Origin of the sequence: Kitasatospora sp. NPDC088160, from assembly GCF_044741445.1 — a bacterium.
In the GTDB taxonomy this organism is placed as follows: domain Bacteria; phylum Actinomycetota; class Actinomycetes; order Streptomycetales; family Streptomycetaceae; genus Kitasatospora.
Map to the genome: position 1 here is coordinate 247,838 of NZ_JBIUSS010000002.1, position 54,394 is coordinate 302,231.

A 54,394-nucleotide genomic window follows, 5' to 3' on the forward strand; every position below is an offset into this window, starting at 1 on the left:
GGGGGCCCCGGCCGGGGGGCGGCCCGCCCGGGGGGGGGGGGGGGGCGCCCGCGGGGGGGCCCCCCCCCGGGCGGGGGGGCGCCCGCGGGGGGGGGGGGGGCCGCCCCCCCGGCCCCCGCCCCGGCCCTCGGTGTTGTGTCAGGCCGTTGCGTGGAGTCCTGTGCGGGTGAGGATCACGTCGGCGATCTCGGTGGCTGGGCGGTCCTCGGTGTCGATGTGGTCGGCGAAGGCGGGCTGGCGCAGGGCGTCGAGGCAGCGTTCGACCTGGTTGCCCTCCCAGCTGAGCGGTCCCCACTTGTCGGGGCCTTCGCCGCGTTCGCGCAGGCGTTCGCGGATGGTGGCGGCCGTGGCGAGCAGGGTGAAGTGCCGGACGTCGTGGCCGGCGTCGCGCAGGGGCTGGACGATCCGGTCGAAGACTTTGCGGCGGGCGACGGTCATGGGGACGATGATCGGGCGCCCGTAGGCGCGGGCGGCCTGGTCGAGCATGCAGTGGGTGAGCGGCGGCCAGACCGGTTCCAGCTCGAACTCCTCGGTACGCAGGGGTTCCGGGAGTTGGGCCCAGAGCATGTGGCCGATGGCCTCGGGGTTGATGACCAGGGCCTGGGGCAGGCGTTCGGCGAGCAGGCCCGTGGTGGTGCTCTTGCCGACGCCGAATGGGCCGTTGACGAAGACGATCACTCGGGTGTGGTGCCTTTCGCTGGGTGGTCAGAAGAGTTCGACGTAGCGGTCCGGGTAGGCGCCCACGTCGTAGCGCAGGACGAGCACGGTGTAGCGCTGATGGGCGCGCAACGTGTTGGTGGCGTGCTTGATCTCGCGCAGGCGGTCGGTCATGGCGGTGCGGACGGCGGGGTCGGTGTTGCCGCTCTGGGTGCAGGCTCGGTCAATGGTGGAGCGGCAGTAGTGCTCGATGGCGTCGGTGGGTTCGGGGGTGAGGGTGTGGTCGGCCTGGTGGAGGACGTCGAGGCCGGCGAAGAGGGCGAGGGCCTGGTCGCGGGTCTCCATGGGGCTGGTGATGCCGAAGACGTCGCGGCGGACGGCGGCGGCGTGGTCGGGCAGGGGCTCGGGGGCCCAGAACGGTGCGGCGAGGACGTATCCGCCGTCGTAGAGGAAGCCGAGAAGCCGGTTCGCCATGGCGGGCGGGTCGGGGAAGAAGCCGAGGGCGGCGCCGACGGCGATGTGGCTGTAGGTGTGGTCGGGCCGGTAGGTGGTGCCGTCGGCCTGGTGGTAGGTGAGGCGGAGGGTGGGGTCGAGGAGGCGGTAGTTGTAGCGGGCGAGGTTGACCGAGTCGTGGCTGAGGTCGAAGCCGGTGGCGGCGCAGCCGGTGAGGCGGGCGAGCTCGCGCGAGGTGAAGCCGGTGGTGCAGGCGACGTCGAGGAGGCGGTGCTGCGGGGCGAGGCGGGAGTGCAGGGCCCAGGTGCTGAGCGTGGTGTGGGCGCCGGGCATCACGTTGGTCTGGTTGATCATGGCGACGAAGTCGGGGTAGCTTGCGGCCCGCACGGCGTCGGCGGACCTGGGTACCGTGGGCAGGGGCCAGGTGGGCGTGGTGGCCATGGAGTCCTCTCTGCGGTTCGGAACACAGGGCTTCGGCGCTGAGCTGGCACGGGGACGGGGACGGGGCGGAGGCTGGCCAGGCGGGTGACGCTCATGCCGAGGCCGACGCACGGGGGAAGTCCGCAGTCGTACAGGTCGATGATTTGCTGGTAGGTGCGGTGGGCGAGGTGACGGTCGGCCGCGAACTGGGCAGTGAAGGAGCGGGCCAGGCGGGCGGCATCGCGTTCGTTGGCGGCGATCTCGGCGAGTTCGAGGCCGTCGGCGTAGAGCCAGATGCGCTGTGCCTGGCGGCCGGTGCCGGCGATCAGGGGTGAGGCGGGGCCGGGGATGTCGGTGATCGCGGTCAGGCCTCGCAGTTGCTGGCGGACGCTGTGGCGCCACAGGCGCCGGGCGAGGCGGTCGGGGTCGTCGGTGTGCTCGGCGGTGTACGGGGTTCGCTTGGCGGCCAGGGCCCGGACGGCGGTGGTGTCGGTCGAGTCGATGCCGGTGATCTCGCGGAAGGCGTCGTCGAAGCTTTGGTGGGTCAGCGGGGCGTTGAGGCCGGTCGTGGCGGTGACGAGGTCGGCGAGGTAGGCGGTGGCCTGGTCGAGGTCGAGGTCGGCGGCGTACGCCTCCAGCATCACGAATTCGACGGCGGGACGGCCGCGTTGGCCTTCGTTGCGGAAACTCGGGCCGATCTCGTAGCAGCGGGTGGTGCCGGTCGCGATGACGGCGAGCAGGTCGAGTTCGGTGGTGACGCGCAGGTACTGGCGGCGTCCGACGGCGTGCGCCCAGGTGGTGAACGGCCGTGCGGAGCCGCCGAAGTAGCCGTCGGTGAGGACGGGGCTGATCGTCTCGCGGAAGCCGCCCGTGGCGAGGTGTGCGCGCAGCGGGCCGAGGAGCGGGGTGAGGAGGGCGGCGTCCGGTAACGGTGGTGGGGCGCCGGGTTCGTGGCGCTCCAGGTGGCGGACGAACAGGGTCGGGCGGCCGGTGCGGCTGGTGGAGCAGGTGCCCCGGACGGCGACGAGGTCGCCGGCGTGCAGGTCGGCGACAGCAGCGGGGTCGAAGGCGAGCTGGGCGTCGTGGCCGTCCCAGGCGAGGTCGGCGAAGGCGATGTGGCTGTGAGTGCGGACTGCGGTGATGCGCCCGGACAGGGTGAGGACTTGGTCGGGGGCCGGCCAGAGGGCCCAGTCGGCGAGTGGGAGCGGCTCGGGGTGGCGTTCGCGGGTGTGGGTGCGGCTTCGAGGGACGGGGACGAGCGGGTCGTTGGGGGCGGTGAGGGTCAGCAGCAGGGCGGTTGGGTCATCGGTGCGGGGGTCGAGGAGCCAGGTGGTGCGGCGGATCAGGTCGCGGTGCAGGTGGCCGTCGGTGTCGGGAAGCAGGTGCAGGAGGTGGAGGACCGCGGCGGCGCGTAGGGCGGTCAGGCGGCAGGGGATGGTGGCGGTGAGCGCGTGGGTGGCGGCGGCCAGCCGGGCGGGGTCGGCGGGGCCGTGGGGCCAGGGCGGTCGGCCGGGTCCGGCGGCGGTCGCGAGGGCGTGGTGCAGGATGTCGAGTTCGCGCGGGCCCCGGGCGGGCGCGCCGGCGTGGAGGGTGACGGCGGGGTGGGGGCCGTGGCTGAGAAGGCGGGCGATGCCTGCCAGGAGTTCATCGGCGCCGTCGGCGGGGTGGGTGGTGAACAGCACGGCGGCGGCGCCGAGCAGATCGGTGGGCGCGTCCCACGTCGTGGGGGCGGTGGAGGCGTGCGTGGCGGCGATGGCGTCAGCCAGGGTGGAGAGGCCGGTGGTGGTCATGCGGTCTCCGGTTCGGTCGGGCCCGGGCGCCACCACGCGACGGGCGGGTCACCAGGGTTGATCACGGCGACGAACTTGGCCGCCTCAGTGGTCCCTTGGGCAAGGTCGGAGTCGTAGGGGGTGCCGGCGGCGTAGTGGGCGTCGCGGATGCGCTCCCGGATGGCGGGCGCGATGACCGCGCCCTTGGGGGTGGCGTGCCGGTCGAAGGATTGGACGGGCTGGAGAAGGAGGAAGGTGGAGGTCGATCCGCGGGTGGAGCGCGGGGAGGCGCCGGGATAGCAGGGGGCGAAGACGACGAGGAACCAGCGGATGCCGGCCAGCCGCAGCCACCAGCCGTCGGCACCCGCGCCCGAGAGTTCGGCGGCCGGGTCGGCGCCGGTCGCGGCGAGCAGGCCGGTGACGGTCTCCCGGATGGTGGCGGTGAGGGCGTCGAGGGTGGCACCGAGGCCGGGGTCGGTGAGTTGGAGGACCAGGCCGTCGAGTTCCTCGTCCTCGATGCGGCGGGCGAAGTCGGCAAGGAGGGGCCCGGCGGCTCGGCCGGCCTCGTACGGCTCGGCCCCCGGGTAGGCGGGAACAGCCTCGATGCGGGCCCGGGCGGCGAACAGGCAGGCGGATCGGAGCTGAATGGGGGTGAAGCCGTCGTCAGCCATGGGCGGCCACCGCCCAGGCGTCGAGGTGGCTGCGCGAGGCCAGCGGGCCGTCCGCCCCCTGGTACTTGCCGCTGTACAACTGGTCAATCTCGCCGAAGGTCTCCCACCAGCTGACCTGCGCAACCGGCATACCGGGGTACAGGACCGTGGGGAGGGTGGCGTACAACTGCAAGGTGGAGCAGCCGTAGAAGCCGAGGTCGATGAGGTCAGCAGTGCAGTGGACGAACGTGCCGCGGCGGGCGAACCCGGACTTGGCGTGCACGATGGGGACGAGCGCGTCGCTGCCGAAGCGTTCGACAGTGTGGCCCAGGACGAAGTCGCCGCGTTCGAGAAGGTACCCGGTCGACGGGATCTCGCTGTACTCGACCTCGGGCTCGCGCCTCGGGTCGAGGACGTCGTCCAGGTAGACGCCCACGCGGCTGCCCAACGTCAGGTCGTAGCTGTTGGTGGTGCAGCAGCTGGGGTCGAACGGGTCGATCTTGATGCGGCCCTGTTCGACCTCCCGGGCGATCTGGGGTCCGGTGAGGATCACGACGGTACTCCGATCAGCGTCTGGGACTCGCAGGCGTGGTTGAAGCGGGCGTAGGTCGCCAAGGTCGGCTGGATGAGCCCGGTGTTGCACCAGAAAGACACCTGGCCGGCGACCATGCCGGGGTAGATCCGGATCGGCAGCGCCGCGACGATCTCCAGCGTCCAGTGGTGGCAGGACGTGGTGTGGCCGAGGTCAGCCGAGAGCTGGAGGAACAGCCCGCGGCGGCCGTTGCTGCTGCATCCGATCAGCCGCATCGCGAACAGGCTGCTGCCGATCATCTCCTCGGTGTGCCCGAGGTACATTCGGTGGGGCTCCAGCACGTAGCCCTCGTCCGGCAGCTCCGTCTCCACAAACGTGCCGGTGCGGTCGTGGAAGACCTTCAGCCCGCGTCCCAGGTGGTAGTTGATGGAGTTGGGGTTGACGCTGGCCGGATCGTAGGGGGAGAAGACGATATGGCCTTGGGCGATGAACCGCCGGATGGCCTCGCCGGTCAGGATCACCGTTTCGTTCCCCGCTCGACCCGCACCGGCAGGAAGGTCGCCGAGCGGATCACCTGGGAGGGCTTCCAGGTCACCCCGTCCTCCAGATGGAGCCGACAGCCGCGCCGCAGGACGGAGCGCATCACGGCGGCGGCCTCCATACGGGCCAGCGCGGCACCGAAGCAGGCGTGCGGGCCGTGGCCGAAGCCGACGTGCGGGTTCGGGCGGCGGCCAGGCCGGAACTCCTGCGGTTCCTCGAACACCTCGGGGTCGCGGTTCGCTGATGCTTGGAGCAGCACAAGCCGTCGGCCCGCCGACACCGGTACTCCGAAGACCTCGCAGTCCTCGACAGCCGTCCGGGCGGTGATCAGCGCCGGGCCGTTCAGGCGTAGGACCTCCTCGACGAATCCGGCGACGGACTCCGCTGAGCCTGCCGCCGCCGCTGCCGGCTCCGGGTGGTCCGCCATCGCGGTGAGCAGCGCACTGATCAGCCCTGTCGTCGTCTCGTGGCCGCCGATCAGCAACGCGATCAGGTTGGACACCGCCTCCTCCAGCGCGAGGCGTTCCCCCTGTTCCTCCACCTCGACCAGGGCCGAGACGATGTCGTCGGCCGCACGGGCGCGGCGGTGCTCGATGAGCCCGGTGAAGTAGTCCCACAAACCCGCCCAGGCAGCGGCGAGCCGCTGCTCCTGGTCGCCGGTGAGCGCAGGTTCAGTGAGCAGGATGACGTCGTCGGACCAGCCCTTGACGAGGTCCCGGTCCCAGTCCGGGATGCCGAGAAGCGCGCAGATCGTGTGGACCGGCAGGGGTTCCGCGATGTTGTGCACCGCGTCACCCCCGCCGGTCGCCACGAACCTGGACACCAGCGCGTCCGCAACCGTGGCGATCTGCGGTTCCAGTGCGGCGATCCGGCGTGGTGCGAACGCCCTCGCCAGCAGGCCCCGCAACCGCGGGTGCTGCGGGGCGTCCGCGTAGAGCACCCACGATGCAACCGGTTCGAGTACCGGCCGGAGCGCTGGGCTGATCTCGTCCAGCAGGCCGGCGGCGGTCGGCGCGCACACGAAGCCCGGATGCCGAAGCAGGTGGCGCACCTCCTGGTGACGTGTGAAGACAAGCCGCCCGCTGCCCAGGTCCGGACAGTCGATGGCCCGAGGTCCCTTGGCCAAGGTCGCGAGCGCGGGCTTGCGCTCCGGTCCCGAGGAGAGCGCCGTTAAGACGGTGGCTTGGTCCATGTTGCTGCCTCCCATCTGCCCGAACGTCCGCGAAGGGCCTTCCCGGGCCGTCGCGAGCTGGACGGACGTGGCACCGGGCTGAGGGCCCACAGGCGGCAATCGGGCTGTGGTGTAACGAAGTTCGAGGGGGCGACGGGAGGCGCCTGCCGACCGCAGGGTGGCGCACGGTCCCGTTCCCAACCGTGAACCGATGATGACGCTACGTCAGGCAAACGGCAAGAGGGTCGGAAAGGACACTCTGTCCTTTTCGCGGAACCGGCATATGCGAGTTACTGCCTAACCGCTAGCCTGTCCCAGAGAAGGGGGAGGTGCTGAAGGTGGCTGTCGAGCCGACACCGCGGCGACGCCGCCTTGCGAGCGAAGTCCGGCTTGCCCGGACCCGACTTGGCTGGAGCGTCGAACAAGCCGCCGTCGCACTCGGGTATAGCTCCGCGTCCACCATCTCCAAGATCGAGAACGGTACGCAGGGGATCAAGCCGCAGCAACTCCCGCACTTTTTCGATGTCCTCCAGATCGCCGACCCCGCCGTCCAGGAAGCCTGGCGCGAGATGGTGCGGAACGCCCGCGACCGTGACTGGCACCAGCGCTACCCCGGCGTCGCAGACGATCCCCTCGGCGACTACCTCGTCAACCTGGAGATCGCCAACACCCTGTTCATCTGGTGTCCCGTAGTCGTCCACGGTCTTCTTCAGTGCGATGACTATGAGCGGGCCGTAGTCGTCGCTGGCCGCGCCTGGAAGAGTGACGAGGACATTGAGCGCTTCATCACGGTACGGCGGAACACCCGCCTCAGCGCGCTGTCCCGCAAGACCCCGCTACGGATCTGGGCGGTACTCACCGAGGCTCAGCTTCGTCAGGAAGTCGGCGGTCGGGCTACAGCCCGTGCTCAAGTGCTTCATCTCATCGAACTGGCTCGCGCGCACCGTGACATCGTCATCCAGGTCGTCCCGCTGTCGCGCGGCGCGCACGCCGGCACAGACGGGCCCTTCATGGCCTGGACGTTCCCGACCGGCCATGACTCGGTCACCATCGAGGGTATGAAGACCGCCCTTCACCTCAACGACCCTGCAACCGTCACCGACTACCACACCTGCAGCGATCACCTGAAGACCGATGCCCTGCCGCCGAAGGAATCGCTGGAACTGCTCGCTCGAATCGCCAAGGACCTCTTGTGACCCACGACTTCGCGCCCCACGTTTCCCTCGTTGACGCTGACACCATCGTCGCCGCTGAGGAGAAGAACCTCCTTGATCCGGCGTGGGTCAGGGACCAGTTCGAACGTGCGGAGTGGCTGACGGCCAGCAGCGGTGGCACCAACTGTGTCAAGGTCGCCTTCCTCGACCGTGGACTCGTCGGGGTGGGTGACACCTTGAACCCTGGCAAGGACCCTCTCCTCTTCGCGTGGACCGAGTGGAAGGACTTCCTTGAAGGCGCCAGGGCTGGGCGATTCGATCGCACCGCAGCCCCCACTGCCTAGCCGCGGGCCGCTCCTGCACGTCACACAGCGCCGTCGCAGCTTGAGTCTCACCTGAGACGGTGGCGGCCCACGCCCTGGCTGTGGTGCGCTCCATCCAGGACGACTTGGAGCAGCCGGTCATTGACCTGTACATCGGCCTGCTGCGTGAGCGGTAGGCGGTACCCGATCCCGTGACCGGCGTGCCGGGACCGGTGGCGCGGAAAGTCGGGCGAACGCCGGGGCGCGAACCGGCTTGCCGTGTGCCGCCGTGTCACTCGGATGGGTGGGCGCGCGGCTGTGTCCCTGGCGGTCATTGTCTGAGGGTGGGCTGGCGGATAGATCTGTCGCGGGCGACCTGTTTCCCGGCATTCCGCCGGCTCCGCCCGAGTATCGAGAGGACACCCTGATGGCCACCGTTTCCCGGCATGAGCAGTACTTCGACACCATCGACACGGACAAGAGTGGAACCGTGACGTTGGCCGACTACGAGCGTGTGGCCGATCGAGTCGCCAAGGCATTCAGCCTCGCGGCCGATGACCCCCGCGCGGAGACGCTGAAGGACGTCTACTGCTGTGACCGCATAGGTTCACCGGGTTGTTGCGTGCTTGTCGAGGGCGGCTCAGCGATCGACATCGGAGACTGGTCCGACCGTGGTGATAACTCCGGTCCACCAGTCCGGTCGATCGGTGGGCTGCCACGAGACTTCCAGCTGTCGGTGGGTCAGCTCTTCGGCCCTGCGGTGGAGTGCAGCCTGTGCCGTCTCGGGCTCGCCTGAGGGCGCGGGATGATCGAGAGCGCCGTCGGCGGTGCCGCCAGGTGCTTCGAAGTAGATGGCGAACCGCCACCGGTCTGGCGTGCGGTAGAGGACGAGGGTCTTCGGAGTCCCGAACGTGTGCCAGTACGGCTTCCTGCTGCTTCCCATGGAGGAAGTATCGGCGGCAGCTGGTCAGGCAGCGGTAGCCAGTGCTCGTCCGCCCCAGCGCATGCCCTTCTCGCTGCGGATGCGGGCACGTTCGCGGCGCTGGGCGGTGAGGACGTCGGGGTGGCGGGCGTTGGCGTTGCGCCAACGGAGGTATGCGTGCAGCGCGCGGGTCTGGACGGTGTGGTTGGGGTGGTTCGAGTTCGCCAGCGTGAACTGCCGCAGCGGTCCGAAATGCGCCTCGATCGGGTTCGCCCAGGAGGCATTGGTCGGGGTGAAGCACAGGTGGACGTTGTTGTTGCGGGACCAGCAGCGGATCTTCTTGCCGTTGTGGGCGGACAGGTTGTCCAGGATCACGTAGACCGGGGCACCGTCCGGGCGGGCAGCCCGGATCGATCGGAGCGCGGCGAGACTGTTGATGGTGCCTTTGCGACGGCGGTTGACGCCCCACAAGGTGTCATCGCCTATCGAGTAGCAGCCATGGAAGTAGGTCACGCCGTGGGTGCGGTGGTAAGTCGCCGGAAGGCGGTCGGGCCGACCCTCGTTGGCCCAGCAGGAGCCTGCGATGGGGCGGATACCGAGGGGGCCGAACTCGTCGAACGCGAACGTGCGATCGGGGAAGCGTTCCAGGACGTGCTCGATCCGGTCGAGCTTGGCGTCCCGGTCGGGGTCGGTGGACTCCTTCCACGTCTTGGTGCGCTGGAAGGTGACGCCGCGTCGGGCGAGCAGGCAGCGCAGGGCCTCACGGCCGATGCGGATCACCCGGCCGTGGACCTTGCGCAGGTAGACGGCGAGCTTGCGGATCGACCAGCGGGTGAAGGGCTGCCCGAGCTTGGCCGGGCGGGTGGTGGCCGTCTGGATGACGAAGTCCTCGTCGTCAGGACTGAGCAGGCGGGGACGGCCTCCCGCCCAACGAGGGTCCAGGCAGGCCAGACCGATCTCGTTGAAGCGATGGATGACATCGCGCACCGTGTCCTCGTCGGCCGCTACCAGCTGGGCGATGACCGGCACGCGGTTCCCGCCGGCCGACGCCAGGAGCATCATCGCCCGCCGGTAGCGCACCGAACTCGTACTGCCGCGCCGCACAATCCGCTGTAACTGCTGGCCCTCCTGGTCGGTCAGTCTCCGAACCTTGACCGGCTCCGCCACCATGCCTCCCCCGAATCTCGGATGTCCCCCACATCCAACCGGTCCGGACGGTGCCACCGCCAACCCGGCGAACCTATGCGGTCAGAGCACTACCAAACGTTCTTCAAGAACATGGAGCGCGTCCTCGCTGGCGACGACCGCCTCGGCAAGGGCAACAGCACCCTGTCCAAGGAGCAGTTCGTCAAGGCGCTGAGTCTCTTGGGCGCAGAAGACTCTGGCCGTGCAATCGAGCCCGTCTCGGGCTGGCTGTTCCTTCTCGCGGACACCGACAAGCGCGGGCACCTGGACCTGGACAAGTTCACACGCCTGGTCCAGGCCACCAGCGACGCTCCCGCCCACGTCGCCAACAAGGCCTTCGACCGGGCCCATGCTCCCAGCGAGGACATGGTCAGTCGTCACGGGCTCGCCGCGAGCGCCCGCGAATTCCTGTACCGCCCGCAGCGGGAGACCACCGCCGGCAGCCTCCTGCTCGGCTTGCAGTAAGCAGCACACCAGCCGGACGGGCACGGGGCGGGCGGCAACGGCCCGCCCCGTGCTGGTCAACGAGCCGGGCCGCAGGAAGCCCGGCTCGGATGCCGGGCGGCTGGCCGGGCCCGGGCCAGCGCACCAGCTCAACGACGCGCCGGCCCGCCCGTTCCTCTCGGTGGGGCCGCCGGGGCTACTCGTCGTCCTGGTCGTCGTCGTCCACCGCGTCCGGGTCACGCAGCGGGCGCAGGGCGCCCTCGGGCTGGGAGGGGGCGAAGGCGTACCGGCCCAGGACGTTCAGATGCCCGGCCTTGAGGGGCGAGAGGCGGGCGACGTCTTCGTCCAGGACGTCGTGCTCGCGCGCTTCGGCGGGCAGCGCCCGCAGCTGCTCGACCGCGGCGTCCAAGTAGCGGGTGTTCCACAGCGTATCCGGGGTGAAATAAGAGATGCATGACGTTTGTGCAGGTCGATCGCTTGCGGTCGCGTCCGGCAACGGAACCCTGGTGACGGTCAGTCATTCTCTTCTGGGTGTGCCTCCGCCTCCACAGCAAGGTCGTAGCGGTAGTCGCCAACGCTGATGCGATGAACTTGGGACGTGCAGCCTCCCCCGCCACCGCTTGTCGCTACGGTTGGTGCGAATGACCTCGCCAAGTGGCTGGCCTGACCTACGAGGGGCTCTCATGTCAGAGGATCAGGACGATGTGGTTACTGAGCAATCGGACAACGAGCGACGGCTCGGCATCGACATCCGGCAGCACGCGGGCGGCCTCGTCCTTACTGGCGACAACAACCGAATCGTTCAGCTGGGATCGGGCGCGTTCCATGCGGCTCCACCACCACCTACACGTGAAGATCCGCGCCAGGTGTTCCTTGCTGAGGTCCGGGCCCTGGCGCTCAAGGAGGCGTCGCGCTTTTCCCTGCTCAGCTTGATCTTTATGGCCGCTGGAGCAACCATCCTGCTTTGCGGTGGTGTCCTGGCTCTGATACGTCACGGCCCGTCCGCCGGCCCCTCGGCGGCCCTGATGACTAGTCTCGGGGGCGTGCTCATCGGGACTTGTGGTGGAGCCCTTGCGCTGCAGTCAAAACGATCACAACGGCGCTTGACCGCTGAGGCTGATCGAGTTGCCAAGGAACTGCTCCAGGATCACACGCGTGAGGAGGTGCTTGCTCTGATCGACCGGATTGATGACGCCGCACTCAGGGATCGCCTCAGGTCCATCACCGCGATGGAGATACTCGGCTTGTCTCCGGCTCCCGAGGATGTCGCTAGTCGAGTGTTCCCAGCGGCCAGCAGCACCCCACCTGAGATCAGTCCACCATCCTCTGATCAATGAACGATCAGAGGTCAAAGGTGCCTCCTCCCTTCCCGGCTAGGATCGGAACTCCTCCTCGAAGCCGTTATGCAATTCCCCCAGCTCGCCCATTACGCGCTCCGTGTGAGACCGGGGACCGAGGCGTCGTCGCAGTTCTAGGTTCTCGCTATGCGCGGCTTCGAGGGCTTGCCGCAGGGCCTGGACTTCGGCGCGGTGCCGCTGCTTGAGCTCGGCGAGCTGGGCGGTGAGGGTGCGGACGACGCTGCTGGGCGAGTGGGACAGTGCAGATCTGCAGAGCGAAGCCGAGGCGGTTGTGGTCCCCCCGCCGTTTCGCGATCAGCAGGCGGTCCTCGTCATCGAGGAAGAAGAAACGCTCCAGCTCAGGGCGGGTCGGCACATCCTTGAAGGTGCCGTAGGACGCGGCCTGATCATCAGTTAAGAACTCAACGGGCACGGCCACTGACCGTACGCAGGCAACTACGCGCCAGGAGGGCGGTTTACCGAACCGCGATCAAGTACTTCCTGCGGCTGACCTGCACGGGAGGCTTAGCGCTAACCGCTGTACCGCTGCTACTCAAGACCGTGCAAGCGGATCGGTGGCGGATCGTCAATGCGCCTTGCGGGTAGGACCTTCTCGTGGTGAACCCGGTTCATCAGTGGTCGGGGGCAGGTACGGTCCGAGGAGATACCAGAGGAGGGGTGGGCGGTATGAGCCAGTGGCCGGAGTTCACGACAGGCGAGCGGGTCAAGATGCTCCGCGGCAAGAGAACGCAAGAGGATGTCGCCAACGCAAGCGGAGTCTCGCTGCACACCCTGCGGAAGCTCGAGCAAGGCGGGAACGTCTCCCTCCCGACCCTGCTGAGGATCGCCGAGGGCCTGCACACCGACGTGTCGGTGATCCTCGGGCAGCAAGCACCCCGTAGGGGCATGAGCCCGAACGACCGGGCGATGCTGCGCGACCTGTCCCGCGCCGTCCATGACACGGCGGCCGGCATCCTTTTCGACCCCTCCGAAGACGCCGCCCCCGGCCCGGCCGACCTCGCCGAAGCCGCGTCGCGCCTCTGGCGGGTCTACTGGCGGGGCGCGTACACGGACGCCGGAGTGCTGGCAGCTCCATTCCTGCGATCGGTCGCCCTCTACGCCAAGCATGCTCCGGCAGGCCAGGAAGCCGCCGTGAGCGCTCTGCTTTCCGACGCCTACCGCGCGTGCGGGCTGATCGCCAACTTCCTCGGCGCGCGGGACCTCGCGTACGCGGCCATCGGCCACGCCATGCGGTACTCGGAACTTGCCGCTGACCCGGTCCGGGTCTCGATGCTCGGGTCCGCCCGCGCGAGGGTCCTCCTGCGCGATAACCGGGTGGAGCAGGCGCTACACGAAGCGGAGGCCGCGGCCGCGCGGTACGAGCCGACGTTCTCGGAGCAGGGCTCCGGGCTCCTCGCCGCCTACGGCAAGAACATCACCTTCGCCGCCGTAGCAGCCTCCCGCCTCGGCGACTCCGCGCGCGCCGCTGATCTGATGTCCCAGTCCCACGCCGTGGCCGCCCGGCTGGGCCGCGACGTCTACAGCAACGGGATGCAGTTCGGACCCGCCTACGCCGCCGCCCAAGCCGTGGGCGTCAACGTGGCGCTCGGCAACGCAGGGCGTGCCCTTGAGATCGCGGGACGATTCGACCCCACCGGCCTCACCCAGGCTGCCCACAACCGCATGATGCTCGACGTCGCGCTCGCGCAGTGCGACGCCCGCCAGTGGGACACCTCCGTCGACACCCTGCTCGAGGTGTGCTCCGCCCACCCCGAGTGGTCGCGCCACCAGGCCATCCCAGGTATCATCATCCAGAAGGCCGGCCAAGCCAGCACCAGCCGGCTGCGGAAGTTGTCCCAGATCCTCGGGACCTCTCCGACTGTCCGACTCGCCTGACCCTCGGGAGAACACGTTGCGCGGCCTGATCCTCGACTTCGCGGGAGTGATGACCACTCCCATCGGCCAGTCGTCCCGGGCGTGGTGCGCCCGGGAGGGCCTGCCCGCTGACACCTGGCGCAGCACCCTGGAGGACGATCCAGTCGGCCGTGCGCTGTACGTGGAGCTGGAGCTCGGTCGGATGTCCCAGGAGGAGTGGAACCGGGGCACGGCGGCGATCATGGGCGTGGAGCCCGACAATCTGATGGGGCGCGCGCACGCGAAGGTCCGCGCGGTTCCCGCCATGGTCGAACTCGCCCGTGCCGCCAGGGACGCCGGGATCGTGGTGGCGCTGTTGTCGAACTCCTACGGCCTCGCCCCGTACAACCCCTACGTGGAGACCGGGGTGTGGGATCTGTTCGACGTGCGGGTGATCAGTGGCGATGAGGGGATAGCCAAGCCGGAACCGGCGATCTACCAGCGCACGCTCGACCGCATGGGCCTGGCCGGCTCCGAGTGCATCTTCGTGGACGACCACCGTAGGAACCTCCCGCCGGCCGAGTTGCTTGGCATCGCCACGGTCCACGCGGACGGCCCGGAGACGGCCTCGAGGGTCGCGCGCCTTCTGGAGCTGGAGGCGCCTCGGTCCAGTGCTATGACACCGGACGAGGCAACCACCGGCGTCTAGTTGACGACGAATCGAAGAACTCGTACGCGCCATGCGAGTACCGCCCTGTACGGCTTCCGGAAGTCGTACAGGGCGCAGGTTCACCGACCGTCGCAGTTCCGCGACAGTGGTCGCATGCCTTCGGACACACCTCGCTCACCGGGCCGAGTCCCGGTAGCGCTGTACATCGCAACCGCCAATGGGGACGCGGGTGGTGCTCTCGCGGACCCGTGTCGCCAGTACGCGGATGCTCGGGAGTGGGTTGTCGCGGAGACGTTCACCGACACCGGGCCGCTCGCCGACCTCAACGACCGATCCGGTTGGCTTGACCTCTCCGACGCGCTGTCGCGTGGCACGGTGAAGGGCATCGTGACCTGGACACGGTCGATGGTGGCAGGCAGCGTTGAGGAGTGGGACCGGCTGACGGCGATCCTGGCCGACCGCGGGTGGTTTCTGGTCGCGGGTGCGCTGGACACCCCGGGTCAGCCGCTCTACAGCGGTGGGCCCCGTTCGAGCCCGGCAGCGCCGCGGGGAAGGGCTCACGTCTCGGGCGACGGCATGCGGGGACGTGGCTCGGGTGAAGGCGCTAGCGGGCGCTGAGGGCTCCAGGCGCCGGCGCATCGGCTGATGACGAAGTCGGCTCCCCAACTCGGCAACTTCAGGAATCCAGTCTCTACTGCTCGTGCACCATCCCGTCGCGGAGGAACTGTCATGCGCACGACTAATACTCGCGTGGTCGCTGCGAGATTTGAGGAGGTCAGGTCGGCCCGGCGGCAGATCATCCGGGACCTGAACAACCTCGGCGTCGTCCTCGAAGACGCCATAGCAGCCGACGTGCAGCTCTGCCTCACCGAACTCCTCGGCAACGCCATCGCCTACGGCTGTGGCGGAGAGGCGGAGGACGACACCCTTCGGATCAGCTACGGTGCTCAACTCCACGACGACGGGACGCTACGCATCTGGGTGGCTGACCCGGCACCGGAACTGCCCCGCCTCGTGAACGCCGGGACCGAAGTGACCGGAGGGCGAGGCCTGCTCCTCGTCGAGAAGTACATGGACAAGATTGGGTGGCACGATGTGCCTCCGGATCCGGAAGCCCCGCCCCGGGCCAAGATTGTCTGGTTCGAGATCGCCGCCACCGTCGCCGACAACGAGACCGCTGAGGAAGCCGTTACTTCGGCGGCCGCCAGCGGCGCGCGCACGGACATCCTCGCCGGTGAGACTCAGCGCTCGCGGCTTTGGCCGGTCAGCACTGGGGTCAGTCGCAACCGTGTGCTGCCGCGCCCCCTGCTCAGGAGCGTCGCATGAGAACGCTGCTCAGACGCCTCTCGATCAAGGCTCGCCGCCGAACGCCCCCCACACCCCGGTCGGCGCCCACCCGGACCGAGGCGGAACGTCCCACCGCCCTGAGCGTCTTCACCCGCGAACGGCCCTGGAGACCAGCCGCACCGTTCTGGTGCACCGTCACCGCCTACTACACCTCCGGCCAGCCGATGCGGATCTGGAGCGGCGGCGCCCACGGCGTCCGACTGGCGGTCAAGGTGCTGCGCGCGCGAGTCGAGGCGCTGGTGGGCGAACTCGACCTTCCCGAGGACAGCACGCCCGGGCTGTGGTTGCGCAGCCCGGCCGCCGAGGCCAGGGCCTACGACGATCTCGCTGCGAGCCGGTCCCACGCCATCACCGTCAACCACGGCGACGTCGTCTACATCGTGGCTGCCGCCGAGACCGTCGACGCCGGGGCGGGGCCGTCCGCCCGCACCCTGGTCGCGGTCTGACGGGAGAACTCCGTGGTCTACACGAGACGGGGCCGGGTCCGGCAGAGCCCCAACTTCAACCAGGGAGCGACCTGGCTGGCCGCCGCCAACCGGTTGCCGGAACTGGCCGTCGACCGATGGCGGGCAGGCCAGCTCGCCGACATCGAAACCGGCGAGCTGTTCAACGTCCTGCGCGTCAACGGCGAGCAGCTCGGCATGACCGTCTTGAAGGGCCTGCGTCTGGCCGACAGGCCGGTCGGCCCGGTGCTGCACAACCGCACCGGCCAGTGCGTCGAATTCCTGGTCACGACCCGGGCCGCCGCGCAGTGGGACATGCCGCGTACTGAGCTGATCGGCCGGCCCGCGGACGGTGATCCACCCGACACGGTCCCGATGCCGGCGCCCGGCATGCAGCGGGTCTCCGGGAGGAGCTGGCTCGTGCTCCCGGACGGCGAGCGCAGGCCGACCGACCTGGGCGACCTGGCCGTGGCCCTGCGGCACGCCCGCGACCGACTGCGGCGCACCGACCACTGAACTCCCGTCGCGGCCGAAGGCGGCTCTGAGGCCGCGACGGGCACCCGGCCCGGTCGTTCATCCCCCCTTGAACGGCCGGACCGGGGCGGATCGGCTGTCCCCGCAGCCGATCCGCAAGCTGACCGTTCCCAGGCTGGGCGCACGCTCCGGCGGTCGCGCTGCGCCCCCTGGGGACGGTCGGCTTCGATCTCCAAGCAAGACCAACGACGAAGCCCTGCGGCAACCGCAGACCGGAAGGAACCACGATGCGATCCAGCTCCCGCGGGCCGGCGGAGAATGCGGCCGACCCGCTCGGGCACCAGGACGGCACCGGCTGGACGGACCGGGCGTCGGACATCCTGCGCTCCTATTATCTGGGCGCGACGGTCACCGAGCTGTGCGAGTGGTACGGGATTCCCGACCGCAACGGGTTCAACCGGCTCCGGCTGCGCCACCACGCGCCCACGCGCCCACCGCGCCGGTCGCGGCCCGCCGCCGCGCAGCCGGAGCGGGCCGAGACCCGGCCGAGCCCCCAGGCCCGGGAGATCACCGACGAACGGCTCGTCCTGCAGTTGCACGACCAGCTCTATGACATGCAGCAGCGGGTCCTCACCTCCTTGATGGGCCCCATCCTGCCCGTCGTCTGACGCCACCCAGTCCCCCTCGACCGCCGACCCGTTCCCGAGGACCGTGCGATGACCGACAACGACCAGACGCCTCCTTCGGTGCGTGCCCCCGAGCGCCGGCTTCCGGTGGTGCAGGAGCCCCGGGTCCGCCGGTGCGGGCACTACGCCGACCTCACGGAAGAAGAGGGCGAGGTGATGGCGCTGCTGGCCGCAGACTTGAACGTCGTGCAGATCATCGAGCGCACCGGTGCGTCCGACTACGCCGTCCGGACCCACATCAGCACGCTGGGGAAGAAGCTCGGGGCGGCCACGCTGCCGCAGATCACCGACATCGCGTGCCGGACGGGACTGCTGGTCCCGCCCCGGGGCGTGCTGAAGACGGCGATCTCCGTCACCGCGCTCGCCTCGTTCCAGGCTCTGGCACACGGCGGCACCCGAGAGCGGATCGCCCGCCGCAAGAAGATCTCGCAGAACACGGTCGCCAACCACTTGGCGGCCGTCCGCGCCCGGATGCGTACTGAGTGGAACCCGGCGGCGGTCTACCGGCTCCACGGGGTGGTGCCTGCGGTCCTGGACGCCACCACCCCGCCCTGCCCGTTCTGCGCTGCCGGGGGCGCATCGTGAACCACGCCCTGCCGCGCGTGCCGCAGCCGAAGGCTGATGGCCGCCCGCGCCCGGCCTGCGGCCTACCGAGCGAGAACGGCGGCCGCCAACGCGGCGCAGGCCTGCACCGCCACCAGGCGCCGCAGTCCCACCGGACTCGCGCGCAGCTGGTGCTCACACTGCCGCGCCCGCTCGAACAGCAGCCTCTCCAGGCGCGCGCGGGTGCTCCGGACGGCCTTGCCGGGCGGCTCCTCACACACGGAGCGCAGTGCCATCCCCGCCGAGCGCAGTGTCAGCATGACCCGCGCGTAGTGCGCCTCGGCGAGTTCGGTGCCCGGAACCGGGGTGTCGTCCTGGGCGCGCTGCTGCCAGGAGCGGGTGACGGCGTCGGCGACGGCGGCGGTATCAGCGGCCGCCCGCGCGAACACGTCGCCAGGGTGGCCGGCCTGCCCCAGCAGCCGCTGCACCTCGGCGGCCTCACCCGTCAGGGCCTCGGCCAGGACGGCGAGCGCCACCGCGGGGGAGTCCTCGAACCGGGTAGCGGCGTGCCAGCGCGGAACCTCCGGCAGCAGGGTCAGCGTGCCGTGCCGGGCGGCATGGTGGGCCAGGTGCTCGCCGTAGGCCGGAGCCTGCTGCCCGTGGTCGCGGACCGTCAACTCCTCGATCGGCGGCATCCGGTAGACCCCGGGGCCGAGCACCGGCCAGCCGACGACGTCCGACGGCGCGGCGTCGCCAACGGGCAGGCCGTGCCGTCCGGCGATGGCGGCCAGGTGGGCGGCCAGGCCCGGCACGGCCCGGCTCGCGACGAAGAACGGGGAGCCGAACTCGGCGTTGTGCAGGCTCACGACAGCGGCCGGCTCCAGTTCGTCCACCAGGTCGGCCAGCGCCTGCTGCTCCGGCAGTCCGAACCGGTGGACCCCGCCCCGCCAGGGAATGGGAAATGTCCATTCCGGCTGCTCCGCCAGCGCCGGACGGTAGAAGTAGCGGTGTTCAGTGTGGAGGTCGAGCGGCATGCTCGTCCACTCGGAATTCAGCGCTGCTCCGTCGGGGTCCACGCATGGCAGGAAATTCCAGGCAACACCGTCGCGCAGCTCCGGCCGTGCGGTTACCAGCTCGGCCAGGAACGCGACGGTCGCATACCCCACCGGTTCGTTCGAGTGCGGTCCGCCGACCACCAGCACGGACCGCCTCCCCGCCCCGACCGACAGCACCTCCAGCGCCCGACCCCCACGTGACGTGCCGATACGCCGCATCCGGCACAACCCTGCCTCGCGCCGGGCGATGCCGCGAAGCCGCCGTGTGAGCTCTTCCACCGAAGGCACCAGCTCCGCGGCCGGCACCAGCTCCGCATAGCCGGCCAGCCGCTCGTCCAGACCGGAAAGGAAATCAGCCACCGCTAAAAACCCCTTCTCGAAACCGGTCCAGGATAATCCTGGGCCGGAATTAAGCGCTGCCCGAAAATGGGCATTGAAAGTGATCTGTTAAATCCCTGGAAAACTCTTCCGGGGGGAGTTGATGAATGCTTTCATAGGTGTCGGCGAATTCGCCACCATCCTTTTCGATACCGCCAGGAGGACCTTCATGGACGCCCCCCTCGCCGCCGCCCCGGCCACCGACCCGCAGGACACCGAGCAGCCGCAGGACAGCGGGCTGCGCCCGGCCGCCGCCCACGAGCTGCTGGGCTGCACCGTCTCCGGCCAGTAGCCCACCGGCACCATCCGTGGCGGGCCCGGCAGCGTGCCAGGCCCGCCCTGCCCCCGGTCCGCCCTCGACTCGAGGAACCCCAGTGAGCCACCTGCGACTGCGCGCCGAGCACCAGCCCACGATCCGGCCGGACGGCCGGATCCAGATCGGCTCGCTACCCGGCCTCGCGAGCATCCTGCCCGACCTCTACGGCTGGCGCTGGCGCCTCCTCCAGCTCCTGGACGGCACCCTGACGGCAGACCAGGCAGTTCACGCGATCACCGCCGAGCGCCCGGACGTCCCGGCCGCCCAGGTGCGACTGCTGCTCCTCGACCTGATCCGCGCCGGGCACGTGCAGGACGCCACCCCACCCGGCCCGGCCGCCCGCCTGAACGCCGGCACCGTCCGACTCCACCGGCGCGGTATCCAGTACTGGGAGATGGTCGACCGCAACCCCCGCCGAACCGGCGCGGACATCCAACAAGCCCTCGCGCGCTGCGCGGTGACCGTCGTCGGCATCGGTGGCGTCGGCTCCACCGCCGCGGCCGCGCTGGCCGCCGCCGGAGTCGGCCGCCTGATCCTGGCCGACCACGACCGCGTCGAGGACTCCAACCTCAACCGGCAGCTCCTCTACACCCGCGCCGACCTCGGCCGACACAAAGTCGACGCCGCCCGCGAACGACTGCTGGAACGCCACCCCGACCTCGACCTCGTCCTGCTGCCCGAACAGATCACCCGCCAGGTGCAGTTCACGCGCCTGATGCGCCGGTGCGACCTGCTGATCCTCGCCGCCGACGAACCCGACGGCCTGTGCCTGACTGCCAACCGCGCCGCCCTCGCCACCTCCCGGGCCTGGATCGACCCCGGCTACCACGGCCCCGTCATCAGCACCGCGCTGTACACGCCCGGCACCGGCGACGGCCCGTGCTGGGAGTGCGTGCGCCACGCCGACGCCACCGCCTACGGACTGCCCGGCGTCCACGGCGACGTCCTGGCCGCCGCCCTGCCCCGCCCCCTCGGCAACCCCGTCATCTCCACCAGCGCACTCCTGGCGGGCTCCTACGCCGCCCACGCCGCGCTCACCCACCTCACTGGCACCCGCAGTACGAACCCGGCAGGCACCATCCAGCGGCACAGCCTCATCGCCCCCGCCGACCAGCCGCTGGGCCCCGTCACCCACCCCCGCACCCCCGACTGCCCTTCCTGCGCCCCGTACCACCCGAACGCCACACAGGCCGACTCGCGGAAGATCCCTGCCGTCCGCTGACCCACAGCAGCACCGTCCGGGCCTGGAGGACAGCACGCCTACCGCCCGCCGTCCGATGAGTTCCCGGACGGCCGACTCCATGGCCGGCTCTCTCCCTACCCGACGGCGGCCCGCCGTCGATCGCCGAGCGCTCCGGGGCGAGAACACCGCGCTCCTGCGCATCCGCACATCACGCACCACCCATGGCGGCCGTCCGGGTTAGGGCCGCACTCCCACCACCCAACCGCGCCACAGGAGTTCCACCATGCCCGATCCGCTCATCGAGGAGCACGCCTTCCTCAGCAACACCCGCACCGCCGCCCTCACCCGGTCCGACGGCACGATGACGTGGCTGTGCCTGCCGGGCTTCGACTCCGCCGCGGTCTTCGCCAGCCTCCTCGGCACCCCTGCGGCCGGATTCTGGCGAGTCGGCCCGGCGACATACACCAACACGCCGCCCGTGAGCCAGCGCCGCTACGTCGGCGACACCCTTGCCGTCGAACAGGTCTGGGACACCGGCAGCGGCGTGCTGGAGGTGGTCGACTTCCTGCCCAGCCCGGACGCCACCGGGTACGCGCCGCCGACGATCGTGCGCATCGCCACCTGCCGCAGCGGCATGGTCCGCCTCGGCTCCGAGTTCCGCCCCCGCCCCGGCTACGGCTCCCTGACCCCCGGGATGCACCAGGTGGACTACGGCACCTCCAGGCTGCGCGTGACAGCCGGCAGCGACACCTACTGGCTGGACGGCCCGAGCCACAACGTCAACCTCGGCGGTACCGCCTCGTGCGACATGCCGCTGCGCTCCGGACAGAGCGTCGTCTTCGCCCTGACGTGGACGCGCACCGGCGCCCCGGCGCCCACCCCGATGACGGACAGCACCGCACTGGAGGCAACGAAGCGGTACTGGACCGAGTGGGCGTCCGCCTGCACCTACCAGGGCCAGCACCGGGACGCCGTCGTCCGGTCGGCGCTCACCCTCAAGGGCCTGTGCGACGCCGGCGGCGCGACGGTCGCGGCCCCGACGACCTCACTGCCCGCACCCATCGGCGGGGTACGCAACTGGGACTACCGCTACACCTGGCCACGCGACACCGCCTGGATCATGCAGTCCCTCCTGTCCCTGGGGTACACCGAAGAGGCCACCGCCTACCGGGACTGGCTGACCACCCACGTCGGCCCGGACGGCCCCACACCCCTGTACGGCCTCAACGGCGAGCCCGTCCCCGCCGAGGAAACCCTGCCCCACCTTAGGGGCTACCGCGGCTCCACGCCGGTGCGGATCGGCAACGCCGCCGCCGGACAACACCAGCTCGACGTGTACGGCGAACTCGCAGACCTGCTCCAGCAGATCGACGACGCAGGCATCCCGCCCTGCCCCGACGCCGACCGCCTGCTGCTCGCCATCGCCCTCAACGTCGAGGCGCTGTGGGAGCAACCCGACGACGGAATGTGGGAGAGCCGGGGCACCCGCCGCCGCTACGTCTCCTCCCTGGTCTGGGCCTGGGTCGCCCTGGACCGGGCAGTCCGCGTGCTGTCCCGCCACGGTGCCACCGACGAGGAAACCCTGCTGCGCCTGGCGGCGACCGCCGAGGCCATCCACACCGAGGTGTGCGCCCAGGGCTACGACGCTGAACGCAACACCTTCACCCAGTACTTCGGCAGCCAGAATCTGGACGCATCCCTCCTACACATCGCCCGCGTCGGCTTCCTTCCCCCGGACGACAAGCGGGTGATCGGCACCGTCGAAGCAGTGGAGCGCGAACTCTCCACCAGTGGCGGCATGCTCTTGCGCTACCCCACCCACGCCGACGCCGCCGACAACGTGGACGGACTGGCCGGCCACGAAGGGGCGTTCCTCGCCACCGCGTTCTGGATGGTCGAAGCCCTCGCCCTCATCGGCAGGAACGGCGAGGCCCGGGAACTACTCGACCGCCTCCTGGCCGTGCGCAGCGACCTCGGCCTCCTCGCCGAGCAGTACGACCCCGCCCAGGGAATCCACCTCGGAAACTACCCGCAAGGCCTGTCCCACGACGGCGTGATCCGCGCCGTCCTCGCCGTCGCCGCCCCGGCTTGCCAATCCCACTGAGAAGGACACCAAATGGCCAGGCCCACAATCTTGTTCGGCACCTTCAACCTCGAGAAGGACGGGTTCACGCCGGACGGTCGCGGCGGCGGCAACTTCGACCGCTTCTACGCCGCCCATGAAGAACTGTCCAAGTACCCTTTCGCCGCGCTGTTCCGACAGGAGACGAGCTTCTCTGAGCAGCGAGGAGGGTTCCTCCGGTTCGAAGCCGAGCGCATGTTGGGGATGCGGAGCTTCATCGCCCCACAGGCCCCGCAGGCACCCTCGGACCCGAGCAACCCGCCGGCGGTCTTCGTCAACCAGGACGCCTTCCGGGTAGTCGGCGAGTGGCCGCAGACCAGGAGCTGGTGGCAGTCGCCGGCCGCGGTGACCGTGCGGTACGGCGAGGCGCTGACCACCATCCAGCTCGCCTCAGTGCACCTCTGCTACCACTCTCCGGAGGTTCGCACGGTCGAGGCCCGGATCATGACGACCTGGCAGAACCAAAATCAAGTCCTGATCGCCGCAGGCGACTTTAACTCGAAGAGCGCCACCGCCCAGGAGAAGACCCCGGGTCCGGACTGGCCGAACACGCTCGACCGCACCCATCAAGAGCACCGCACACGCGACGGCGTCCACGACGACACCGAACCCGACCAGATCCTCACCCGGGCTGGTATCGACGACGTCGCCCTGTACGCCGCCACCCACCTCAGCCAAGACGACGCCCTCGAACCGACCGCCAGCATGTACCCCGAGGTCAACCTTCGACAGGGCCCGCCTCAACGGATCGACTTCCTTCGATTCCCCCGGGTGCTGCTCCCCGCGGTGAAGAGCGTCAAGGTCGTGCCTCTGCCCGAAGTCTCCGACCACGGCCTGATTCTCGTGGAGGTGTGGGCGGACACGTTCCAGGAACGCCTCTACCTGCACCGAGACTTCGACTACCGTCTGCCGATCTGACCTCAAGCGCCCACCAGCACAGAACCGGCCGGTCCTCCAGCTCATCCGGGTGAGCGCTCGCGGATTGGATGAGGCCGCCTACCAGTGCCGGGGACAGTCGGACACGGGTGAGTGGAGGTGTTGGCACTCGCAGCACGGCGCAGGGCCGCCGCCATCGTGCGGCGGCCCGGGACGACACAAGACGGCGCCTCCGCCTACCTTCGGGCCCCCGCCACCGAGCTACACCAGGAGGACGACGGTGGAGCTGATCGTCACGGCCGAGGAGATCGCCCGCCGCCTCGGCTTTCTCAGCCCACTCAACGACGGCGTACGGCAGCGCATTGAGACCGCCATCGAGGACGCCCAAGACACCCTCGTCGCCCACCTCGGCCGCCCGCTGCTGCCCGTCCAGTACACCGAGAGCGGCGTCCACGCTGGCACCGACGGCTGGGTGCTCCACCACGCGCCCCTCATCGCGGTGATCTCCGCCGTCCTCGACACGGGCACGCCGTCGGGCCCCTTCGGCTCGCCGACCTACACCATCACCTACACCGCTGGCATCGACGCCCGCGCCGACCCGCAGACAGCCCCGCTGCGCCTGTGGGTCAGGGCGACGGCCTGCCATCACCCGCTGCTCGCGGACGCACCCGTGCGGCAGCGCCGTATCGCCTCCGCCTCCGTCGAGGGCCAGTCGGTCACCTACGACACCGCGGCCGAGCCGCCGGTGCTGCTCGCGCCGCCGGACCTTGACACCACCGACCGGTGGCGGCTGCGTGGCCGCCGCATCTACCAGGTGCCGATCAGGCCGAACCCTCCCGGGCTCACCATCCAGGGTGGCTACGGCACGGGCGGGCTGTGATGGCTGTTCTGCTCGCCGACCGGCAACTCGGCGTCCGCACCCGGGGAACACCCGTCCTGGACGTGCACGGCGCGGAGATGACCGGGCCGCTCGGTCCGCTGCGGGGACCGTGGCCCGGGCGGGCCGCGCCGCAGACCGACGGCACGTGGCACCTGGCCCTGGACGGGCAGGCAGGCACTCTGCTGGTCGGCGACGTCGTAGCCGAGCCGGCCACCGGCACCGAGTGGACGGTGCTTGCTGCCGACGAGGTGACCAGCGCCAGCCATCCGACCCTGGCGTACGTGCGGGTGAGGGCCCGAGCCCGTACCTCGAACGGTACCCGGCCCGAAGGGCACCCCTGATGGCGCACCTCGACCTGCCCGCCGACATCGCCCAGCTTCTGGCCCCGCTGATGCTGCGGCACACACAGAGCCTGGCCGAAGAGGTCGCGGAGGAGGCCCGGCGACGAGCTCCGGCGGCGAAGACCTGGCACATCCAGGAGGACGGTCAGGCACGGCCCACCCATCAGGCCGCCGATGGGCAGACTGTGCCCGCCCCGGTGCCGTTCAAGGTCGGCGACGCCTTCCTCGTCGGGCCCCGCGACCCGGACGGTTCGGCCGAGGAGACAGCCGGCTGCCGGTGCACGGTCACCGAGGACCCGGAAGCGGTCGCCGCGACCATCTCGGCAGGCAAGGCCGCCATCGACGGCGAGCGAACCCGCGCTGAGGTGACGTGCGACTTCCCGAGGGCAGCCGAGGCGGAGTTCGCGCACGGCGAGGGCACGCACTTCATGAGCGGCGCCACCTCGCAGGTCGCCAACCGGCACCGGTGACCGCAAGCCCCAGGCGCCGGGCCTGCCCGCGGTCTGGCCCGGCGGGACGGTAGAGGTCCAGACTGCTTTCCTTCGGCCGGTCACCCCATTCCCGTCCGAAGGACCCGTCATGGCACACACCGACACCGTCAGGATCATCCTCGCCCACCACCTCGACCGGCAGGGGAAGCCACTGCTGCCCGGCGACGAGATCGAGGTGCCGCACGATGAGGCCCGGCAACTGATCAGCGCCGGGTACGTGGCCGGTGTGGACCCATCCGACGCCGAGGCCGTCGCCAAGGCCCTCGCGCCCGCGGTCGAGCGCAAGCCGGCCCTGTCGAAGGCGCCGGCCAACAAGGCCGCCGAGGGCCAGGCGAGTGCGTGACCTGGCCTCCCTGGACGCCGAGGAGCTTGCCGTCACCTGGCTGTCCCAACACGACGAGCTGACCGGTGTCCTGGGAGGCCCCGGCCGGGTGGGGGCCCGCAACGCTCCGCCCTACCCGCGTATCCGCATCACCCAGGTGCCTGGTGGCTCCGCCCCGGGGTGGCGTTGGACCGCCACCTTTCACCTCCAGGTCGAAGCGCTCGGCGACCTCGACCGCTCCACACCGCGCCCGGTGCTGCGCCTGGCGTTCACCACCGCGGTCAAGGCCCTGCACGAGCTGGCCGCGCAGGAGGGGAAGCCGGGGAGGCCGGTGGTGACCGCAGTGCGGGCGTTGTCGGCGGGCGGGTGGCTGCCGGAGCCGACCGGGCAGGGCCGGTACGTGGGCGTAGTCGCGTTCACCGCGCACCCCGCTGCCGGGTGAGGCCGGGGGATTGTGCGAGTTGCGCGACAGCCTCATGCGCGGTGAGGGGCGGGGACGGCGCGACGCTACCGCCCGGCGGGGCCTACGGTCCGGCACGTCCCTGGCGCGTCCCTTGAGGAGGATCGACCGTGCCCACGGAGAGCCTGTTCGTTGCCCAGATGGCCCGGCTGTACCTGGCGCCGCCAGGTACGATCGCGCCCACGGACCCGGTGGCGGCGATGCCGACCGGGTGGACGGAGGTCGGGCTGTTCAAGCCGGGTTCGTTGGAGTGGAACACCGACCCCAAGTTCGAGGACATCAAGAGCCACCAGTTGCGGTACGCGGCTCGGACGATTCAGACCGAGGACGCGGCGACGGTCAAGGTCGAGCTTCAGGAGTGGAACGCTCGCAACATCGTCGCGGTGTACGGCGGTGGCGAGGTCACCTCGACCACCCAGAGCGGCAAGACGTTCTACCGGTACAGCCCGCCCAAGGTGGGCGGTCGCAAGCAGTTCGAGGCGGCGGTGGAGCTGATCGACGGCTCGAAGCACTACCGCCGGCTGGTGCCGCTGTGCGAGCAGGTCGCGTCGGTGAACCAGAAGTTCCCCAACGACTCCGAGTCCACGTTGCCGCTGGAGCTGAAGGTGATCGGCGGGGCCGTCGGCGACCCGTGGTACGACCTGACTGACGACCCCGGCTTCGCTCCGGCGGCGGCGTGAACTTCCCCTGGAAGTAGCAACATTGGGCCTGTGCCCATAGGTGGCCCCTGCGCCTACTGTGGATCACGTCGGGCGGCCCTCCCCCCCTGGGGCAGCCCGACCCAGCGATGCCCCGGCTACCCCCCTGGCCGGGGCATCGCCGTGTTCATACGGGGGGTGGCTTTGGTGGCTGGGCCACGTCTAGGTGCGCCGTCGGACTCTCGAAGCCAGGCAGGGGGAGGTCATCGAACAGAGATGACCCCCTACCCGCGAGCGGTGCTGATGGCGAAGGGGCGGCCCATCTCTGCTCGAGGCCAGGCAAGTCGCCCCAGAGGGATGGTCGGGTGTTCGTTGGCGTAGGCGTAGTTGAGCTGGGAGGCTTCGCTCGGTCTTCGTCATCGGCCTGGATCCACAGCTGGCTGAGGGTCAGTGCAGTGGACTCGCTCTGGTCTTGCGATAGGCCCTTGATCCGGCTGAGAAGCTCGACCACAAGGGCGTCTACAAGGCTGGCCATCGGCAGACGAGGGTGGCTGAAAGCGTTGTAGATCGTGGTCCTGCTCGCGTCGGGCACACTACGGGCCGCCAGCGCGTTCGTCATCACTCCGATGGACGGCGAGTGCGCGCGCCGGTGTAGGTCATGGAGCCAGTCGTTCAGCTCCTTGTGCGGCCCATCGGGAAGGTCTGGCCGTTTAAGTCGTCCGGCACGTCCCACGGCCGCCCCCACCACCGTTCACAACCGTTCAACTGTGTTCCACCGCCTCTAACGTTAGCAAGTCGCAGTCCGACGCGGTTGCCGATGTTCTTGCTCGTCCGGCGAGTTGGATCGGGCGTCCACCGTGGTTCTTCCCTACGAGGAAGGACACGTACATGGCCCAAAAGCAGCTCCGAACGATCCGCCGGCTCGGCCGGGCCGCCTTGTTCCAAGCTCTGCGCGGGGCGGCGTACGCGACCGGCGGCGCACTCGTGACGTGGCTGATCCACCGCACTTAGCGTCAAGAGGTCGCGCGCCCGGCGCGACGCTAAGTGCTTTCGGCTTCTACGGTCTGCGGCGTTCCGTTGCCGACTGACCGAGGAGCCGACATGGCCGGGATCGACCTGGACGCCGCCCGCCGGCGCCGGCTGACCGCCGCCGCCGAGAGGGCGGGCGCCGCGCAGGCCGAGTACACCGTCGGGGAGGAGCCGGTGATCCTCGGCGGCACCGAGGTGGCCGTTCTTCCGGCGGAGCTGCCGTTGGAGGTGTGGCAGCCGCTGATCGGCATCCCGTACCTGCCGCTGCTGCTGCGTTCGCTGGTGGAGGCCGCTCAGGCACAGGGTGAGCAGCAGACGCAGGCCGCCAACCTGATCGTGGACGTGCTTGGCTCGGAGCCGAGCCTGCCGTCCGACCTGATCGCGGCCGCCGCCGAGATGGGCCGCCGACTGCTGGGCGAGGACGGCTTCGCCCGGCTGATGGCCCAGCGCCCCAGCCACTCCGACATCCTGGAGCTGGTGCGCTACGCCTGGACCAAGTACCTGGCGGGCGGTGGCGGCCTGGGGGAACTCATCGGGCCGTCCGAGACGCCTTCGAGCGCTGGGACGACCTCGAGGCCGACTTTCAGCGGTACTACCAGCTCGACGTCCGAGGCGTCTGGCGACGGCCCGGTGACCCTCAATTCGTCGGCACCCGACGCCTCCTGACCCTGATGCGGGGGCTGCCTGCCGACGCCCTGCTGCGCCGGGACGAGGCGGAGGTCGGTGCGGATCGCTGGGGCCTGACACAGGAGCTGCTGGCGCAGCTGGTTGAGCTGGTGTCGGTGCTGGCGGCGGAGCACCGCCTGCGCCGGCCGGTCGAGCTGCCGCGCCCGGCCTACCTGAGCGCTGGCCGCGCGCGCGAGCGGGACGAGCAGGGCATGGCCCGTGCGGTCGCCGTGCTGCGCCGCAGCGGGAAGGCGGCCGGCCGTGGCTGAGGAGATCGACTCCGGCCGTCTCGTTGTCGAGGTTGTCGCCGACTCGTCGGGGTTCGCGGCGGACGCGAAGGCCCGCGTCGACACGGCGGTGCGCAACCTGCGGGCCAAGATCCGGCTCGATCCGGACGCTTCCGGTCTGCGTGAGCGCGTCGAAGCCGCTGCACAGGCCACCCGCGCCCGCATCAAGGTCACGTTCGACATCGACACCGCCGGGCTGCGCCAGCGCGTCCAGGCGGCTACGCGGGCCGTCCGTGCCCGCATCAAGGTCGCGGTCGATGCCGACACGTCCGGTCTGGCGGAGAAGGTGCGGGCGGCGACCGCCCGTGCCGCGTACGTGCGCGTCGGTGTCGGCCTGGACACCGGCGGGCTGCGGCAGCGTGTCCGGGCCGCCGTCGAGGCCGCCGCCGCCACTGTCAAGGTCGACCTCGACGTCGAGACGGCCGGGTTGCGCGCTCGGGTCAAGGAGGCGCTGGCCGGCCTGTCGGTGCGCGTCCGGGTCGACGTCGACACCGCCGCCGCGACCACCCGCCTCGCGGAGTTTCGCACGCTGGCGTCCCGGCCGGTCGACGTCCCGCTCAACGCTCGTGCCTCCGCCGGCGGCGAGGGCGAGGGCGGGGGCGGGGGCGGGGGCGGGGGGCTGCTCCAAGCCGCTGAAGGCTTCGGCTCCACCGTCGCCGGTCTGGCCCGCCTGCCCGCGATGGCCTCCGGGGCGCTCGCCCTCGGCCAGGCCCTCACCCAGGTCGCCGCCGGGCTGTTCGCGATGGGCGCGGCCGCCGCGCCCGCGGTCGGGCTGCTCGGCGCCCTTCCCGGGGCGGCGGGCGCCGCCGTCCAGGGCGCGGGAACCTTGTTGGCCGCGTTCTCCGGCATCGGCGCCGCCGTCAAGGCGCTCGGCCAGGCGGACAAGCAGTCCGCCGGGGCGTCGTCCGCCTCCGCGCAGGCCCGGCAGGCTGCCGCAGACCGGGTGGCGGACGCGCAGCGCCGCCTCGGCTCCGCGCAGCGCGACAGCGACGAGCAGGCGCTTCGTGGCGCCGAGCAGGTCGCGCAGTCCCGGCGCCGGCTGGCCGACGTCCAGGAGCAGGCGGCGGCGCAGGTCGCCACCGCCGACCGGCAGCTGGCGGCGGCGGAGCTCACGGTCACCCGCGCGCACCAGGCCGCCGCGCAGGCGCAGCAGGCGCTGAACGACGCCCGGCAGCAGGCTGCCCGGACCCTGGAGGACCTGAACCGGGACGCCGCCCGCGGGCCGCTGGAGGAGCAGAAAGCGCTGCTCTCCCTGGAGCAGGCCCGTTCCCGGCTCAACCAGGTCGACGTCTCCCCGTTCTCGTCGGAGACGGACCGGCGCGAAGCGCAGATCTCCTACCAGGAGGCGGTCAACCAGCTCGAGGACGTCCGGACCCGCAACAAGCGGCTCGCCGAGGACGTCAAGAAGGCCAACCAGCAGGGCGTCGAGGGCAGTGACCAGGTCACCTCCGCGAAGGAGCAGCTCGCCCGCGCCCAGGAAGCCGAGCAGGACGCGGTCCGGGGCGTCCAGGACGCGGAGCAGCAGGCCGCCCGTGCCCGCGTCCAGGCGGTACGCGAGGTCCAGGACGCGCACAACGACCTCGACAAGTCCGTTCGTGAAGCGGAGCGCCAGCAGAAACGTTCCGCCGAGCAAGTAGCGGACGCGCAGCGGGACGTCGCCCGCGCGGTGCGGGATCAGTCCCAGGCGCTGAACTCCGCCGCCGGGGCCGCCAGTGCCGCCGAGCAGGCGCTCGACGCGCTCTCCCCAGCGGGGCGGCGCTTCGCCCAGTTCATCTCCGGCACGGTGCAGCCGGCCCTGCGCGGGCTGCGGAACACCGCGCAGGAGGCGCTGCTGCCGCCGCTGGAGAAGGCGATCAGCCGGGGCCTGACCCTGCTGCCGATCTTCAACGGGGCGATCGGCGAGACCGGGCAGGTACTCGGCCAGGCCGCCGAGCGCGGCGCGGAGATGGCCACGTCCGGGCCGTGGCGCGCGGACCTGGCCCAGGTCGCCTCGACCAACACCAGGGTCATCGGCTCGCTGGCGAACGCCGGTCTGAGCGCGGCTGACGGCCTGCGCAACATCACGGTCGCCGCCGCGCCGCTGCTGGAGCGGCTGGCTCGTGGCACCGAGCGCGGGATGGCTCTGGCGGCCGCGTTCATCCAGGCCCGCCGCGACGGCGGCCAGCTCGAAGGGTTCTTCCAGCGCGCGGGGGACACCGGGGCGCAGCTGTGGGGCATCCTGCGGGACATCGGCCTCGGTGTCCTGAACATCGGGCGCGCCGCCGTCCCCGCCGGACAGCAGCTCCTCAACTCGCTGTCGGCCGCTGCGACGTCCTTCCGCACGCTCACGGGCGAAGGGGAGACGCAGGCCAAGCTCGCCGGGTACTTCGCCAACACCGTCCCCGTCCTCCAGGAGATCGGTCGGCTGGTCGTAGCCCTCGGCGTCGCCTGGTTCAACTTCACCAACAACCCGACACTCGCGCCGCTCATCGCCCGGCTGCGCACCGAAGTCCTGCCAGCAGTAGTCGAGTTGGCCGGAGCGCTGGGCAACGGCCAGCTGTGGGGCCAGCTCGTTGGGCTGCTCACCTCGATCGCCGGCATCGCCGCTCAGCTCGGCGGCCTCGGCAACACCTTGAGTGGGTTCCTGTTCGTCATCCAGGCCGTCGCCTCGGCCGTGCAGGTGCTGTTGTCGATCCCCGGCATGGGCGCCTTCGTGTCGGCGCTGCTGACGATAGCCGGCGTCGCGGGCGGCATCATGTTCGTCGCCAACGCGATCGGCGCTGTACGAGGAGCCCTGGTGTTGCTGTCCGCCAACCCGGTCATGTTGATCGTCGCTGCCGTCGCCGCCTTGGTGCTGGGGCTGGTCACGGCCTACCAGAAGTCCGAGTGGTTCCGCAGCGTCGTCAACGGGGCGTTCAGCGGCCTCGCCGACGGTGTCCGCTACGTGGTCGACAACATGGTCTCGTTCGTGAGCTGGTCCTGGGGCAAACTGTCGGGGATTTTCGCGACACCGATCCGCTTCATGGTCAACACCGTGTACGACGGCGGGCTCCGGAAGGCCTGGAACTGGATCGCCGACTCCTTCGGCCTGAGCAAGCTGCCCTCGTTCACCGTCGGGTTCGCCCGAGGCGGCGTCGTGCCCGGCTACGCGCCCGGGCGTGACACCGTCCCGGCCATGCTCTCCCCCGGGGAAGGCGTGCTCGTGCCGCAGGCCGTGCGCCAGCTCGGCGGAGAAGGCGGTATCACCGCCCTCAACGACGCCGCCCGCGCCGGCCGTCTCGCCGACGGCGGCGCGCCCGTGCAGGGCTTCTCCCTCGGCGGCCTCGTCGACGGCGCGGTCGACCAACTGCGCGGCTGGGCCGTCGGCGCCCTCGGCAAGGCACTCAACCCGGTGCGGGCCTGGTTCAACTGGATGCCCGACACCGCGTGGGGCGGAGTGCTGCGAGGCATGGTCAACAAGGCCGTCGACGGGGTCCTCAACTTCGTGCGCGGCTACGCCACCGGCGGCGTCGTGCCCGGCTACGCGCCCGGCCAGGACTCCACCCTGGCCCGGCTCAGCCCCGGTGAAGGCGTCCTCACCCCGCAGGCCGTACGAGGCCTCGGCGGCGGATCGGCCGTCAGCGCGATCAACGCCGCCCGCGGCCAGATCGCCGACGGCGGCCAGGGCGAGCGCATCGGCACCGTCATCTCGCCCGGTGCGATCGTGCAGTACATCACCAACCCGCTGCCCGAGACGCCGGGCGAGACCGTCAACAACCGGCTGCGGGCCCTCGCGAGCTTCGGCCTGTTCGACAAGGAGAGCGCCTGATGGCCCGCGAACGCTGGCTGGTGGACGGCTACGACCTCACCGACGGCCTGGTGCGCGACGTCGAGTACCGCGCTGGGCTGACCGCCACCCCGGTCGTGGTCGGCGCCAACGCCACCGTGCCCAACCGCATCGGGGAGCTGTGGCGGCCCAAGCACTTCGGCCCCGGCAAGTTCACCCTCGCCCTGTGGCTGGCCCCGCAGTCTGGTGGCTGGCAGGACGTCGAAGCGGCGTGGGAGGACCTGCTGCGCATGGTCGCCCGCCCGCACCGGCTGCTCACCTTCGAGCGGCGCACCGCCGCCGGCCAGGTCCGGCGCTGCGAGGGTGAAGTGCTTTCTGCGCTCACCCCGACGCCGCTGGGCCAGAGCGGCATGCGCATCAGCCTTGAGGTCACCGTGCCCGCCGGGTACTGGGTGTCCGCCGACACCAGCACTCAGACCAGCACCGCGGGCGCGGCCGTGCCTCAGGACCTGGCACTGACCGCGTTTGCCGACGCCACCGCGCCCATGGAACAGCTCGCCTACCTGATCACCGGGCCGATCACCGCCCCGACCGTCACCGACACCACCGACGGCACCGGCCGCGACGGCGATTCCTTCACCTACACCGGGCAGATCCCGGCCGGGCAAGCCCTCACCGTGGACGCCGCCACCTGGCAGTTGACCGGCAGCGGCGGCCTCGTCCCCGACCCCGGGCGGCTGACCCTCACCGGGCCCGCGGTCCTTCGTCTGGCCCCCGGCCGACCAGGCAGCCCCCCGAGCGTGCGGCTGGCCGGCACCAACACCGGCGTCAACACCCAGCTCGCCGTCACCGGCCGCCGCGCCTACCTGACCTGACCGGAGAACACCGTGGCCGTGCACCTGCGCGTCTTCAGCCCGAGCGGCACCCTGCTCGGGCTGCTGCCCTACCCCGCCGACCTCAAGACACAGGCCGAACACAACGGCGCCGGCGCGCTGACCTTCACCTACCCGCGCAACGCCCTCGGCGCCGCCCTGTTGGCCGGTGACGACCCGCGCATCTCCCTGGTCATCGACGGCGTCGAGCAGCCGCAGCGCTACCTGCTGGAGGACGATGGCGACGACCCGGCAGACGGAGGCGGAGACGCCCGGCTGGTGCAGGTCGGCTGCCGGGGCGCTCTCGCCCTGCTGGACCGCGCCGTGATCTACCCGGTCGGCCACACCCCGGGACAGCCAGTCCAGGGATTGGACCCGCACTTCCCGTTCGTCAACGCCACCCCCGGCGCGATCCTGGCGACCCTGCTGCAACGCGCCCAGGCCCGCGGCGCCCTGCCCGAGATCACGTGGGACTTCACCTCGGCCGTCGACAGCGCTGGCCGCCCCTGGCCCGCCACGTACACCGTCCAGTACGACGCTGGCGGAGACCTGCTCAAGACCGTCACCTCGATCACCGGGGCCGGGTGGGCCGACGTGCGGATGGAGGGCTACCGGCTGCGCGCCTACGTGCCCGACACGGTGTGCGCCGCGGACCATCCCGGGATCGTGCTGTACCTGGGCCGGGACGTCCTCAAGGGGCCCCGGCAGCGTTCACGTCGCTCGGTGCGTTCCTACCTGCTGGCCGCCGGTGATTCCGGGACCCTGGCCGAAGTTGTGAACCCGGCCGTCGAAGCCCGCTACGGGCGCCGGGAGGCCTTCGACGGCCGGGGAGGCATCACCGACGCCGCCACCCTCGCCGAACTGGCCCGCGTCACACTCGGCGGCATGGCGGCGGCGGCCGAGGGCTTCACCATCGAGCTGGACCCGGCCGCCACCCAGCACCGGCCCGGCATCGACTACCGCGTCGGGGACTACATCCGCTACGACCAGCGGCGCACCAGCCCGGCCGCGTTGGAGCCGCTGCGGGTGCGCACCATCGCCACCACCTACGACGACAGCGGCCTGCCCACCAGCAGCCTGGAACTGGCCGACCTGTTCGTGGAGCAGCGCATCCGGGTGCAGCGGCAGCTGGACGCCCTCACCAACGGCGGTGCCTCCGCCTCCCGCACCCCGCTGCCGCCGCTGGGCGACCGCAACGACACCGTCGCTCCGAAGCAGCCGGATGCGGTGCTGCTCGGCTCCTGGGCCTACCTGGACCGGGACGGGCAGCAGCACGCCGCCCTGGCGGTGTCCTGGCCCAAGGTGACGCAAAATCAGGACGGCACCGTGTACGACGATGCCGGCAACTACTACGTCTCTTACCTGTTGCCCGGCCTGGCGACCGGAGGCCGGGACCCGCAGTGGTCCCCGGAGCAGGCCGTCAACGGCACTATCACCCACTACGACCAGCTTCCTGCCGGGCAACGCGTTCAGGCCCGGGTGCGCACGGTGGACGCCTCCGGGAACTCCTCCACCTGGCGGCTGTCGGAGGAGATCATCCTCGCCAGCGACACCACGCCGCCCCCGGTGCCGTCGAAGCCCGTGGTGACCTCGCTGATCGGCGCTGTCCGCGCGGTGTGGGACGGGCGCGGCTCCCAGGGTGAGGAGATGCCAGCGGACTTCGCTGAGTTGGAGGTTCACGCCTCCACTGCGGCCGGGTTCACCCCCAGCGCGGCGACGATCGTCGACCGGCTCGCCGGAGCGGCGGCTGCCCCGATCACCGGCCTGTCCTACGGCACCACCTACTACGTCAAGTTCGTCGCCCGCGACCGGGCGGGCAACGCCTCACGGCCATCCGCCGAGGCCTCCGCCGCTCCGACCGTCGTCATCAGGTCCGACCTCGCTGACCAGATCATCGGCACGGCCCAACTCGCGGACGCCACAATCATCGGCGCGAAGATCGCGCTCGCCACCATCCAGGACGCCAACATCGGCACTGTCTCCGCCAGCAAGCTGACCGTGGGCAAGCTCAACGCGGACGTCACGGTGTCCGCCCGCATCAAGACCTCCGACACGGGCGCGAGGGTCGAGATCAACTCCGGCGGCATCGAAGCCTGGAACGCCGCCGGCGTGAGGACCGTCTCTGTGTCCGCGGCCACCGGCGAGGTGAAGCTCATCGGGGGCCTGTCCAGCGGCACCACCGGCCAGCGCATCGAGATCAACCCCGGCGGGGGCCTCCCCGAGATCAGGTTCTTCCCCACCACCGGCTCCAACTACGCCTTCATCAACGCGGTCGGAGGGAACAACGGATCCGCGTACATCGGGCTCAACAGCGGCACCTTCCCCGCGCGCGGGCAGCAGGCTGCCTACCGCCTCTACCTGACCGACTACGTCTCCGCCCTGGAGACCATCCGCACCGACACCCAGAAGCCGTGGGGTGGCGCGGTCAGGATGACCGCCAGCGAAGGTGCCGCCCTCGTCTACCTCGAAGAGGACAAACTCCACGGCTACGTGACCGCCCAGCAGTGGGGTGCCAACCTCGGCCGGTACAACGACGACGGCACCACCAGCGAACTGTGGCTCGACAACCCCGCCCTGCAGTACAGGGGCACTTTCCCGAACTACTGGTACGCCGACCCGGATCGCGGATTGTTCACCGGCACCGTTCAGATGGACAACTGGAACAGGGCGTCGCTCAGCTACGGGCCGACGATGATCTCCGACATGGTGCCGATCGCCAGCTTCCGGTGGACGCAGGCGATCCTCGGCTGGCACGTTACCGACTCCTCGCGCACCGGCTTCACCGTTGGGGTCAACGCCAACAACAGTGGGGCCGTCGGCTTCTGGTGCTTCCGCATCTGACAGGAAGGGAAGTTCCCATGCCCGAGCAGTACCGAGTCCTCGCCGTCGACCAGATCACCATCGGGCCGACCAAGTGCTGGCAGGTCCGCCAGCAGCGATCCGACGGACACCACATCACGATCTTCCCGACCTCCGCACTGGAGTGGCGCGCAGCCGAGTACGACATCGACCCCGGCACCCCGGACGGCCTCGACCAGATCATCGACATGCTCCTGCACGAGCCGTTCGTCCCCGATCCCATCGAGCACCGGCACGCCGACCCGGCTGCCGCCAAGGGCCTCACCGCCCCTGCCACGCAGGCGATCCACGGCCTGGCCGTCGGGGACACCGCTCCCGTCACCCTGCACAACGCGCCCGACCGGGCGACCGCCCGCGCCGCCCACCTCGAACGGATCGCCCACGTCAAACGGACCCGCGTCACCGTCACGGCCGGCCCGGCCGCAGGCAAACTCCGCGCGGCAGCAGCGCAGCCCGCAGCGGACCCCCTCGACGTGATCCGCCGCAGCCACGGCATCACCCCCGAAGGCGTGGCGGCCAAGGTCGAAGTCGTGGAGCAGGCCCGCCAGCAGCTCGCCCTGCCGCAACCCCCGCCTCCCGCCGATGCCGCTCCCCGCCACCCGGAGACCTTCACCACGCCGATGTGGGACGCTGCCGTGCCCCGACGCGACGACGCGCACCAGCGCGACAGCGGAGACGAGACAGCATGACCAACCGCCCCACCCCCGACCAGCTCGACCACCTGCTCGGCACCGCCGACCGCCGCCGGCTCACCCTCGCCGAAGCCGCCCTGCTGAGGGCAGGCGTTCAGCACCTGCGGAAGACGGCCGCCAGCGCATGCACCCGGCCGCCCGTCGACGGCACCGCCAAGGCGACGAAGTGAACGGAGAACCCGCCACCATGACGCAGACCGCCGAGCCTGTCAGCGTGGACGCCGAGCAGTACATCGCCCGGCTGCGCACCCAGATGGCCGAGGCCTGGGGCCAAACGCAGGCGGAACTGGCCCTCGCCCGCGAGGAGATCGCCGTGCGCACCGCGCGGGAAGTCGAACTGGCCCGGCGGATCGCAGAGCTCGAATCCACCGTCGCCGAGCTGCAAGCCACCTCGACGCGACGGTAGCCCCCTCCGCGCCCTACCGTCCCCCGCTGTGGACCGGGACCCGGACGACCAGCAGCCTCCCGCTGGACGACGACACCGACGGAGGACCAGATGGACCGAGATCACCGGCTGGAAGACGATCAGGGACCTGATCCTGTTCCTGCTCGGAACGGCGATGATCGTGCGGGAGGTGTGGACGCCGCCGATGGACCCGAGCGTGATCGTCACGGGGCTGACCCTCGCGGGACTGCCCGCCGCGCTGTCAAGGGACGAACGGCCGCCGCCACGCGAGTAGCAGCGCGCGCCGGCCTGGTGACCCGCTACCGGGTCACCACCGGCTACCTGGCCGCCGCCAGCGTCGCGCTCGCCGCTACCTGGCCGCTCTGAGCGCAACTCGGCCCCGCACCCGCCAGCACCGGGAGACGACCGCGAACATCCTCATGGTCACCGGCCCTGTGTCTGCGGCCGGCACTGCCTTAGAGTGATGATGTGGCCGCCGGGCCAACCGGCCGCGTGCTCTGGCAACACGCCCTTCGGGGCTGTCTCCTATCAAGGGGAGCACGCGGACCCGGGCGGCTTCGCAACCCGCGGGCCCGGCGGCCACACTTCCTAATCTCCCTTCTCCGCAGCCCATTTGGCCACGTGGTGAGTGTTCCCACGTAGGCCGGGCCAGCGGGAGGGTGGAGGCAGGCAGCCACACCGGGGCCTGCGAACCCCGGTGCCGCCACGGAGACAAGGAAGGCACCTGTGACAGCACCAACTCAGCAACCACCGCCCAAGGCCGAGCCGGTCACCCCGCTGACGGACAACCGCGCGGAGATGGCCATAGAGACGGCCGACCAGGTCCTGGAGATTACCCAGGAGCAGCGTTTCTGGACGAAGGCCCAGCGGGCGGCCATGGCCACGATCGGCCTCGCCCACGCCCCGACGCACGACCTCGTCGCGTTCTTCCACATCTGCAAGAGCACCGGCCTGGACCCGTTCCGCCGCGAGATCTACTACATCCAGCGCAAGCGCAAGGTGAACAAGCAGGACGAGCTGTACTACACCGCGCAGACCGGGATCGACGGCTTCCGGCACACCGGGCAGCGCACCGGCCGTTTCATCCGGCGCGTCGGCCCGTTCTGGACCGGACCCGAGGACGATCCGAAGTGGTGGGTCGTGGGCGAGGACGGGATCAACCGTCGCCGCTGGGTGGACGTGTGGCTCCACGATCACCCGCCCGCCGCCGCGATGTGCCGCATCGAGCACCGCAGCATCGCCGGGGACGAGACAGTCACCCAAGCCGTCGCCGTTTTCTCCGAATTCGCCGTCGGCAAGGACGAGTGGCGCAACGACCCGGTCACGGGCGACGGATACAAGACCGGCAAGCGAGTCCTGACCGGGCAGTGGCCGACGATGGGCGCCCACATGATCGGCAAGGTCGCCGAGGCGCAGGCCTGGCGCATTGCCTTTCCCCGCGAGCTGGTGAACATCTACGAGCACGCCGAGATGGAGCAGGCCGACGCCGCTCAGCGCGAAATGGAGCGCGAGGCCGGAGCAGCGCGCCGCCGCGAGGCTCGTTCCCAGGGACAACCCGGTGCGGTCATCCCCGGCACGGTGGTCAGCGCATCCACCGCCGACACGGTCGAGGGCGCCACCGAGCAGGGCCCGCCGGAGAAGGAAGCGGGACCACCGCAGGCGGAACCGATCGACCAGCCGCCCACCGCAGACGAACTGCGCCGCGAGCTGGAGGCCTACGCCGCCGCGATGGGCACCACCGTCGCCAAGATCACCGCACGGTGGCGGCAGGCGACCGGGACCGACCTTGAGAAGACGGAGGCCCCGCAGCTCGCAGTCCTGCTCGACGAACTGCGCCCCTACGTCGTGTCGGCGCTGGGGTCCCACCCCGAGGCGGCTGAGCACGTCGAGGCCGGCGGCCTGCTGGTCAGGCTCGACCCCGACACCACCGTGTGGAGCAGAGAGGACGCCCGAGAGGGCTAGCCCGTTCCTCCTTGCCCACCCCGCCCGCAGGGCCGCGTCCTGTCTGCGCGGCCCTGCGGCCTTCCCACACGGACACCTCATGAAGCTCCCCATCGAGCGAGCCCGTACGCTCGCCGCCGCCCGTCTCATCGGGCCCAGCCCGCTTCCCTGCCAGTGCGGCGCGCCCCGTCACGCGCACCGGGGACAGAAACGCTCCGGCGGCCACCCCTCCACCAGCTGCGCCCGCTACCGCCGCGACCCCGCCGACGTGCTCCTCGAACGGGCCCAGGCGGCGGCCCACGCCCGGCTCGACGAGGACCTCGCGGCGTCCGAGCACACCGGCCGCCGCCGACGTTCCCGCCGTCCCAAGAAGCCGGGTCAGTGGTCGATCGGCGCCTCCGACACCAGTTCCTGCCGCCGCGCGATCTGGTACCGGGAGAACCCGCCACCCGGCTACGTCCCGGCCCCTGTGGACCGGCGCGCGGCCCGGGCCGGGACCCTGATCCACGACTCGGTGTCCCGCCGCCGGCGCGCCCTTTACCCCTGGCGGCTGTACGAGCAGTCCGTCACCCTGCCGGGCCTGGACCGGCCGAGTCGCTACGACGAGTACGACCCGGTCACCGGCGTCCTGTACGACTACAAGACCGCCGGGGACTGGAAGTGGGCACTCGTCGGCGGCGACGGCCCGCCGGAGACGGAGTGGGACCAGACGCAGCTGTACGCCCTCGCCCTGCGCCTCGCTGGCGAGGTGGTGACCGAGGTGAGGATCATCTACTTCGAGCGCAAGAGCGGCAACGACGAGGAGTTCACCCGCCCGTTCGACGAGCGGGCCGCCCGGCGGGCGCTCGGCCGGCTGACCGCGATCGCCACGGCTCTCGACTTGGGCACCGCGCTGCCCCGGGACCGGTCCGGGCCGAGCACCGATGTGATCTGCAAGCGCTTCTGCCCAGCCCGCATCGACTGCTGGAACATGCCGCAGGCCGAGGCCGCTGGCCGCTCCCCGGAGTCGTACACCCTCGTCACCGACAGAGCCGACATCGAATGGGCCCTCGGCGAGTACGACCGGCACCGCGCCGAGAAGTCCACCGCCGAGAAGGCGCAGAACGTCGCCCGGGCGCTGCTCGACGGGGTTCCGCCCGACACCTACGGCGAGTGGGAGTACGTGCGCACCGCGGGGCGCCTCAAGGACCCCGAACCGGACCATCAGGGACGCGTCCGGCAGCTCGAAGCGTTCTGGGACAACCCGCCCAGCGAGCGGCCGGCACTCCACGAACTCGACTACCCGACCAAGCGGTCCCGCACGTCCGGCAACACCCAGGTCCGCCGGGTGCGCGCGGCCAAGCGCGGAGCCCCGCCGGTACGCGGAAGCCAGTAAGAACGCCAAACGCTGCGCGCATCAATCTCCCCGGCCAGGCGCTCCCCCGCGCGCGCCTGGCCGGGGAGAGAAGGCCAGCACAGCGTCCCCACTGTCCGTCGGCTGATCTAACGTCCGCCCATCGCAGGCATGTTGAGAGGAACACCGTGACCAGCCCGTACGACCCCGCGCCCGATGCGCCTCGCTCGCCCTGGTTCACCGAGCGGCCGCCCGCCCTCCAGCCTGCCGTGCACCTGGCACCAGCGCGGCCCGCCGGGGACGCAGGCACACCGATCTACGAGCAGTTGGTCGCCGAGTTCGGCGACCCGTTCAGCCTGATCGGCCCGATCCACTCCCGGTACCCGCGCCGGCCTCTCGCTGGCACGGCCAGGGACTGAACCCCCACCTCAGCGCGGGAAGTTGCTCGGCGCGACCTAACCCCGGGCGGCGGCCTAGGTTCCCCGCTCATGGCAGCCCCCCGCTACATCGACTACATGCCGCTGGACGAGATCCGGCCCGCCGCCCGAAACCCGAAGGGGCACGACGACGACGGGCTGGACCGTTCCGTCGAGCAGTTCGACTTCACCGAGCCCGGCCTGCTGGACGAACGCACCGACCGGCTGGTGGCTGGCCACGGCCGCTACGAGACCCTCGCGCGCCGTCGCGACGCGGGCAAGGCGGCCCCGGAGGGCGTGGTCGTCACCGACGACGGCACATGGACTGTCCCGGTCGTGCGCGGCTGGGCCTCCCGTGACGACGCCCATGCCGAGGCGTACCTGATTGCCTCCAACCACTTGACCACGCAAGGCGGCTGGGACGGCGAGGGACTGGCCGCGATGCTGTCCGACCTGGAGCAGGTTGACCCGGCCCTGTTCGCCGCCACCGGCTTCGACCACGCCCAGATCGACGCCATGCTCGCCGAGGTCACCCCGGGCGGCCCGGACGACGACGCGGACGACGACGGCGCCGCCGAGTCCGAGCAGCCCACCCGCGGCGACCTTCTGGCCCTGGCCGGCGTCACTGTCGGGGAGCCCGAGCACCAGGTGGAGACGGGGCAAGTGTGGGAGCTCGGCGACCACCGCCTCGTCGTCGCCGAGGTCTTCGACGGCTGGCCGCAGTGGACCCCGCTGCTCATCGAGGGCAGCCTCTTCCTGCCCTACCCCACCCCGCTCGCCCCGTTCGCGGACCGGGCCGCCGGTCGGCGCCTGGTGATGGTGCAGCCCGAGCGGTACCTGGCCGGTCACCTCCTGGACAAGTGGGAGCGGATCAGCGGCGAGGCGCCCACGCTCCGGGACGAGTCGTGACGGCCATCCTGCCGACCGCAGGCGGCACCTTCGACCAGTCGGAGCGGCCCATCTACTTCACCGCAGGCGGAGGGGAGTTCAACGCCGGCCCGCATGTGCTGACGGCCGTCAACGAGCTGATGGGCGACGCCGAGGAACGGCGGCTGCGCGACCTGCTGGACGCCGGCTGCCGGGTGCTGCTCGACTCCGGAATCTTCTGGCTCACCAACCGGCACAGCCGGGCCCACGGCGTCTCCATGGACGAGGCCCTGGCGCTCGCCCCGGAGCAGATCGACGGATTCGAGGAACTGCGCGAGCGGTACATCCACCTGGCCCGCACGTACGGCGACTGGCTGTGGGGCTACATCGAGCTGGACCAGGGCGGCCTGCTGCACAAGCGGGCGCAGCGCGCGGCCCTTCACGACCTCGGCCTGTCGCCGATCCCGGTGTACCACCCGCTGGTGGACGGCTGGGACTACTTCGATGAGCTGGCCGAGCGGTACGACCGGATCTGCGTGGGCAACATCGTCCAGGCGTCGGCCCCGGTGCGGCTGCGGCTGCTGCACACGATCTGGGAGCGCCGCCAGAGGTACCCGCACCTGTGGATTCACGCGCTCGGCCTGACCGCCAACGAGTGGTGCCTGCCGCTGGCCCCGGACTCCTGCGACTCCTCGTCCTGGCTGGCGCCGCTGCGCTGGAACCACCAGCGGATCGAGACGGCGATGCTGCGCCGCGTTGGCAACCTGCCCGCCGGCTTCCGCTACGCCCCGGGCGACAGCGACTCCTACCAGGCCGCCGCCCGGCTGTGCGCGGACGCCGCGACGGCGCTGGGTACCTGCTGGAGGCACGCCGCCCACCGTGTCCAGGAGCTGACCGGCGCTCCCGGCGGCACCGCGCTGGAAGGGGCGCAGCGATGAGCCCGGCGAAGCGCACCGGCGGCGGCGCGTTCGACCCGGCCGACCGGCACCTGTACTTCGCCGCCGGCGACTCCGAGCACTACCCGCACCACGTGCTGCTCGCCACCAACGACCTGCTCACCGCCGGCCACGAACGGCGGCTGGTCGCCCTGCTGGACGCCGGGCACCGCGTCCTGCTCGACTCGGGGATCTTCTGGCTGACCAACCAGTACAAGCGGGCCCACCCCGGCGTCTCCATGGACGAGGCCCTGCGCCTGGCCCCGGAGGAGATCGACGGCTTCGATGACCTGTACGCCCGCTACGTCGAACTGGTGCAGCGCCACGGCGACCGGCTGTGGGGCTACATCGAGCTGGACCAGGGCGGCCGGGACAACAAGATCCGCACCCGCGCCCGCCTCGAGGGCGAAGGCCTCACACCGATCCCCGTCTACCACCCGCTGGTGGACGGCTGGGACTACTTCGACGAGCTCGCCCAGCAGTACGACCGGATCTGCTTCGGCAACGTCGTCCAGGCGCCTGCCCCGGTACGGCTGCGCCTGCTGCACACCCTGTGGGAACGGCACCGACAGTACCCCGGTCTGTGGGTGCACGTCCTCGGCCTGACGGTCAACGAGTGGTGCCTGGCTGTCCCGCCGGACTCCTGCGACTCCTCCACCTGGCTCGGCCCGCTGCGGTGGCCCGACGTACGGGTCGACTCCGCGCTGCTGCGCAAGGTCGGCGTGATCGACCGCGGCTTCGCGTACGACCTCGACCAGCCGGCCCACCCCACCCGCGGCCGCACCGCCTGCTGCCTGATGTGCGCGCAGACCGTCGACGCCACCACCACCGTGTGGCGCCTCGCTCGCACCGCCCGCGACGAGCTGCTCGGCCAGCCGTCCTACCCGCCCCTCACCGAACCGGAGACACGATCCTCGTGAAGCAGCCCGTCAACGTCTGGGCCAAGGTCCAGCTGCCCGGATTCCACCACTGGCCCGCCGCGCCCGAACACCGCTCCTACCTGCGGGCCCGGCACCGCCACCTGTTCCACATCACGGTCAGCGTCGCCGTCGCCCACGACGACCGCGACACCGAGTTCCACGACCTCGGTGACCTGATCCGCGGCTGGTGGGGCCCGGGCGCCCGCGAGTGCGGGGCGGCCTCGTGCGAGACCCTGGCCCGTACCCTCGCCGAGCACCTGAGCAGCGTCGGCCTGCGGGTGACGATGACCGCGGTGTCTGAGGACGGCGAGGCCGGCGCGGTCGTGCACCTGGCCGACGCGGGGGAGCAGCTGTGAGCCACGCCGTCACCGTCCGCCACAACTTCGAGACGGCGCACCGGTTGCCGCACCTTGCGGGGAAGTGCGAGAACTTGCACGGGCATTCCTGGCTGGTCGAAGTCACCGTGTCTGCGCCGGTGCTGGCGGCCGGCACCGTCGTGGAGTTCGGCGCGTTCAAGCGCGTCCTGCGGGAGTGGATCGACACCTTCCTCGACCACGGCACCATGCTCGGGGCCACCGACCCGCTCGCCCCGGTCCTCGCCGGGCAGGGCAGCAAGCTGTTCCGCTTCGGCGCCGACGACCCGACCGAGCAGGAGCAGCACGCCGCCGGCCTCGGCTGGCCGAGCGTGGAGGCCGTCGCCGAACTGCTGGGCCGCGTCGCGACCGAGGCCCTGCACACTCTGCCCCGCGCCGCCGGGGCGTACGTCTCCCATGTCGGGGTGTCCGAGACCGCCGTCAACGCGGCCTCCTGGACGGCGGCCCCGTGAGCGTCCTCGTCCTGCCGGACGCCGGCCTGCCCGTCGCCGAGACCTTCGGGCCCACCATTCAGGGAGAAGGGCCGACGGCGGGCCAGTCGGCCCTGTTCCTGCGCCTGGGCGGCTGCAACTTGGCCTGCGACTGGTGCGACACCCCGTACACCTGGGACGCCAAGCGGTACGACCTGCGCCAGGAGATCCGCCGCGTCCCGGTGGTCGAACTCGCGGAGTGGGCCGCCGCGCACCCGCACGCGATCGTCGTCATTACCGGCGGCGAACCGCTGCTGCACCAGCGTACCGACGCCTGGCGCTCGCTGATAGCCGTCCTGCGGTACACCACCCGCCGCGTCGAGATCGAGACCAACGGCACCTTCGCGCCGCAGCCCGTCAGCCTCGGCGTGCCGAGGCTGGCCTTCAACGTCAGTCCCAAGCTGACGAACTCCGGCATGCCGGAGGAGCGGCGGATCAAGCCGGATGCCCTGGAGGTCTTCGCCGACCTCGCCCACCGGGGCCGCGCCCGGTTCAAGTTCGTCGCCTCCGGCCCGGACGACCTTGAGGAGATCGCCGACCTGGTCGACCGCTTCCACATCCCCCCGCACGCGACCTGGGTGATGCCCGAAGGGACGACGGCCGAGCGCACCCTCGATGTCGCCCGGTCCCTGGCCGACGACGTGATCGGCCGCAACTGGAACCTGACGATGCGGCAGCACGTGCTGCTGTGGCCTGGAGAACGCAACCGATGACCAACCCCACCAACACCATCGACCTGACCGGTGCGACCGAGCACGCCGCCGGCCTGCTCGCCGCCCTTGGCATCCCATGCGACACCGAATCCACGGCCGCCACCCCCCGGCGGATGGCCAAGGCCCTTGCCGAGCTGACAGCTGGCGTGCGCCTGGACCCGGCCCGGCACCTTGCTGTCACCTTCCCGTCGGAGGGGGAACGGGCCGGGCTGATCGCCGCCGTCGGCGTGCCCTTCGTGGCGATGTGCGAACACCACGTGCTGCCCTTCCCCGGCCACGCCACCGTCGCCTACCTGCCGACCCCGGGGGCCCGGATCGTGGGCCTGTCCAAGCTGGCCCGTCTCGTGCAGGAGTTCGCCGCCCGGCCGCAGGTTCAGGAACGGCTGGGCCGGCAGGTCGTGGACGCCCTCGGCGCGCACCTCGACATCCAGGGCGCGGCGTGCCTGATTCGGTCCCAGCACGCCTGCATGACGCTGCGCGGTGCCCGCGCGCACGGCGCGGCGATGGTGACCACCCACCTGACCGGCGCGCTCCACGCAGACCCCGCCCGTCGTTCCGAAGTTCTCGCACTTATGCCCTCACCCTCCTGACCGGGTGCGGGAGTTGTGCCCAAGGAGGCCGTCCACGCGGGAGGATGGCGGGGCCAGGCCGGGGCCGCGAACCCTGGCCACCCACCACCAAGGAGACGACCGATGAATCTCAGGGTTCCGCTGGACCTTCCCCCGACCGCGTTGCGGCTGGGCGACCTCCGCGCCTTCCTCGGGGTACTGCCCGATGACCTGATGGTCGTCGGCGACTGCGCCGGACCGAAGGGCACGTGCCTGACCAGGCTGGGGTGGCCGATGAAGGTGTCAGTGCTGGACGAGTCCGGCCGCCATGTGCCGGTGATTGCGCTGGCGCAGGTCCACACCGCCGACAAGTTCGGAATGACCGTGTCGCGCCTCCTCCGGCTCGTCGCCGACCTGCCGGAGGAAGCGCCGGTGGTGACGGCCTGGAGGACGCCGGAGGGTCCCCGTCAGACGACCGTCGGAACGCCTGAATTCGGCGACCTGATCACCAACGTGACCACCGGGGCGACGGCCAGGGTGGTGGTCCTGCCCGGCGTGCTCACCGGCGCGACCGGCCGGGCGTACGAAGCCATCGTCTACGGCTTCGGCTTGGACTGACCCGAAGGCCCAGCAGGCCAGCCGGGCGCCAGTGACGTCACTGGTGCCCAGCTGGGCGTTGACGCCCCTGGGCCCGATGAGAGATGAGGTGGCCGCCGGCCACCCGGCCTGGGCGTGCAGGCTCGCGGTGGTCAGTGCGCACGACCCCGTGAGGGTCACCCCGATGCTCTCCATGCCGACCCAGTGCGCCGCGCCGATCTACTCGCCTCTATCTCATCACCGCCCTTATCTAGCACGGGAGTTGTTCTCAAGGCGGCCGACGCTGCTGGAGGATGGCAGGGCCAGACCGGGACCGCGAATCCCGGCCGCCTGAACAAGGAGACCAACGATGATGCTCAACGTTCCCCTGGAGCTCCCCGCGACCGCGATCCGGATCGGAGACCTCCGTGCCCTCCTGGGGGTGCTGCCCGCTGATCTACTGGTCGTCGCCGACTGCCCCGGGCAGGACGGTCCCGGTCGCACTCGGGTGGGATGGCCGGTGAAAGCCCCAGTACGCGACGAGTCCGGCCGACGGGTCCCCGTGGTCGCGCTCCCGGAGGTGGACGGTGACGACGAGGACGCGATGACGGTGTCGCTCCTGTGCGGGCTCCTCGCTGACTTGCCCGAGGGTGCGCCCGTGGTGGCGGTCTGGGAGACCGAGGACGGCCCCCTTCAGACGACGGTCGGCGCTCCTGAGGTCGGCGACCTCATCAACGAGGCCTCCGGGCTGACGGTTCGGGTGGTTGTCCTCCCGGCCGTGCTCAGCGGCGCGACCGGCACCGCGTACGACGAGATCGCCTACAACCTCGGCTGGGAGTAGCCCGAGGCTCCAACACGCGGGGGTGCATCCTAGGAACCGTTCCTAGGATGCACCCCCGCGTGCTGACCGTTGGAGACCACCGCCTCGCGTGAGGCGGTGGTCTCCATGTAGGCCGCCGCAGCGACATGGGCGGGCCGGTGAGCCGATGAGGACCAGGGTGGCCGGCCAGCCGATCCGAATGCGCAGGGCCGGGGTTCCCGCACGCACCACACCGCGGTGACCGCCACCCACCTGACTGGCGCGCTCGGCGCAGACCCAGCGCGCCGTGCCGATGCCCTCGCCCATCTGCCAACAACTCATTTATCTAGCAGTCGAGTTGTGCCCAACGTTGTCGAAGGGGCTGGAGGATGGCAGAGCCAGACCGGGACCGCGAACCCCGGTCGCCGATAGTTGAGGAGACCCGCCATGATGTTGCCGAACGTTCCCCTTGAGATTCCTGATGAGGTCCTGCGTGTCCGGGACCTGCGTAAGCACCTTTCACTCATGCCGGACGAGCACCTGGTCGCCGTAGATTTCGCCGGCCTCGACGGGATGGCGGGCTCTCTGCTCGGCTGGCCCGTGATGGCTGCGGTGAGCGACGAATCCGGCCGACGGGTTCCTGTGGTCGCCCTTCCGCAGGTGCCGGTCACGGACACCAGGGTCGTCCGGGTAGCCTTCCTACGCAGCCGGTTGGGCGAGATGCCGGACGACGCGCTTGTGGTGGCCGCCTGGGAGGACTTCGACGGCATTCGCCAAAGCACCGTCAGCGCCCCGTTCCGGGGCGTCTACGTGAGCGAGTCCTCCGGAGTGACGATGCCCGCAGCGATCCTGCCGTATGAGCTCAGCGACGCCACCGGCTTCGCCTACGACGAGATCGTCAACAGCCTCGGCTGGGAGTAGTCCGAAGGCACAACAGCCCGGGCGGGCACTCCGTAAATTTACGGAGTGCCCGCCCGGGCTCGACGTCGACCTACTCACGCGAGTAGGTCGCCTGTTTGCTCCGCCGCGCGGGCGGGCTGCCGCAGCCGGCGTGCGGCCGCAGGTCTGCTACCGGTGGCGGAGCAGCGACCACAGGACCGGGCCGGTGAGCCCGATGACCGCCGAGGTGGCCGTCGGCCACCCGACCTGGTTGTGCAGGCTCGCCGTGGTCAGTGCTCCGTGGCCGCAGACCGCGAGGTCCCGCCAGGTCACCGGCCGGTCCACCGCAGACGGCGGCGCAGAGCCTTTGAACTGTGCCATGATGGGCATCGTTCCCTTTCTGCTCAATCTCTGGCTGAATAGCGGGATAAACGGGTCACCCTTGCACCGGGTGGCCCGTTCTGCGTGCACTGAAGACTAGTGCTCCGCAGGGCTCAGGCAAAATCACCTTCCCGCGTTCGTGAATCACCCCAGCGTGCGGCCCCTATGCGCCGTCTCGATATCGAGCCGAGCAGACCTTCCGGGATGCCAGAAGCAGCCTGCGGTCATGTCCTGCGTACCCCTGCGGGATGCGCAAACTCCAGGCCAGGCGTGCAAGGTTGCACGTTTTCGATTCCGTTCGGGCGATCCGTTGGTTCGGATCTCCGGCGCTGCGGGCAGTGCCCGAAGGCTTCTGCGGAGTCAAATTCATAGAATTAAGCAACCGGATCTTATGGAGGTGCCTGTCGCTCGGGGCAGAATAGGGGTCTCAATACTGCTTAATGGGGGGTCGATACCAGATATTGCAACCCACTTATGGGAGCGCGGCCGCCGGGGGAGTCGCCTCGGTGCCGAGCCCGGGTCCGGTCGCCGTAGTGGGCTCCTGCTCCCGCAACGGCTCAAGAAGCCGTTGACCTGTGTGTAGTCGTACGTTCGGTTCCGTGAGTAGCCGCCGCGGTCGCCGTCCCGCCCTCGATCCGGAGGTGGAGAAGCGCTTGTTGGACGCGGTCCGGGCGGGCGTTCCAGTGAGCGACGCGGCGCCGATGGCCGGCATTCACCCCAGCACCGTGTACCGGTGGCTGGAGCGGGCGGAGCAGGAGCAGCAGCGGCGGGAGGCCGGCCTGCGGGCCAGGGCTGGTGAGCAGTCGTTCTGCGAGTTCCGCGACAGGTTCATGCGCGCGCGCAGCGAGGGCAAGGCGCAGCTGGTGCTGCTCGTGCGGAAGGCGGCGAGCGGCGGTCACGTGGTGCGGGAGCGCACGCGGACGGTGCGCGATCCGGAGACGGGCGAGCGGGTGGTGCAGGTCGAGCGGGACTTCGCCCAGCCGGACTGGCGGGCGGCGCAGTTCCTCCTCGCGTGCCTGGACCCGGACAGCTTCGGCCGGGCGGCGCAGACCCGTATCGAGGTGGCGCCGGCGGCCGGTGGCGAGCTTCCGGCGGCCCCGGGGGAGCGGGGAGGGGGTGTCGAGCGGCTGGCCGTGCGTCTGGCGCAGATTCGCGAGGAGTTCGCCGCGGAGCTGGAGGAGGAAGCCGCGGTGGTCGATGCGGAGCTGGTGGAGGGCTCGGAGCTGTAGGGGCTGGTCCGTCGTCGCGGCCGGCTGTGGCTGGGCGGCGTCGTCCAGGAGTGTCCCCTTCGGTCAGAATGCTCAACTCTTGTGCGCTCTAAGGCTGTTGTCCGGTTCTGTGCCCTTGGTGAGTGTGGGCTTAGTCGGGCCCGACGGGCCCAAGGGGGCAGGGAGTAACACACATGGCGAGCAAAGACGTTGAACTGGGCCGGGCGACTGCGGTGGTGGCTGAGCAGGTCGGTGCCGAGCTGGCATCCGCCAACCGCGTGCTGCACAGCGTCGGTCTCGGTGAAGTGCCGGACTACGCGATCAACGGGGGCGTGCTGCTCAGCACTGTGCCGCAGGAGATCCTGAGCCTGTCCGAGGTGCGGCAGATGGTCACCCTGGCCGCGCTGTGGCGGCTGTGGGCGAAGGGGAAGAACGTCGCCGCGATGCACCCCGACATGGCGTCGGAGCTGGCGACGTACCGGCTCGGCACGCTGCCGGGGCAGTTGTTCCGCAACCTGGCCCGCCACCCCAACCTGATGGTGGTCTTCGCTGAGCCGCCCGCGATGGAGCTCAGTGTGGGAGACGGTGGCAAGGGGCGGCTGTTGGCGATCCTCTTCAGCGGGCGTCGCACCCCGGACAAGCTGCTGTGCCTGACCAGCGACCACCGGATGGATGAGATCGCCGTCGCCGTGATCTGCGAGCCGCTAGCCGAGGACGGCACCCCGCTGCCCCCTCCGCCCGGCGGGACGACACCGGTACTGGAGTTCTGCCACCTGTCGATCCCCGCTCGGACTGGGGACAAGTTCACCGCCGAGGAACTCGCGCTGAGGATCGCCCGCAAGAGCGGCCAGGAGAAGCCGACCGACGCCCAGCGCGCGATCGTGACGAGGGCGCTGCAGGTCGCCGTCTACCTGTGCTCCTCGAAGGCGGACATCGCGGCTCCGCCCGCGCCGCGAGGCAAGGCCGCCAAACCCGGCAAGCAGCGGCGCTGGAACAAGCCGGAAAGCTTCCTGCGCCTGGGCTGGCGGCTCGGCCCACGCCTGAGGGCCGCCCGGGTGCGCGTCCAGGAAGCGCGGCGCAGCGCCGCCCCGAGCACCGGCGGCAACGGCTCGGCGGGGGGCTGGAGGCAGTACACCCACCAACGGGGCGGGCACCTCAAGACTGTCTGGTACGGGCCGGGGAAGACGCTCTCCGACTCGCGGTTGATAGAGCCGTACTGGGTGTCGGAGGACCTGCTCGACGAGGACGGGCAGGCCCCCGAAGGCATCATCCGGCCTGTGAGGTAAGGCTGTTGTCCGCCTCTGCGTGGGGTGGGGAGGGTGGTGGGGTCCGCCAATTGGCGGACCCCCTGTTGCCGAGCCCCGCCGCGAACGGGCCCTCCCGGAGGACCAGATGACCAACAAGGACCTGACCGACCTGCCCCCCGCTCTGGCGGCCCGGCCGCGAGACGAGAAGCGAGGCCTGCCGATCCCCGCCGTCAACGTGCACGATGATGGCGTCGACTTCGTGGTCATCAACGGCGAGGCCGCCCTGCGGCTGGCCCTCGCGGACTGGTGCTCGCTGTGCGGCACACCGCTTGAGGGGCCGGCCGCGTTCCTTGGCGGCCCGATGTCGGCGCAGACGGGCTGCTACTCGGACCCGCCGATGCACGAGGCCTGCGCGCAGGCGGCGCTCATGCTGTGTCCGCACATTGCCCGGCCGAATGCCCGCCGCGCTGGCGAGCGCCGCGTCGCGGAGGACTCTGCCGTGGCGGTCGGGTTCACCCTGGAGAAGCCCGAGGAGTGGGTGATGGTCGTCGCGTCCGGCTACCTCGTCGGCTCCACGCCCGCCGAGGGCGGCGGCTTGGTCCCGCTGTTCGTCGTGCGTGAGCGGCTGTGCGAGCGTCGATTCGGATACCAGGACGGCGTGTTGACCGAGACGGCCGCCGCCTGACAGCGCGACCTTAACGGCTGGCCCGGCCTAGCGTCCCGGCACACCAACCACCCGACCAGGGGAGGAAATCGTGCCGATCAGCAATCGGGCCGACCGCGGGCGGGAGGCGAGCCGATGAAGCTCGTCTCCCGCTCCGAGTGGGGCGCGGCAGCGCCCACCGGCGCCTACACCCGCATCAGCTCCACGCGCGGCGTCAAGATCCACTATGAGGGCTCGTCCGTGCCCGGCGGCCTGCTGGGCGACCACGGCCGATGCGCCGGCCACGTGCGCGACATCCAGCGCTCCCACCTCGACAACCGGAGCGAGAACTGGATCGACATCGCCTACTCCTTCGTCGTCTGCCCGCACGGGTACGTGTTCGAGGGGCGTGGCCTGAACAGGAAGAACGGCGCGAACGGCAACCCGGCACTGAACGCGGGCCACTACGCGGTCTGCGCGATGGTCGGCACCGCGGGGATCACCTCGCCGACCGACGCGATGCTCGACGGTCTGGTGGACGCCGTCGAGTACTGCCGGGCGCAGGGTGGCGCCGGCGGCGAGGTCCGTGGCCACAAGGACGGCTATCCGACGTCGTGCCCGGGGGACGAGCTGTACTCCTGGGTGCAGCGCGGCGCGCCCCGGCCCGGCGGTGGTGGGGGCGACGGCGGGACGCCCGACCCCCAGCCGTCGGGCGACAGCGCTGGCGTCTACACCGTGCAGTCGGGCGACACCCTCAGCGCCATCGCCGGGCGCTTCGAGACCGGGGTGGCGCAGCTGGTCGCGCTCAACGGCATCGCCGACCCGGACCGGATCCAGGCCGGCCAGCAGCTCCAGGTTCCGGCCCCGCCGTTCCCGGGGCGCGAGCACTTCGTGCTGGGCGCGCACAGTTCCTACGCCCAGCAGTTGCAGACCTGGCTCCAGGCGGGCGACTGGGGTCCGCCGTACCGGGTGGGGCCGAGCGAGGACATGGAGGCGCTGGACCTTCGGAAGGTGCAGGCGCTCCAGGAGTACTACGTCGGCGACCTCGGGCCTGCGGACGGGCTGACCGGGCCGTTGACGTGGCTGTACGCCTACCAGACCGCTCACGGACTGCGGTCCCGCTAGGGGTCAACTCAGCTGCGGGGCAGGCGCTTTGAGTGCCTGCCCCGCACTGAAAGTTACTGGAGTCATCTTATTTGACTCGGGTCTGTTTTATGCGAGGCTGGTCCTGCCAGCCGGGGACCGCGAACCCCCGGCCCGACGAAGGAGATAGCCCGATGACTGAAACCACCCCCGCCGACGAGACCCGCACCGAGGACGGCACCCGCCCCCGCCGCACCCTCACCCTGCGCCTCGACGTGCGGACCCTCGTGGCACTGGGCCTGGCCGGAACCGGGTTCATCACCGGCTCCCTGGTGATGAGCCACCCGGCGGCCGCCCCGGCCCCCGGCGCCCAGCCCGCTCAGACCCCGATCGTGCCGAGCCTGACGGCCACCCCCGTGCACCTGGGCACCGAGACTCCGACGGCCCCCGCCCTGCCGACCCTGGCCCCGGTCCTGACAAGCACCCCGACCGCCCCGGCCCCGACCGTTCCCGCCCTGAGTCCGATCCCGACCGTTCCCGCCCTGAGCCCGGCCCCGACCCTCCCGGCGCAGACCGGTGAGCAGAACGGCCCGGCCTCGGCCCCGGCCCCGCTCCCGGCCGTGACCGTCACCGTCACTCACGTGCAGACGGCCCCGACCGTCGGAGCACCGTCCCCGACCGGCGGCCCGAGCGCCTGCGTCCCGGCCCCGTCCCCGTCCCCGACGGGGGCGGCCAGCCCGGCCCCCAGCCCGAACCCGAGCACCGACCCGACCCCGACCAGCGTGCCGGTCACCCCCGGCCGCCCGACCTCCAGCCGCTGACCCCGCGCCTGACCGGCCCCGCCCCGGCGGGGCCGGTCAGGCCCCCTCTGAAAGGACGCCCACCGCCATGCGTGGCACCGCACTGCTCGTCGGCTCCCTCCTCGCCGGACTGGTGCTCGGAAGTATCAGCGGTGCCGCCATGGCCCGCAGCGCCGACGGCCCCTCCCCGGCCCCCGCCGTCACCACCTCCCAGTCCGCCGACCCGGGCTGCACCGTCCCGGCGGCCCCGGCCAAGCCCGCCGTCGGCCCGCCGAATCCCTCCCCGGGCCCGTCCCCGGCGCCCGCGCCGCGCGCGGCGTAGGCGTCCCCGAACCCGGGCCGGGCGACGTGACCACACACCGTCGCCCGGCCCGGAACCACCCCCTAGCCCACCGCAGGAGCAGACCCGTGACCATCAACAAGCGCGTCCTCATCGACCGCATCGCCCCCGTGCTCGGAGGCCGGCAGCCCGCCGCCCGCGCCATCGAGGCCGTCCTCGACGCAATCGTGCGTGCCGTCGTCGAGGGCGAGCCGGTGGCCGTCACCGGCTTCGGAACCTTCGAAGCCGTCGAGACCGCGAGCCGCAACGCCCGCAACCCCAAGACCGGCGGCAGGATCGTCGTGCCCGCGCGTCGAGTCCCCCGCTTCCGCCCCCACTCGCGGTTCCGCGACCTCGCCGACGGCCGCCGCGACCTGCCGCAGGACGGCAGCGCGATCCGCAAGGACCCCAAGGGCACCCACACCTCGACCGGGGGTGCGGCGTGAGCGGCCTCGTGGCACAGCTGGCGGCGCTGTTCGCCGAGTTCCAGCCCGAGCCCCCCACCCCGTACGTCCTGCGCCGCGACATCGACGTCTCCGGCGTCTCCGGTGTGGGCGTGGTGGCGGAGGGCTGCGTTTTCTCGGCCGCCGCCGGGTCCAGGGGCGTCACCCGCTGGCGAGGCGAGCGCGGTTCCACCGTCGTCTGGGACCACGCCGTCGACGTCGAGCCGATCCACGGCCACGACGGGGCGACGAGCGTCGTCCTCCTGCCGCTGCCGGCCATGATCCACGCGCTCACCTCCATCGCCGAACTCGGGCAGCAGCGAGGAGG

General features: G+C 70.9%; 63 protein-coding genes and 3 pseudogenes (1 of these 66 only partly in view). 53 read left to right on the forward strand and 13 right to left on the reverse strand.

The features are described from left to right. Positions 1-138 precede the first annotated feature (138 nt). From ACIOGZ_RS03645 to ACIOGZ_RS03675, 7 genes are read right to left on the reverse strand one after another with little or no spacing between them, the layout of a single operon-like run. Entirely contained in the window at positions 139-678 is a 540-nt protein-coding gene (locus ACIOGZ_RS03645; protein WP_363629067.1) for an AAA family ATPase, read from the reverse strand. Between the two features lie 27 nt (positions 679-705). Beyond that, positions 706-1,497, reverse strand: a complete 792-nt coding sequence (locus tag ACIOGZ_RS03650) for a class I SAM-dependent methyltransferase (RefSeq protein ID WP_363629065.1) — start codon at positions 1,495-1,497, stop codon at positions 706-708. Further along, on the reverse strand, positions 1,461-3,320 hold the full coding sequence (locus tag ACIOGZ_RS03655) for an amino acid--tRNA ligase-related protein (RefSeq protein WP_363629064.1): 1,860 nt from the start codon (positions 3,318-3,320) through the stop codon (positions 1,461-1,463). Before ACIOGZ_RS03655 ends, ACIOGZ_RS03650 begins: the two co-directional genes overlap by 37 nt. After that, positions 3,317-3,970, reverse strand: coding sequence for a hypothetical protein (locus ACIOGZ_RS03660; RefSeq protein WP_363629062.1), 654 nt, complete (start codon positions 3,968-3,970; stop codon positions 3,317-3,319). The genes ACIOGZ_RS03655 and ACIOGZ_RS03660 overlap by 4 nt, the downstream gene beginning before the upstream one ends. Beyond that, on the reverse strand, positions 3,963-4,502 hold the full coding sequence (gene dcd / locus ACIOGZ_RS03665) for a dCTP deaminase (protein ID WP_363629061.1): 540 nt from the start codon (positions 4,500-4,502) through the stop codon (positions 3,963-3,965). The genes ACIOGZ_RS03660 and dcd overlap by 8 nt, the downstream gene beginning before the upstream one ends. After that, positions 4,499-5,002, reverse strand: coding sequence for a dCTP deaminase domain-containing protein (locus ACIOGZ_RS03670; RefSeq protein ID WP_363629060.1), 504 nt, complete (start codon positions 5,000-5,002; stop codon positions 4,499-4,501). The genes dcd and ACIOGZ_RS03670 overlap by 4 nt, the downstream gene beginning before the upstream one ends. Further along, positions 4,999-6,213 carry a cytochrome P450 gene (locus ACIOGZ_RS03675; RefSeq protein ID WP_363629059.1) on the reverse strand — a complete coding sequence of 405 codons (1,215 nt, stop codon included), beginning with the start codon at positions 6,211-6,213 and terminating at the stop codon, positions 4,999-5,001. The genes ACIOGZ_RS03670 and ACIOGZ_RS03675 overlap by 4 nt, the downstream gene beginning before the upstream one ends. Positions 6,214-6,521: 308 nt before the next feature. On the opposite strand from ACIOGZ_RS03675, the gene ACIOGZ_RS03680 reads away from it, so the two are divergent. The 3 genes from ACIOGZ_RS03680 (at position 6,522) to ACIOGZ_RS03690 (ending at position 8,444) form a co-directional block, all read left to right on the forward strand. Continuing rightward, entirely contained in the window at positions 6,522-7,388 is an 867-nt protein-coding gene (locus ACIOGZ_RS03680; RefSeq protein ID WP_363629057.1) for a helix-turn-helix transcriptional regulator, read from the forward strand. Then, the gene (locus ACIOGZ_RS03685; protein ID WP_363629056.1) at positions 7,385-7,690 is read left to right on the forward strand and encodes a DUF397 domain-containing protein; all 306 of its coding nucleotides are present in this window, start codon (positions 7,385-7,387) and stop codon (positions 7,688-7,690) included. Before ACIOGZ_RS03680 ends, ACIOGZ_RS03685 begins: the two co-directional genes overlap by 4 nt. 385 nt (positions 7,691-8,075) lie before the next feature. Next, on the forward strand, positions 8,076-8,444 hold the full coding sequence (locus ACIOGZ_RS03690; protein WP_363629054.1) for a hypothetical protein: 369 nt from the start codon (positions 8,076-8,078) through the stop codon (positions 8,442-8,444). A gap of 171 nt (positions 8,445-8,615) precedes the next feature. Here the strand turns inward: ACIOGZ_RS03690 and ACIOGZ_RS03695 are convergent, their stop codons facing one another. Beyond that, entirely contained in the window at positions 8,616-9,737 is a 1,122-nt protein-coding gene (locus ACIOGZ_RS03695) for an IS630 family transposase (RefSeq protein ID WP_363629157.1), read from the reverse strand. A 111-nt stretch (positions 9,738-9,848) separates the two neighbouring features. Between ACIOGZ_RS03695 and ACIOGZ_RS03700 the strand changes: the two genes are divergently transcribed. Further along, positions 9,849-10,220: a hypothetical protein gene (locus tag ACIOGZ_RS03700; RefSeq protein ID WP_363629053.1), complete on the forward strand. Its 372-nt coding sequence runs from the start codon at positions 9,849-9,851 to the stop codon at positions 10,218-10,220. A 175-nt stretch (positions 10,221-10,395) separates the two neighbouring features. On the opposite strand, the pseudogene ACIOGZ_RS03705 reads toward ACIOGZ_RS03700, so the two are convergent. Next, positions 10,396-10,626 (reverse strand): annotated as a pseudogene (locus tag ACIOGZ_RS03705) (Tn3 family transposase); the annotation flags it as partial. 256 nt (positions 10,627-10,882) lie between these two features. Here ACIOGZ_RS03705 and ACIOGZ_RS03710 point away from each other — a divergent pair. After that, positions 10,883-11,536, forward strand: coding sequence for a hypothetical protein (locus tag ACIOGZ_RS03710; protein ID WP_363629051.1), 654 nt, complete (start codon positions 10,883-10,885; stop codon positions 11,534-11,536). Positions 11,537-11,792: 256 nt separating this feature from the next. Here the strand turns inward: ACIOGZ_RS03710 and ACIOGZ_RS03715 are convergent. Then, positions 11,793-11,969, reverse strand: a pseudogene (locus tag ACIOGZ_RS03715) (DUF4158 domain-containing protein); the annotation flags it as partial. Between the two features lie 254 nt (positions 11,970-12,223). Here ACIOGZ_RS03715 and ACIOGZ_RS03720 point away from each other — a divergent pair. From ACIOGZ_RS03720 to ACIOGZ_RS03750, 7 genes are all read left to right on the forward strand, one after another. Next, entirely contained in the window at positions 12,224-13,432 is a 1,209-nt protein-coding gene (locus tag ACIOGZ_RS03720) for a helix-turn-helix domain-containing protein (protein ID WP_400984685.1), read from the forward strand. A 16-nt stretch (positions 13,433-13,448) separates the two neighbouring features. After that, entirely contained in the window at positions 13,449-14,099 is a 651-nt protein-coding gene (locus ACIOGZ_RS03725; RefSeq protein ID WP_363629049.1) for an HAD family phosphatase, read from the forward strand. 690 nt (positions 14,100-14,789) lie between these two features. Further along, positions 14,790-15,386, forward strand: coding sequence for an ATP-binding protein (locus tag ACIOGZ_RS03730; RefSeq protein ID WP_363629046.1), 597 nt, complete (start codon positions 14,790-14,792; stop codon positions 15,384-15,386). Beyond that, the gene (locus tag ACIOGZ_RS03735) at positions 15,383-15,853 is read left to right on the forward strand and encodes a hypothetical protein (RefSeq protein ID WP_363629045.1); all 471 of its coding nucleotides are present in this window, start codon (positions 15,383-15,385) and stop codon (positions 15,851-15,853) included. The genes ACIOGZ_RS03730 and ACIOGZ_RS03735 overlap by 4 nt, the downstream gene beginning before the upstream one ends. Positions 15,854-15,865: 12 nt before the next feature. Further along, positions 15,866-16,366 carry a hypothetical protein gene (locus ACIOGZ_RS03740; protein WP_363629044.1) on the forward strand — a complete coding sequence of 167 codons (501 nt, stop codon included), beginning with the start codon at positions 15,866-15,868 and terminating at the stop codon, positions 16,364-16,366. Between the two features lie 245 nt (positions 16,367-16,611). Next, positions 16,612-16,992, forward strand: coding sequence for a hypothetical protein (locus ACIOGZ_RS03745; protein ID WP_363629042.1), 381 nt, complete (start codon positions 16,612-16,614; stop codon positions 16,990-16,992). Between the two features lie 48 nt (positions 16,993-17,040). After that, the gene (locus tag ACIOGZ_RS03750) at positions 17,041-17,595 is read left to right on the forward strand and encodes a LuxR C-terminal-related transcriptional regulator (protein ID WP_363629040.1); all 555 of its coding nucleotides are present in this window, start codon (positions 17,041-17,043) and stop codon (positions 17,593-17,595) included. A 62-nt stretch (positions 17,596-17,657) separates the two neighbouring features. On the opposite strand, the gene ACIOGZ_RS03755 is transcribed toward ACIOGZ_RS03750, so the two are convergent. Together ACIOGZ_RS03755 and ACIOGZ_RS03760 are read right to left on the reverse strand one after the other, a co-directional pair. Then, a complete protein-coding gene (locus ACIOGZ_RS03755) occupies positions 17,658-18,587 on the reverse strand; it encodes a hypothetical protein (RefSeq protein WP_363629159.1) in 930 nt (309 codons plus the stop codon). A 21-nt stretch (positions 18,588-18,608) separates the two neighbouring features. After that, a pseudogene (locus tag ACIOGZ_RS03760) lies at positions 18,609-18,968 on the reverse strand (M14 family zinc carboxypeptidase); the annotation flags it as partial. 187 nt (positions 18,969-19,155) lie between these two features. Between ACIOGZ_RS03760 and ACIOGZ_RS03765 the strand changes: the two are divergent. The 33 genes from ACIOGZ_RS03765 (at position 19,156) to ACIOGZ_RS03925 (ending at position 47,984) form a co-directional block, all read left to right on the forward strand. After that, complete coding sequence (locus tag ACIOGZ_RS03765; protein WP_363629038.1) at positions 19,156-19,278, forward strand: hypothetical protein; 123 nt, start codon at positions 19,156-19,158, stop codon at positions 19,276-19,278. Positions 19,279-19,360: 82 nt separating this feature from the next. Next, positions 19,361-20,524, forward strand: a complete 1,164-nt coding sequence (locus ACIOGZ_RS03770) for a ThiF family adenylyltransferase (protein ID WP_363629036.1) — start codon at positions 19,361-19,363, stop codon at positions 20,522-20,524. Positions 20,525-20,768: 244 nt separating this feature from the next. After that, a complete protein-coding gene (locus tag ACIOGZ_RS03775) occupies positions 20,769-22,589 on the forward strand; it encodes a glycoside hydrolase family 15 protein (RefSeq protein ID WP_400984691.1) in 1,821 nt (606 codons plus the stop codon). 12 nt (positions 22,590-22,601) lie between these two features. Further along, positions 22,602-23,525 (forward strand): hypothetical protein, encoded by a 924-nt coding sequence (locus ACIOGZ_RS03780; RefSeq protein WP_400984693.1) that lies wholly within the window; start codon positions 22,602-22,604, stop codon positions 23,523-23,525. A 238-nt stretch (positions 23,526-23,763) separates the two neighbouring features. Beyond that, positions 23,764-24,363 carry a hypothetical protein gene (locus ACIOGZ_RS03785; protein ID WP_363629030.1) on the forward strand — a complete coding sequence of 200 codons (600 nt, stop codon included), beginning with the start codon at positions 23,764-23,766 and terminating at the stop codon, positions 24,361-24,363. Then, positions 24,363-24,704, forward strand: a complete 342-nt coding sequence (locus ACIOGZ_RS03790; protein WP_363629029.1) for a hypothetical protein — start codon at positions 24,363-24,365, stop codon at positions 24,702-24,704. The genes ACIOGZ_RS03785 and ACIOGZ_RS03790 overlap by 1 nt, the downstream gene beginning before the upstream one ends. Then, positions 24,704-25,174, forward strand: a complete 471-nt coding sequence (locus ACIOGZ_RS03795; RefSeq protein WP_363629027.1) for a hypothetical protein — start codon at positions 24,704-24,706, stop codon at positions 25,172-25,174. Before ACIOGZ_RS03790 ends, ACIOGZ_RS03795 begins: the two co-directional genes overlap by 1 nt. A gap of 109 nt (positions 25,175-25,283) precedes the next feature. Further along, complete coding sequence (locus tag ACIOGZ_RS03800) at positions 25,284-25,538, forward strand: hypothetical protein (RefSeq protein ID WP_363629025.1); 255 nt, start codon at positions 25,284-25,286, stop codon at positions 25,536-25,538. Further along, complete coding sequence (locus tag ACIOGZ_RS03805; RefSeq protein ID WP_363629024.1) at positions 25,531-25,959, forward strand: hypothetical protein; 429 nt, start codon at positions 25,531-25,533, stop codon at positions 25,957-25,959. Before ACIOGZ_RS03800 ends, ACIOGZ_RS03805 begins: the two co-directional genes overlap by 8 nt. A gap of 128 nt (positions 25,960-26,087) precedes the next feature. Beyond that, entirely contained in the window at positions 26,088-26,657 is a 570-nt protein-coding gene (locus ACIOGZ_RS03810; protein WP_363629022.1) for a hypothetical protein, read from the forward strand. Positions 26,658-27,503: 846 nt separating this feature from the next. Beyond that, the gene (locus ACIOGZ_RS03815; protein ID WP_363629020.1) at positions 27,504-27,626 is read left to right on the forward strand and encodes a hypothetical protein; all 123 of its coding nucleotides are present in this window, start codon (positions 27,504-27,506) and stop codon (positions 27,624-27,626) included. Between the two features lie 90 nt (positions 27,627-27,716). Beyond that, positions 27,717-28,310 carry a hypothetical protein gene (locus tag ACIOGZ_RS03820; protein WP_363629018.1) on the forward strand — a complete coding sequence of 198 codons (594 nt, stop codon included), beginning with the start codon at positions 27,717-27,719 and terminating at the stop codon, positions 28,308-28,310. A 5-nt stretch (positions 28,311-28,315) separates the two neighbouring features. Beyond that, positions 28,316-28,579, forward strand: a complete 264-nt coding sequence (locus tag ACIOGZ_RS03825; protein WP_363629016.1) for a hypothetical protein — start codon at positions 28,316-28,318, stop codon at positions 28,577-28,579. Beyond that, positions 28,572-32,384, forward strand: a complete 3,813-nt coding sequence (locus ACIOGZ_RS03830; RefSeq protein ID WP_400984699.1) for a hypothetical protein — start codon at positions 28,572-28,574, stop codon at positions 32,382-32,384. The genes ACIOGZ_RS03825 and ACIOGZ_RS03830 overlap by 8 nt, the downstream gene beginning before the upstream one ends. Then, a complete protein-coding gene (locus ACIOGZ_RS03835; protein ID WP_363629012.1) occupies positions 32,384-33,217 on the forward strand; it encodes a hypothetical protein in 834 nt (277 codons plus the stop codon). The genes ACIOGZ_RS03830 and ACIOGZ_RS03835 overlap by 1 nt, the downstream gene beginning before the upstream one ends. A 12-nt stretch (positions 33,218-33,229) precedes the next feature. Beyond that, on the forward strand, positions 33,230-36,055 hold the full coding sequence (locus tag ACIOGZ_RS03840; protein ID WP_363629010.1) for a hypothetical protein: 2,826 nt from the start codon (positions 33,230-33,232) through the stop codon (positions 36,053-36,055). A 17-nt stretch (positions 36,056-36,072) separates the two neighbouring features. Continuing rightward, the gene (locus tag ACIOGZ_RS03845) at positions 36,073-36,762 is read left to right on the forward strand and encodes a hypothetical protein (protein ID WP_363629008.1); all 690 of its coding nucleotides are present in this window, start codon (positions 36,073-36,075) and stop codon (positions 36,760-36,762) included. After that, a complete protein-coding gene (locus ACIOGZ_RS03850) occupies positions 36,759-36,935 on the forward strand; it encodes a hypothetical protein (protein ID WP_363629006.1) in 177 nt (58 codons plus the stop codon). Before ACIOGZ_RS03845 ends, ACIOGZ_RS03850 begins: the two co-directional genes overlap by 4 nt. Further along, positions 36,932-37,171, forward strand: coding sequence for a hypothetical protein (locus ACIOGZ_RS03855; RefSeq protein ID WP_363629004.1), 240 nt, complete (start codon positions 36,932-36,934; stop codon positions 37,169-37,171). Before ACIOGZ_RS03850 ends, ACIOGZ_RS03855 begins: the two co-directional genes overlap by 4 nt. Before the next feature lie 28 nt (positions 37,172-37,199). Beyond that, entirely contained in the window at positions 37,200-37,445 is a 246-nt protein-coding gene (locus ACIOGZ_RS03860) for a hypothetical protein (protein WP_363629003.1), read from the forward strand. A 452-nt stretch (positions 37,446-37,897) separates the two neighbouring features. Beyond that, positions 37,898-39,133 (forward strand): recombinase RecT, encoded by a 1,236-nt coding sequence (locus tag ACIOGZ_RS03865; protein ID WP_363629002.1) that lies wholly within the window; start codon positions 37,898-37,900, stop codon positions 39,131-39,133. Positions 39,134-39,212: 79 nt separating this feature from the next. Further along, positions 39,213-40,487 carry a hypothetical protein gene (locus ACIOGZ_RS03870; RefSeq protein ID WP_363629000.1) on the forward strand — a complete coding sequence of 425 codons (1,275 nt, stop codon included), beginning with the start codon at positions 39,213-39,215 and terminating at the stop codon, positions 40,485-40,487. Between the two features lie 146 nt (positions 40,488-40,633). After that, positions 40,634-40,864: a hypothetical protein gene (locus tag ACIOGZ_RS03875; protein WP_363628998.1), complete on the forward strand. Its 231-nt coding sequence runs from the start codon at positions 40,634-40,636 to the stop codon at positions 40,862-40,864. A gap of 69 nt (positions 40,865-40,933) precedes the next feature. Beyond that, positions 40,934-41,770 (forward strand): hypothetical protein, encoded by an 837-nt coding sequence (locus ACIOGZ_RS03880; RefSeq protein WP_363628997.1) that lies wholly within the window; start codon positions 40,934-40,936, stop codon positions 41,768-41,770. After that, on the forward strand, positions 41,767-42,666 hold the full coding sequence (locus ACIOGZ_RS03885) for a hypothetical protein (protein WP_363628995.1): 900 nt from the start codon (positions 41,767-41,769) through the stop codon (positions 42,664-42,666). Before ACIOGZ_RS03880 ends, ACIOGZ_RS03885 begins: the two co-directional genes overlap by 4 nt. Further along, on the forward strand, positions 42,663-43,583 hold the full coding sequence (locus tag ACIOGZ_RS03890; RefSeq protein WP_363628994.1) for a hypothetical protein: 921 nt from the start codon (positions 42,663-42,665) through the stop codon (positions 43,581-43,583). Before ACIOGZ_RS03885 ends, ACIOGZ_RS03890 begins: the two co-directional genes overlap by 4 nt. Then, the gene (locus ACIOGZ_RS03895; protein ID WP_363628992.1) at positions 43,580-43,939 is read left to right on the forward strand and encodes a hypothetical protein; all 360 of its coding nucleotides are present in this window, start codon (positions 43,580-43,582) and stop codon (positions 43,937-43,939) included. Before ACIOGZ_RS03890 ends, ACIOGZ_RS03895 begins: the two co-directional genes overlap by 4 nt. After that, entirely contained in the window at positions 43,936-44,409 is a 474-nt protein-coding gene (locus tag ACIOGZ_RS03900; protein ID WP_363628991.1) for a 6-carboxytetrahydropterin synthase, read from the forward strand. Before ACIOGZ_RS03895 ends, ACIOGZ_RS03900 begins: the two co-directional genes overlap by 4 nt. Beyond that, positions 44,406-45,140, forward strand: coding sequence for a 7-carboxy-7-deazaguanine synthase QueE (locus ACIOGZ_RS03905; protein WP_363628989.1), 735 nt, complete (start codon positions 44,406-44,408; stop codon positions 45,138-45,140). The genes ACIOGZ_RS03900 and ACIOGZ_RS03905 overlap by 4 nt, the downstream gene beginning before the upstream one ends. Then, entirely contained in the window at positions 45,137-45,730 is a 594-nt protein-coding gene (gene folE / locus ACIOGZ_RS03910; RefSeq protein ID WP_363628987.1) for a GTP cyclohydrolase I, read from the forward strand. Before ACIOGZ_RS03905 ends, folE begins: the two co-directional genes overlap by 4 nt. Before the next feature lie 102 nt (positions 45,731-45,832). Further along, positions 45,833-46,306 (forward strand): hypothetical protein, encoded by a 474-nt coding sequence (locus ACIOGZ_RS03915; RefSeq protein ID WP_363628986.1) that lies wholly within the window; start codon positions 45,833-45,835, stop codon positions 46,304-46,306. Between the two features lie 328 nt (positions 46,307-46,634). Next, positions 46,635-47,105, forward strand: coding sequence for a hypothetical protein (locus ACIOGZ_RS03920; protein ID WP_363628984.1), 471 nt, complete (start codon positions 46,635-46,637; stop codon positions 47,103-47,105). Between the two features lie 405 nt (positions 47,106-47,510). Continuing rightward, complete coding sequence (locus ACIOGZ_RS03925) at positions 47,511-47,984, forward strand: hypothetical protein (protein ID WP_363628982.1); 474 nt, start codon at positions 47,511-47,513, stop codon at positions 47,982-47,984. Positions 47,985-48,131: 147 nt separating this feature from the next. Here the strand turns inward: ACIOGZ_RS03925 and ACIOGZ_RS03930 are convergent, their stop codons facing one another. Next, positions 48,132-48,323, reverse strand: a complete 192-nt coding sequence (locus tag ACIOGZ_RS03930) for a hypothetical protein (RefSeq protein WP_363628980.1) — start codon at positions 48,321-48,323, stop codon at positions 48,132-48,134. A gap of 599 nt (positions 48,324-48,922) precedes the next feature. On the opposite strand from ACIOGZ_RS03930, the gene ACIOGZ_RS03935 reads away from it, so the two are divergent. The 8 genes from ACIOGZ_RS03935 to ACIOGZ_RS03970 all read left to right on the forward strand — a co-directional run. Further along, complete coding sequence (locus ACIOGZ_RS03935) at positions 48,923-49,552, forward strand: helix-turn-helix domain-containing protein (protein WP_363628978.1); 630 nt, start codon at positions 48,923-48,925, stop codon at positions 49,550-49,552. Positions 49,553-49,725: 173 nt separating this feature from the next. Next, positions 49,726-50,817 carry a hypothetical protein gene (locus tag ACIOGZ_RS03940; RefSeq protein WP_363628977.1) on the forward strand — a complete coding sequence of 364 codons (1,092 nt, stop codon included), beginning with the start codon at positions 49,726-49,728 and terminating at the stop codon, positions 50,815-50,817. 106 nt (positions 50,818-50,923) lie between these two features. Then, a complete protein-coding gene (locus tag ACIOGZ_RS03945) occupies positions 50,924-51,463 on the forward strand; it encodes a hypothetical protein (protein WP_363628975.1) in 540 nt (179 codons plus the stop codon). 114 nt (positions 51,464-51,577) lie between these two features. Continuing rightward, positions 51,578-52,546, forward strand: a complete 969-nt coding sequence (locus ACIOGZ_RS03950; RefSeq protein ID WP_363628974.1) for a LysM peptidoglycan-binding domain-containing protein — start codon at positions 51,578-51,580, stop codon at positions 52,544-52,546. 152 nt (positions 52,547-52,698) lie between these two features. Then, a complete protein-coding gene (locus ACIOGZ_RS03955) occupies positions 52,699-53,325 on the forward strand; it encodes a hypothetical protein (RefSeq protein WP_363628972.1) in 627 nt (208 codons plus the stop codon). 67 nt (positions 53,326-53,392) lie between these two features. Then, complete coding sequence (locus tag ACIOGZ_RS03960) at positions 53,393-53,626, forward strand: hypothetical protein (protein WP_363628971.1); 234 nt, start codon at positions 53,393-53,395, stop codon at positions 53,624-53,626. 86 nt (positions 53,627-53,712) lie between these two features. Continuing rightward, positions 53,713-54,069 carry an HU family DNA-binding protein gene (locus ACIOGZ_RS03965; RefSeq protein ID WP_363628970.1) on the forward strand — a complete coding sequence of 119 codons (357 nt, stop codon included), beginning with the start codon at positions 53,713-53,715 and terminating at the stop codon, positions 54,067-54,069. Beyond that, positions 54,066-54,394: the 5' portion of a hypothetical protein gene (locus ACIOGZ_RS03970; RefSeq protein ID WP_363628968.1), read on the forward strand. The gene runs 112 nt beyond the window's last position; the window shows 329 of its 441 coding nt (coding positions 1-329); the start codon lies at positions 54,066-54,068; its stop codon lies off the right edge, out of view. Before ACIOGZ_RS03965 ends, ACIOGZ_RS03970 begins: the two co-directional genes overlap by 4 nt.

Excerpts from the sequence above, each read along its gene's own strand:
- ACIOGZ_RS03825 (WP_363629016.1), top strand. The coding sequence starts at position 28,316 with ATGCGGGGGCTGCCTGCCGACGCCCTGCTGCGCCGGGACGAGGCGGAG.
- ACIOGZ_RS03915 (WP_363628986.1), top strand. The coding sequence starts at position 45,833 with ATGAATCTCAGGGTTCCGCTGGACCTTCCCCCGACCGCGTTGCGGCTG.
- ACIOGZ_RS03755 (WP_363629159.1), bottom strand. The coding sequence starts at position 18,587 with ATGCCGCTCGACCTCCACACTGAACACCGCTACTTCTACCGTCCGGCG.
- ACIOGZ_RS03690 (WP_363629054.1), top strand. The coding sequence starts at position 8,076 with ATGGCCACCGTTTCCCGGCATGAGCAGTACTTCGACACCATCGACACG.
- ACIOGZ_RS03710 (WP_363629051.1), top strand. The coding sequence starts at position 10,883 with ATGTCAGAGGATCAGGACGATGTGGTTACTGAGCAATCGGACAACGAG.
- ACIOGZ_RS03955 (WP_363628972.1), top strand. The coding sequence starts at position 52,699 with ATGACTGAAACCACCCCCGCCGACGAGACCCGCACCGAGGACGGCACC.
- ACIOGZ_RS03700 (WP_363629053.1), top strand. The coding sequence starts at position 9,849 with ATGGAGCGCGTCCTCGCTGGCGACGACCGCCTCGGCAAGGGCAACAGC.
- ACIOGZ_RS03735 (WP_363629045.1), top strand. The coding sequence starts at position 15,383 with ATGAGAACGCTGCTCAGACGCCTCTCGATCAAGGCTCGCCGCCGAACG.
- ACIOGZ_RS03780 (WP_400984693.1), top strand. The coding sequence starts at position 22,602 with ATGGCCAGGCCCACAATCTTGTTCGGCACCTTCAACCTCGAGAAGGAC.
- ACIOGZ_RS03940 (WP_363628977.1), top strand. The coding sequence starts at position 49,726 with ATGGCGAGCAAAGACGTTGAACTGGGCCGGGCGACTGCGGTGGTGGCT.
- ACIOGZ_RS03930 (WP_363628980.1), bottom strand. The coding sequence starts at position 48,323 with ATGGCACAGTTCAAAGGCTCTGCGCCGCCGTCTGCGGTGGACCGGCCG.
- ACIOGZ_RS03815 (WP_363629020.1), top strand. The coding sequence starts at position 27,504 with ATGGCCCAAAAGCAGCTCCGAACGATCCGCCGGCTCGGCCGGGCCGCC.
- ACIOGZ_RS03950 (WP_363628974.1), top strand. The coding sequence starts at position 51,578 with ATGAAGCTCGTCTCCCGCTCCGAGTGGGGCGCGGCAGCGCCCACCGGC.
- ACIOGZ_RS03845 (WP_363629008.1), top strand. The coding sequence starts at position 36,073 with ATGCCCGAGCAGTACCGAGTCCTCGCCGTCGACCAGATCACCATCGGG.
- ACIOGZ_RS03920 (WP_363628984.1), top strand. The coding sequence starts at position 46,635 with ATGATGCTCAACGTTCCCCTGGAGCTCCCCGCGACCGCGATCCGGATC.
- ACIOGZ_RS03750 (WP_363629040.1), top strand. The coding sequence starts at position 17,041 with ATGACCGACAACGACCAGACGCCTCCTTCGGTGCGTGCCCCCGAGCGC.
- ACIOGZ_RS03800 (WP_363629025.1), top strand. The coding sequence starts at position 25,284 with ATGGCACACACCGACACCGTCAGGATCATCCTCGCCCACCACCTCGAC.
- ACIOGZ_RS03820 (WP_363629018.1), top strand. The coding sequence starts at position 27,717 with ATGGCCGGGATCGACCTGGACGCCGCCCGCCGGCGCCGGCTGACCGCC.
- ACIOGZ_RS03880 (WP_363628997.1), top strand. The coding sequence starts at position 40,934 with ATGGCAGCCCCCCGCTACATCGACTACATGCCGCTGGACGAGATCCGG.
- ACIOGZ_RS03870 (WP_363629000.1), top strand. The coding sequence starts at position 39,213 with ATGAAGCTCCCCATCGAGCGAGCCCGTACGCTCGCCGCCGCCCGTCTC.
- ACIOGZ_RS03745 (WP_363629042.1), top strand. The coding sequence starts at position 16,612 with ATGCGATCCAGCTCCCGCGGGCCGGCGGAGAATGCGGCCGACCCGCTC.
- ACIOGZ_RS03850 (WP_363629006.1), top strand. The coding sequence starts at position 36,759 with ATGACCAACCGCCCCACCCCCGACCAGCTCGACCACCTGCTCGGCACC.
- ACIOGZ_RS03675 (WP_363629059.1), bottom strand. The coding sequence starts at position 6,213 with ATGGACCAAGCCACCGTCTTAACGGCGCTCTCCTCGGGACCGGAGCGC.
- ACIOGZ_RS03730 (WP_363629046.1), top strand. The coding sequence starts at position 14,790 with ATGCGCACGACTAATACTCGCGTGGTCGCTGCGAGATTTGAGGAGGTC.
- ACIOGZ_RS03790 (WP_363629029.1), top strand. The coding sequence starts at position 24,363 with ATGGCTGTTCTGCTCGCCGACCGGCAACTCGGCGTCCGCACCCGGGGA.
- ACIOGZ_RS03835 (WP_363629012.1), top strand. The coding sequence starts at position 32,384 with ATGGCCCGCGAACGCTGGCTGGTGGACGGCTACGACCTCACCGACGGC.
- folE (WP_363628987.1), top strand. The coding sequence starts at position 45,137 with ATGACCAACCCCACCAACACCATCGACCTGACCGGTGCGACCGAGCAC.
- ACIOGZ_RS03960 (WP_363628971.1), top strand. The coding sequence starts at position 53,393 with ATGCGTGGCACCGCACTGCTCGTCGGCTCCCTCCTCGCCGGACTGGTG.
- ACIOGZ_RS03945 (WP_363628975.1), top strand. The coding sequence starts at position 50,924 with ATGACCAACAAGGACCTGACCGACCTGCCCCCCGCTCTGGCGGCCCGG.
- ACIOGZ_RS03795 (WP_363629027.1), top strand. The coding sequence starts at position 24,704 with ATGGCGCACCTCGACCTGCCCGCCGACATCGCCCAGCTTCTGGCCCCG.
- ACIOGZ_RS03655 (WP_363629064.1), bottom strand. The coding sequence starts at position 3,320 with ATGACCACCACCGGCCTCTCCACCCTGGCTGACGCCATCGCCGCCACG.
- ACIOGZ_RS03720 (WP_400984685.1), top strand. The coding sequence starts at position 12,224 with ATGAGCCAGTGGCCGGAGTTCACGACAGGCGAGCGGGTCAAGATGCTC.
- ACIOGZ_RS03660 (WP_363629062.1), bottom strand. The coding sequence starts at position 3,970 with ATGGCTGACGACGGCTTCACCCCCATTCAGCTCCGATCCGCCTGCCTG.
- ACIOGZ_RS03890 (WP_363628994.1), top strand. The coding sequence starts at position 42,663 with ATGAGCCCGGCGAAGCGCACCGGCGGCGGCGCGTTCGACCCGGCCGAC.
- ACIOGZ_RS03765 (WP_363629038.1), top strand. The coding sequence starts at position 19,156 with ATGGACGCCCCCCTCGCCGCCGCCCCGGCCACCGACCCGCAGGACACC.
- ACIOGZ_RS03775 (WP_400984691.1), top strand. The coding sequence starts at position 20,769 with ATGCCCGATCCGCTCATCGAGGAGCACGCCTTCCTCAGCAACACCCGC.
- ACIOGZ_RS03925 (WP_363628982.1), top strand. The coding sequence starts at position 47,511 with ATGATGTTGCCGAACGTTCCCCTTGAGATTCCTGATGAGGTCCTGCGT.